42 protein-coding genes and 1 pseudogene are annotated in these 42,190 nt (G+C 34.6%); 30 read left to right on the forward strand and 13 right to left on the reverse strand.

Annotated features, from left to right (window positions below; all coding sequences use genetic code 11):
• Positions 1-174 precede the first annotated feature (174 nt).
• The gene (locus ACTNDN_RS17990) at positions 175-1,854 is read right to left on the reverse strand and encodes a hypothetical protein (protein ID WP_031538071.1); all 1,680 of its coding nucleotides are present in this window, start codon (positions 1,852-1,854) and stop codon (positions 175-177) included.
• A gap of 256 nt (positions 1,855-2,110) precedes the next feature.
• Between ACTNDN_RS17990 and ACTNDN_RS17995 the strand changes: the two genes are divergently transcribed.
• The 6 genes from ACTNDN_RS17995 to rlmD all read left to right on the forward strand — a co-directional run bounded on the left by ACTNDN_RS17995 (position 2,111) and on the right by rlmD (position 8,049).
• A complete protein-coding gene (locus tag ACTNDN_RS17995; RefSeq protein WP_342585617.1) occupies positions 2,111-2,599 on the forward strand; it encodes a sigma-70 family RNA polymerase sigma factor in 489 nt (162 codons plus the stop codon).
• Complete coding sequence (locus ACTNDN_RS18000) at positions 2,596-3,066, forward strand: hypothetical protein (protein ID WP_235252056.1); 471 nt, start codon at positions 2,596-2,598, stop codon at positions 3,064-3,066. The genes ACTNDN_RS17995 and ACTNDN_RS18000 overlap by 4 nt, the downstream gene beginning before the upstream one ends.
• Positions 3,063-4,148 carry a hypothetical protein gene (locus tag ACTNDN_RS18005; RefSeq protein WP_031538067.1) on the forward strand — a complete coding sequence of 362 codons (1,086 nt, stop codon included), beginning with the start codon at positions 3,063-3,065 and terminating at the stop codon, positions 4,146-4,148. The genes ACTNDN_RS18000 and ACTNDN_RS18005 overlap by 4 nt, the downstream gene beginning before the upstream one ends.
• 89 nt (positions 4,149-4,237) lie before the next feature.
• Entirely contained in the window at positions 4,238-5,155 is a 918-nt protein-coding gene (locus tag ACTNDN_RS18010) for a hypothetical protein (RefSeq protein ID WP_441131662.1), read from the forward strand.
• Between the two features lie 426 nt (positions 5,156-5,581).
• On the forward strand, positions 5,582-6,541 hold the full coding sequence (locus ACTNDN_RS18015) for a diacylglycerol kinase (RefSeq protein WP_048718937.1): 960 nt from the start codon (positions 5,582-5,584) through the stop codon (positions 6,539-6,541).
• Between the two features lie 140 nt (positions 6,542-6,681).
• Positions 6,682-8,049, forward strand: coding sequence for a 23S rRNA (uracil(1939)-C(5))-methyltransferase RlmD (rlmD, locus tag ACTNDN_RS18020; protein ID WP_284561366.1), 1,368 nt, complete (start codon positions 6,682-6,684; stop codon positions 8,047-8,049).
• A 377-nt stretch (positions 8,050-8,426) separates the two neighbouring features.
• Here the strand turns inward: rlmD and ACTNDN_RS18025 are convergent, their stop codons facing one another.
• On the reverse strand, positions 8,427-8,762 hold the full coding sequence (locus ACTNDN_RS18025) for a type II toxin-antitoxin system RelE/ParE family toxin (protein ID WP_048718977.1): 336 nt from the start codon (positions 8,760-8,762) through the stop codon (positions 8,427-8,429).
• 3 nt (positions 8,763-8,765) lie between these two features.
• The gene (locus ACTNDN_RS18030) at positions 8,766-9,065 is read right to left on the reverse strand and encodes a type II toxin-antitoxin system RelB/DinJ family antitoxin (protein WP_441131663.1); all 300 of its coding nucleotides are present in this window, start codon (positions 9,063-9,065) and stop codon (positions 8,766-8,768) included.
• Positions 9,066-9,629: 564 nt separating this feature from the next.
• Between ACTNDN_RS18030 and ACTNDN_RS18035 the strand changes: the two are divergent.
• Both ACTNDN_RS18035 and ACTNDN_RS18040 read left to right on the forward strand, forming a co-directional pair.
• Positions 9,630-9,803, forward strand: a pseudogene (locus ACTNDN_RS18035) (carboxymuconolactone decarboxylase family protein); the annotation flags it as partial.
• A 218-nt stretch (positions 9,804-10,021) separates the two neighbouring features.
• Positions 10,022-11,269, forward strand: a complete 1,248-nt coding sequence (locus tag ACTNDN_RS18040) for an MFS transporter (protein ID WP_048718982.1) — start codon at positions 10,022-10,024, stop codon at positions 11,267-11,269.
• Here ACTNDN_RS18040 and ACTNDN_RS18045 read toward each other — a convergent pair.
• Complete coding sequence (locus ACTNDN_RS18045) at positions 11,206-12,033, reverse strand: AraC family transcriptional regulator (protein WP_231512540.1); 828 nt, start codon at positions 12,031-12,033, stop codon at positions 11,206-11,208. The two genes, ACTNDN_RS18040 and ACTNDN_RS18045, sit on opposite strands and share 64 nt — an antisense overlap.
• Positions 12,034-12,087: 54 nt before the next feature.
• Between ACTNDN_RS18045 and ACTNDN_RS18050 the strand changes: the two genes are divergently transcribed.
• The 5 genes from ACTNDN_RS18050 to ACTNDN_RS18070 all read left to right on the forward strand — a co-directional run bounded on the left by ACTNDN_RS18050 (position 12,088) and on the right by ACTNDN_RS18070 (position 14,913).
• Positions 12,088-12,636, forward strand: coding sequence for a short-chain dehydrogenase (locus tag ACTNDN_RS18050; protein WP_251627760.1), 549 nt, complete (start codon positions 12,088-12,090; stop codon positions 12,634-12,636).
• Positions 12,637-12,761: 125 nt separating this feature from the next.
• The gene (locus ACTNDN_RS18055) at positions 12,762-12,959 is read left to right on the forward strand and encodes a helix-turn-helix transcriptional regulator (RefSeq protein WP_048717678.1); all 198 of its coding nucleotides are present in this window, start codon (positions 12,762-12,764) and stop codon (positions 12,957-12,959) included.
• Positions 12,959-13,102, forward strand: a complete 144-nt coding sequence (locus ACTNDN_RS18060) for a hypothetical protein (RefSeq protein ID WP_155986742.1) — start codon at positions 12,959-12,961, stop codon at positions 13,100-13,102. Before ACTNDN_RS18055 ends, ACTNDN_RS18060 begins: the two co-directional genes overlap by 1 nt.
• Positions 13,103-13,477: 375 nt before the next feature.
• Entirely contained in the window at positions 13,478-14,326 is an 849-nt protein-coding gene (locus ACTNDN_RS18065; RefSeq protein ID WP_031537200.1) for a sialate O-acetylesterase, read from the forward strand.
• Positions 14,327-14,388: 62 nt separating this feature from the next.
• Positions 14,389-14,913 carry a PadR family transcriptional regulator gene (locus tag ACTNDN_RS18070; protein ID WP_441131664.1) on the forward strand — a complete coding sequence of 175 codons (525 nt, stop codon included), beginning with the start codon at positions 14,389-14,391 and terminating at the stop codon, positions 14,911-14,913.
• Between the two features lie 493 nt (positions 14,914-15,406).
• Here the strand turns inward: ACTNDN_RS18070 and ACTNDN_RS18075 are convergent, their stop codons facing one another.
• Positions 15,407-16,186, reverse strand: coding sequence for a nitroreductase family protein (locus tag ACTNDN_RS18075; protein WP_441131665.1), 780 nt, complete (start codon positions 16,184-16,186; stop codon positions 15,407-15,409).
• A gap of 206 nt (positions 16,187-16,392) precedes the next feature.
• Here ACTNDN_RS18075 and ACTNDN_RS18080 point away from each other — a divergent pair, with 206 nt between their 5' ends.
• From ACTNDN_RS18080 to ACTNDN_RS18110, 7 genes are all read left to right on the forward strand, one after another.
• A complete protein-coding gene (locus ACTNDN_RS18080) occupies positions 16,393-16,893 on the forward strand; it encodes a GNAT family N-acetyltransferase (RefSeq protein ID WP_031537197.1) in 501 nt (166 codons plus the stop codon).
• Positions 16,894-16,932: 39 nt separating this feature from the next.
• Positions 16,933-17,679 (forward strand): phosphotransferase family protein, encoded by a 747-nt coding sequence (locus ACTNDN_RS18085; protein ID WP_048716423.1) that lies wholly within the window; start codon positions 16,933-16,935, stop codon positions 17,677-17,679.
• 127 nt (positions 17,680-17,806) lie between these two features.
• Positions 17,807-18,010, forward strand: a complete 204-nt coding sequence (locus ACTNDN_RS18090; RefSeq protein WP_031537193.1) for a zinc ribbon domain-containing protein — start codon at positions 17,807-17,809, stop codon at positions 18,008-18,010.
• A 172-nt stretch (positions 18,011-18,182) separates the two neighbouring features.
• On the forward strand, positions 18,183-18,593 hold the full coding sequence (locus tag ACTNDN_RS18095; protein WP_048716427.1) for a ribosomal maturation YjgA family protein: 411 nt from the start codon (positions 18,183-18,185) through the stop codon (positions 18,591-18,593).
• A 111-nt stretch (positions 18,594-18,704) separates the two neighbouring features.
• A complete protein-coding gene (locus tag ACTNDN_RS18100) occupies positions 18,705-20,666 on the forward strand; it encodes a GTP-binding protein (RefSeq protein WP_441131668.1) in 1,962 nt (653 codons plus the stop codon).
• Positions 20,663-21,115 (forward strand): GNAT family N-acetyltransferase, encoded by a 453-nt coding sequence (locus tag ACTNDN_RS18105; protein WP_048716433.1) that lies wholly within the window; start codon positions 20,663-20,665, stop codon positions 21,113-21,115. Before ACTNDN_RS18100 ends, ACTNDN_RS18105 begins: the two co-directional genes overlap by 4 nt.
• 218 nt (positions 21,116-21,333) lie before the next feature.
• Positions 21,334-22,485: a 3D domain-containing protein gene (locus tag ACTNDN_RS18110; RefSeq protein ID WP_031537187.1), complete on the forward strand. Its 1,152-nt coding sequence runs from the start codon at positions 21,334-21,336 to the stop codon at positions 22,483-22,485.
• 286 nt (positions 22,486-22,771) lie between these two features.
• Here ACTNDN_RS18110 and ACTNDN_RS18115 read toward each other — a convergent pair whose 3' ends face one another.
• The 3 genes from ACTNDN_RS18115 to ACTNDN_RS18125 form a co-directional block, all read right to left on the reverse strand.
• Positions 22,772-24,070, reverse strand: coding sequence for an ABC transporter substrate-binding protein (locus tag ACTNDN_RS18115; RefSeq protein ID WP_031537185.1), 1,299 nt, complete (start codon positions 24,068-24,070; stop codon positions 22,772-22,774).
• A gap of 94 nt (positions 24,071-24,164) precedes the next feature.
• The gene (locus ACTNDN_RS18120) at positions 24,165-24,992 is read right to left on the reverse strand and encodes a carbohydrate ABC transporter permease (RefSeq protein WP_031537182.1); all 828 of its coding nucleotides are present in this window, start codon (positions 24,990-24,992) and stop codon (positions 24,165-24,167) included.
• Entirely contained in the window at positions 24,992-25,900 is a 909-nt protein-coding gene (locus ACTNDN_RS18125; RefSeq protein ID WP_396953867.1) for a carbohydrate ABC transporter permease, read from the reverse strand. Before ACTNDN_RS18125 ends, ACTNDN_RS18120 begins: the two co-directional genes overlap by 1 nt.
• Positions 25,901-26,192: 292 nt before the next feature.
• Between ACTNDN_RS18125 and ACTNDN_RS18130 the strand changes: the two genes are divergently transcribed.
• From ACTNDN_RS18130 to ACTNDN_RS18145, 4 genes are all read left to right on the forward strand, one after another.
• Entirely contained in the window at positions 26,193-27,998 is a 1,806-nt protein-coding gene (locus ACTNDN_RS18130; RefSeq protein WP_441131671.1) for a sensor histidine kinase, read from the forward strand.
• A complete protein-coding gene (locus ACTNDN_RS18135; protein WP_441131673.1) occupies positions 27,979-29,553 on the forward strand; it encodes a response regulator transcription factor in 1,575 nt (524 codons plus the stop codon). Before ACTNDN_RS18130 ends, ACTNDN_RS18135 begins: the two co-directional genes overlap by 20 nt.
• A 72-nt stretch (positions 29,554-29,625) precedes the next feature.
• Positions 29,626-30,219, forward strand: coding sequence for a methyltransferase (locus ACTNDN_RS18140; protein WP_239687065.1), 594 nt, complete (start codon positions 29,626-29,628; stop codon positions 30,217-30,219).
• Between the two features lie 239 nt (positions 30,220-30,458).
• A complete protein-coding gene (locus ACTNDN_RS18145) occupies positions 30,459-32,504 on the forward strand; it encodes a bifunctional diguanylate cyclase/phosphodiesterase (RefSeq protein WP_251627742.1) in 2,046 nt (681 codons plus the stop codon).
• Between the two features lie 118 nt (positions 32,505-32,622).
• On the opposite strand, the gene ACTNDN_RS18150 is transcribed toward ACTNDN_RS18145, so the two are convergent.
• Positions 32,623-32,817: a hypothetical protein gene (locus tag ACTNDN_RS18150; RefSeq protein ID WP_031537172.1), complete on the reverse strand. Its 195-nt coding sequence runs from the start codon at positions 32,815-32,817 to the stop codon at positions 32,623-32,625.
• A gap of 134 nt (positions 32,818-32,951) precedes the next feature.
• Between ACTNDN_RS18150 and ACTNDN_RS18155 the strand changes: the two genes are divergently transcribed.
• Positions 32,952-33,182, forward strand: coding sequence for an excisionase family DNA-binding protein (locus ACTNDN_RS18155; protein WP_031537170.1), 231 nt, complete (start codon positions 32,952-32,954; stop codon positions 33,180-33,182).
• Between the two features lie 74 nt (positions 33,183-33,256).
• Here the strand turns inward: ACTNDN_RS18155 and ACTNDN_RS18160 are convergent, their stop codons facing one another.
• Entirely contained in the window at positions 33,257-33,568 is a 312-nt protein-coding gene (locus ACTNDN_RS18160) for a winged helix-turn-helix transcriptional regulator (RefSeq protein ID WP_031537169.1), read from the reverse strand.
• A 151-nt stretch (positions 33,569-33,719) separates the two neighbouring features.
• On the opposite strand from ACTNDN_RS18160, the gene ACTNDN_RS18165 reads away from it, so the two are divergent.
• Positions 33,720-34,574 carry a VOC family protein gene (locus tag ACTNDN_RS18165; RefSeq protein WP_048716454.1) on the forward strand — a complete coding sequence of 285 codons (855 nt, stop codon included), beginning with the start codon at positions 33,720-33,722 and terminating at the stop codon, positions 34,572-34,574.
• A gap of 108 nt (positions 34,575-34,682) precedes the next feature.
• Positions 34,683-35,522 carry an STAS domain-containing protein gene (locus ACTNDN_RS18170; protein WP_031537164.1) on the forward strand — a complete coding sequence of 280 codons (840 nt, stop codon included), beginning with the start codon at positions 34,683-34,685 and terminating at the stop codon, positions 35,520-35,522.
• 272 nt (positions 35,523-35,794) lie between these two features.
• Here the strand turns inward: ACTNDN_RS18170 and ACTNDN_RS18175 are convergent, their stop codons facing one another.
• The 3 genes from ACTNDN_RS18175 to ACTNDN_RS18185 all read right to left on the reverse strand — a co-directional run bounded on the left by ACTNDN_RS18175 (position 35,795) and on the right by ACTNDN_RS18185 (position 38,892).
• Positions 35,795-36,460: a DUF4352 domain-containing protein gene (locus ACTNDN_RS18175; RefSeq protein ID WP_441131678.1), complete on the reverse strand. Its 666-nt coding sequence runs from the start codon at positions 36,458-36,460 to the stop codon at positions 35,795-35,797.
• Positions 36,461-36,626: 166 nt separating this feature from the next.
• Positions 36,627-38,012, reverse strand: a complete 1,386-nt coding sequence (locus ACTNDN_RS18180; protein WP_031537162.1) for an alkaline phosphatase — start codon at positions 38,010-38,012, stop codon at positions 36,627-36,629.
• Positions 38,013-38,178: 166 nt separating this feature from the next.
• Positions 38,179-38,892: an aspartate/glutamate racemase family protein gene (locus tag ACTNDN_RS18185; RefSeq protein WP_048716463.1), complete on the reverse strand. Its 714-nt coding sequence runs from the start codon at positions 38,890-38,892 to the stop codon at positions 38,179-38,181.
• A gap of 116 nt (positions 38,893-39,008) precedes the next feature.
• Between ACTNDN_RS18185 and pdxR the strand changes: the two genes are divergently transcribed.
• The 3 genes from pdxR to ACTNDN_RS18200 all read left to right on the forward strand — a co-directional run bounded on the left by pdxR (position 39,009) and on the right by ACTNDN_RS18200 (position 41,953).
• Positions 39,009-40,415, forward strand: coding sequence for a MocR-like pyridoxine biosynthesis transcription factor PdxR (gene pdxR / locus ACTNDN_RS18190; protein ID WP_441131679.1), 1,407 nt, complete (start codon positions 39,009-39,011; stop codon positions 40,413-40,415).
• Between the two features lie 91 nt (positions 40,416-40,506).
• Positions 40,507-41,547 (forward strand): SepM family pheromone-processing serine protease, encoded by a 1,041-nt coding sequence (locus ACTNDN_RS18195; RefSeq protein WP_031540243.1) that lies wholly within the window; start codon positions 40,507-40,509, stop codon positions 41,545-41,547.
• A gap of 214 nt (positions 41,548-41,761) precedes the next feature.
• Positions 41,762-41,953, forward strand: a complete 192-nt coding sequence (locus ACTNDN_RS18200; RefSeq protein ID WP_031540242.1) for a hypothetical protein — start codon at positions 41,762-41,764, stop codon at positions 41,951-41,953.
• Positions 41,954-42,190: the final 237 nt, after the last annotated feature.

Genomic DNA, 42,190 nt, shown 5'->3' on the forward strand with positions numbered 1-42,190 from the left:
TCAACACTTCGAACAAATCTATTTGAATACGAAGGTGATCATCTACCTTGAGAAGTTGAAAAGTCATTTACACAAAAATATTGACAGTACCAAGATTGTTTCCTTCTCCCTATATTATAAATAAAAGATGCTGTTTTTTATTTAATTTTTAAAAGTCTATTTTATAAATAAATGTTATGGATTTAAATCTTGTTCTTTTACTACCAATTTTTCAACCGTAACAATCACTTCTTCTGTATCCACATAATCTATAGTTAACTGCATCCCTTTTTCTAGGAAAATACTATAAGGAAAATCATTTGATGAAACTTGGAAAATGGTTTTATTTCCATCTAACATGAATTTTACAATCGTGCTATTTTCTACTTCAGATTTATATACATAGCTGACCGTTCCCGTTACTGTCTTTTGTTCGGCAATATTATTAGGGACAGTTTTATCATTTTTTAAAAGGGTGACAAGAGCATATTTATAATCATTAAAAAGCTTTGTTTTTTCAGTATGATAACTATACACCTTTTCATCCTTTGCATTAATCAACATAATTTCTCTTAATACATGATTGCTGTCCATAAGCGGGACAACCCATGTGAATTGCCCATAAATTGTATAAAGCAGCGGAGTGCCAGCTTCGTATTTTTGGGCGCGGAAGGTTTTTTCCGCTACATTGATAGCAGATTTACCATTTAAAGAGCCGTTTGCTTCGGTGTAAAAAGTAAGAGCACCAGTGCGAGCATTAATCATAGAATAACCAACCATACTACCACTGTCTGATTTCGGACGAGTGAAGTCAGTAAACCAATGCAATTGTAAGTCTTCATTAAATACACCATTTACTTCGTCTACATTTTCCCAAGCAGTTGGCAATTTCATGTCTTCTTTTGCAAAAAGAGTGTTCCAGAAACCATGAATATATTTTCCATACCACTCATTCCAGTCCTCAGCAACACTTGTAGGAATGACATGGTCAATGAAATCAGGAATATTGTTCATAGCATAGTCCTCTATTTTTCCAGTAGCTGGATCAATGATATAAATCCCTTTAATATCAATAATTTCTCGGAATTTATTATATTGACCATACGGAATAACATAATAAGGTTTATCGTTATCATCGGGTTCAAAGCTTGCCTCAAGCAGAATCATATCTTTATGCTTATTTCTGACTAGCCTTTTTAAATCCTCGTTAAAGTATGCAGACGGAACATACTTCATGGATGATTGAACTAAGATGGCATCCTCATTTTCATCCTCTGCACTCATTTTAATAAAGCCAGGAACATCACTTCCTTTTACCCATTTGAAAAATCCTGTGTATTCAATCGGCGTTACCCAATAGAGATGATCATCGATTTTTTGTAGAGTGGAATTTCCTAAATCATAATAAGAAGGATGGGCAAGCTCCCCAAGTTTTTTCTCGCTTCGATAACGTGCATAGCTTTCCGGTACAACGACGATATGCTTCTCATTTGTAGATACAGCTTCTTTGTCGATAACAGTTGCTTTTTCTTGTACAAATCGATATTTATCGCCGGTAATAGTTAATGGATAGATAAATTGGACGTAAAGACTAAATAAGACAAAGTATAAAAATAGAATTCCGGTTATTTTATATCCCTTTACTTTTCCAAAAAGTAAATCTAAAAATAAGAAGAAAGCAATATAAATAGCACCATATTTAAATAGAGCCTGTAAGGAATGATCGATTAGCTGAAAATAATCAAGACAAAAAATAATTAAAAGCCCAGCAAGCAATCGTATAACTTGAAAAATGAGAAATCTTTGTTTTTTTAGATGGCTTTTCCATAGGAATGGATTTAGTGTTAAAGCCAGTAACGCAAATAAATAATGCATACACATTCTCCTTTAATAATTTGCTATAGAGTAAATACGAAAGAAGTGGTAAAAAGTTTCAAGTAATAATGGTACTATTACAAAGGAGAGCAATCCAAATAAAAGGAAGAAGCAAGCAAAAATAATAAAAAGAGTGTAGGGGGATGACAATCCGTTTACGTCTATTATTATAGAATGGCTAAGAAAGGGGGGAGAGGCCATTAGTGATCAAGTATTAATTGATAAAGTAAAGGCAGGAAATGATCACGCATTTCGACTGTTAGTAGAAAAGCATCGAGACTATTTGTTTCGTTCCATATACAGTGTTTTGAAGGATCAGAAAGAAGCGGAAGATGCGGCGCAGGAAGTGTTTATTAAAATCTATACCTCTCTCCCCAAATATGAGAATCAAGGTTTTAAAACATGGATTACAAGAATTGCTGTCAATCATGCCATTGATATGAGAAGAAAGAAGCAAAGAAGAAAAGAAGAGATGGCAGAAGAATTGGAATCTCACATAGGAGGCTCACTTGCTGATGATGTAGAATTAGAAGTGATAAAGCGGGAAAGACAAAAGCTTGTCCAACAAAGGCTTAAGGAAGTACCTGCTAATTATAGGGATGTCATTTACGGTTTTTATATTCAAGAAAAAAGCTATCAAGAAATGGCTTCTGAACAAAATGTGCAAGTGAAAACGATTGAAACGAAGCTATATCGCGCAAGGCTTTGGATCAAAACGCATTGGAAGGAGGAAGACTTTTTATGACAACACATTATTCTAAAGACTATTGGATGAAGTATGTAAGGGATGAATTAAAGGAGACAGAAAGAATTCTACTTGAAGATCATTTGTATACATGCGATCAATGCTTAGAATTATATATAGATGCAGTAGACATGAAAGAGGAGAAACTTCCTTCAATTTCAGATGAAGTAGCCTTTATGAATGATATTATGGAGCAAATAACCAATGAAAATATGGATAGGAAAAAAGACGCGAAAAAGAAACGTCCTTTTTATCAATCATCCATATTCCATTATGCCATTGCCGCGAGTCTCACATTGATACTGATGTCGGCAGGATTCTTTCAATCGATTATAAAACATACAGAAACAATCCAAAAAGCGGAAGTATCTTTGAAAGAAGAGCCAAAATCCGGCGGTTTAGTGGATAAGACATTTGCTTGGATGAATTCATTCGATGGTAGTAAAAAGGAGGATTTTAAGAAATGAAAAACCCGATTGTTGCAACAATCTTAGCATTTTTTCCAGGCGGAGGTCTTTTCTACATTGGGAAAAAGCTACGAGGCTTTTTATATGGGCTTGCTGTATTTGGACTAGCATTTATGTCCATCATCATTCAAAGTTCATGGTATTACGGCCAGTGGACATTTATTGTAATTGTTATTGGCTTTATTATCTATTGTATTAGTTTTCTCGATACATTAATAACGACCAGTAGCTATTTAAAAGAGCGGGTGAATTTTTCTAATCATACGGAAGCTGGAGAGGCAGCACCTGTATTAGTAAAAACAACCGAGTCCGAGCGTTTTTATACGATTGTTTTATCGTTTATTCCTGGTTTAGGGCATATTCAATTAGGATTAGTATACCGTGGAATAACTTTATTGACGGCGTTTCTAGGTCTAGGAATTATGATTTTATTTATCACATTTCTAACCTATACGAATGAATTTCTATTATTCTTGGCAATTTTACCGGTTATTTGGATTTACGGATTTTATGATGTTTCCCAGCAGTTTAATAAGAAACTGAAAGGGGAAAAGCTTGAGGACATTACTATTTTTCAAGATTTTGAAAAGAATCAGGAAGAAGGGAAGAAAAGTAAATTTATCGCCACCTTCTTATCTGTATTTCCAGGTGCGGGTCATTTATATTTAGGTCTGCAGCAAAGAGGGATTCAGCTAATGGCAGCTTTCTTGTTCTCTATCTTTATTCTCAATGAACTACGATTAGGTCTCTTCTTATTCGTTATCCCGATTATTTGGTTCTATAGTTTCTTTGATGGATTGCAAAAAGCGTCAAAGATAGGAGAAGAAGAGCTAGAGGATGTACCTGTCATTGCCTATCTAATTAACTACCAGAAATGGTTTGGAATTGGACTACTCGTTATTGGTCTCTATTATTTATTGATTAATATTATCTTACCAATATTTTCGCCTATCATTAGAGAAACAATAAATATTGATATACGTTTCTTTTTTTACCAATATTTTCAGACAGGAATTGTTTGTCTTGTTCTTATATTAGGTGGAATTCATTTATTAAAGGGTACAAAAAAGAAAAAAATGTAAAAATCTCGTGAAAATAAAAAGATAGATTATGCTATTGGCATTTGATTATTCCAATCAAATGGCCAATGGCTACATAAGGAGAGAATAGAATGAGACAATGGCGGGTCGGCACTTTTTCAATGGGCCTATCTTTAGTATTTCTAGGAGTTTTTCTATTACTTACACAGTTTTTTGATTGGCAGATTATCACTGTATTAAAAGTTTGGTGGCCAATTATTTTAGTTATTCTTGGAATGGAAATTTTATTATACTTGTTTTCCTCCAAGCAAGAAAAACCTTATTTAAGCTTTGATCTATTCAGTATTATTATCGTTGGTATCATTGGTACTGCAGGAATATCGATGGTCTTCCTGCAATCTACAGGTATTTTGGATATTGTAGAACAAGGGTTAAAAAGAGAAGAAGTAACAAAAGATTTGCCAGAATTTAATTATGCAATGAAGGATAACATCAAAAGAATTGTTATAGAATCAGAAAGTCAACAAAATCCGATTACAATAGAAGGAACAAATGAAAATGTTCTATCATTATTCGGAACTTTTCGTACCGTAGAATCGAAGGAAATGGAAGTTTCGAAGCCAGAGGATTATCTAAATGTGTCTCAAAAGGGAGATACTCTATTTGTACGTATAAAACAACTGCCTTATCGAATGTCTGAATTTTATACAGACTATTCTTCTATACATACCACGATACTTGTGCCAACGAATAAGAAGTTAGATATTATTGATTTGAATAATGATATTACCTTAAATCCCCGTGAATTAAAAAGCAATTGGACAGTCAATAATGTTCCGCAAATTGATTTAATATTAGATGAAACAGCGAATGTTAAAGTTTCTGTCAATGATACAATCATCAACAATCGAGATCGAGAGGAATGGGAATATACAAGTACAGAGGATGAAAAGGCGGAAAGTGAGACAACTGCGATTTTACAAAAGGGAAAAGGAAGTCCTGCTATCCATGTTTTTAACAGTGGATCATTAGATTTAACAAATCATTAACAAGGTAAAACATCTATCCATGTTTGCTTTTTACCATTAAAGAAGATAAAAGGGATAGATTTGCCTCAAAGAATAAAGCATTTCTGAGGAAAATCATCCTTTTATGGAACCTTAGTTAAACTTATCGAACCATGTCCCATTTTGTTGCAGATTTTCCCAATAGTCATAAAATATTGACTCATGCTGTCGGAAAAAAGTTAATCAAACGTTTGATTAATAGAAAAAATCAAGCAATAGTGGAAAGGAAAGTATGGTGAACGAATAGATTGGGTTATAATATGGGAAGAAATGCTAATCTTGGACACTTACTCTAAGTTGTCACATAACATGGTAGTAGCTAGAGTTAAAAATTGCCTAAGCAAGTGCTATCGTATATGATGTTAGTGGCTATGGAAAAAATGAATTTTGATTATAGGATGATGAAAAATGAAAAGGGCAAGGATAATATATAATCCTACTTCAGGTCGAGAAGCTTTTAAAAGACATTTGCCAGAGGTGCTAAAAAGATTAGAAGAGGCAGGATATGAAACTTCCTGTCATGCCACAACTGGTCCGGAAGATGCAACCTATGCAGCAAGAGTCGCGGTAGAAAGACGATATGATCTTGTTATTGCTGCTGGTGGGGATGGAACCATCAATGAAGTGGTAAATGGGATGGCTGAGCAGGAATATCGCCCCAAGCTTGGGATTATTCCAGTAGGAACGACAAATGATTTCGCAAGAGCGCTGCATATTCCAAGAGATATTATGGGAGCGGTGGAAGTCATCGCAAAGGGCGATACAATTCCAATTGATATTGGAAGAATGAATGATAAATATTTCATCAACATAAGTGGTGGTGGACATTTAACGGAAATCTCTTATGAGGTTCCGAGTAAACTGAAGACGATGTTAGGACAACTTGCATACTATTTAAAAGGTGTGGAAATGCTGCCTTTCATTAAAGCAACGCATGTCAAAATCGAATATGATGGGAAGCTATTTGAAGGGGAAGCTATGTTATTTCTAGTTGGCCTTACCAATTCAGTTGGTGGATTTGAAAAGTTAGCTCCTGGAGCTTCGATTAATGATGGTCTTTTCTCCTTGCTAATATTAAAAAAGGCAAACCTTGCAGATTTCATTCGAATCGCTACACTTGCTCTTCGTGGGGAACATATAAATGACCCGAACGTCATTTATACGAATGCGAATCATATTAAAGTTAGCTCTGACGATAAGGTTCAATTAAATCTTGATGGAGAATTTGGCGGCTTATTACCAGCCGAATTTATAAATTTATATCGCCATTTTGAGTTATTTGTGCCAATTGAAGAAATTCGAGAGGAAGACCGACCTGAACTGAAGGATTATAAAGAAGCATCACAAACAGACAATATCGAGGAGTGAGAGGAAGAAGAAATCCCCTCACTTTTTGTTTTTTAGTTCCTTTAATTTTTCCATAGTGAAGAAGCTTGCGCTTTCCTGATAATATGGTACAATTACCACGCTTATTTTTTTCGGAAATATCGATGTAAAGGAAGACGATAATGAGTAAAACATTACCCGTTCAAAAGAACGATATAATAGATATAGTTTTTGAAGATTTAACACACGATGGTTCAGGTGTAGCAAAAGTAGATGGTTATCCACTATTTATCCCCAATGGATTGCCAGGTGAAAAAGCAAAAGTAAAAGTAATTAAGACAAATAAGAATTATGGTTTCGGCCGTTTAATGGAGATAACAGAAAGAAGTCCCTATCGTGTAGAAGCTCCATGCCTTATTTACAAGGAATGTGGGGGCTGTCAACTACAGCATTTAAGCTATGAAGGGCAATTGAAAACGAAGCATAAGCATGTGAAAGATGTTCTTGAGCGGATTGGCAAAATTGATACGACTGTTCATCCAACCCTAGGCATGGAAAATCCTTGGCGTTACCGTAACAAGTCACAGGTTCCAATCGGTGAGCAGGAGGGTGGCCTTATTGGCGGATTCTATCAACAGCGCTCCCACCAAATCATTAATATGGAACAGTGCATGATTCAGCAAGAGGAAAATGATTATGTCGTCAATACAGTAAAAGCTATTTGCTCGAAATATGGAGTTCGCGCCTATGACGAAGCACGCCATAAAGGAGAGTTACGTCATATTATGGCGAGAAGAGGGCTCGTTACGAAGGAAGTAATGGTTGTATTAATCACTCGTACACAGGATATCCCCAATCGCAAAGCAATTGTTGATGAAATTGTGCAAAAAGTGCCAAATATCAAATCAATTATCCACAATGTGAATAACAAAAAAACGAATGTAATAATGGGAGATATAACGCGTACGATTTGGGGAGAAGAAACCATTACCGATTATATTGGCGATGTGAAATTCGCTATTTCTGCCCGCTCTTTTTACCAAGTAAATCCAGAACAAACAAAAGTGCTTTATGAGAAGGCATTGGAGTATGCAAATTTGAATGGGGAAGAGAAAGTAATAGACGCTTACTGTGGAATTGGAACCATTTCATTATTTTTAGCAAAAAAAGCTAGCCAAGTATTCGGTGTTGAAATTGTTCCACAAGCGATTGAAGATGCTAGAAACAATGCACGCCTAAATGATATCCACAATGTGGAATTCGCAGTAGGAGAGGCAGAAGTAGTTATCCCCAACTGGTATAAAGAAGGAAATGAAGCAGACGTTTTAGTAGTAGATCCACCACGAAAAGGCTGTGATGAAGCATTACTACAGACTATTCTTGATATGAAGCCGAAAAAAGTTGTCTATGTGTCCTGTAATCCAGCAACTTTAGCTCGCGATTTGCGGATATTAGAAGACGGGGGCTACAAGACAGAAGAAGTGCAGCCTGTGGATATGTTTCCGCAGACAATGCATGTGGAGGCAGTGGCACTGCTGGAGTCGATCTGATTTCTGATATTTGTATATCTATGAAAGCTGTGGATTTTCTCAAGATGTCAGAGAAAATAAGTAATCGTATCGAAGTAGCTATGAACAAAAAAGAACAAGAACTTTACATGGGTGTCGACCATAGTGTTCGCCATCTAGGTTACTAAGAATTGTTTTGGGATGAAACCAATTGGCAACCGTTATGTAAGTCGTGCCAAGATAGAAAGACAATGACTGAGGACAGATTCCAAGAGTTCAAATACTGAAAACACTTCCCCATCACGAAAAAAGATATTATGAAGAGTCAAACCTTGTTTCAAGGTAGATTATGAATGCTTTATGAGGAAATAAATAGAAACCCTTTCAAGTTAGCGTTGAAAGGGTTTTTTATATTCACTTTATTCCATATCCATTTGTGAAAGCTGACGAATCAGATCACGTTTTCCGTAAACAACAGCGGTTACCTGAACAATTAAATGATCCTCGTCTAGCCAGAAATAGACTAGAAAATTTTTAACAGGCATTTTACGAATTCCGTAGTTGTGCCATGGTTCTTCTTCAGTGAGGGCAATTCGCTGTGGAAATTCGGAGAGAGAGGAAATCGCATCCTCTAACGTATCCAATAGATGCAGTGCTGTATCTGGGGCTTTTAGTTCAGAAGCAATGTAGTGTGTAATTTGATGTAGCTGTTCTTGTGCCTGTGTTGTGATTTTTACAACGTAGGTTTCAGCCATCGATTATAATTCCCGTCTTAAGTCATTAAATACATCGGCTACAGGACGAGAACGGTTCGCTTTTGCATCTTCAAACCCAGCATGCATCATGGCATTGAATTCTTTTGCATCCATTTCATCGAGAGCAATAGGTGCAGTGGGAATGGAGAGAGGGAATGGGATGCTCTTTGTCATGATGATTTGTTTGTAAAGCATATTGATGACAACAGAAGCAGGCACTCCTAATTGTGACATGATTGCTTCAGCTTTTTCTTTTATTTCTGGTTCAACACGAGCGAGGACATTTGCAGTTTTAGCTGCCATAAATCATTCCACCTTTCTTTTTTCTTTATTGTATGCTTTTGTATAACGGTTAGCAATACAAAACCAAAACTTCCACAAGAAAGAGTAGGGGCGGTCTGAATCTCTACAAGCCAAAACCCCAAAGACCGGCGCCCCATTTCGTGCGGAAAATTGCAGAAATAAAAGGGGCATACCCAAAAAACAAAAATTAGAATGAAAAAAGTAACGAAAGTAGTATTGGATTGGGAAGTTTACCTTTCACTTCTAACAGTACTTTTGCCGAATGATTGCAGAAAAGACTGTAAAAACCTTGCTCAAATACAGGAGTTTGCAGTCTTTTTTCTTGGCTGTTTTCGTAAAGTTTGTTGCTATGACCCGCAGCCAGAATACACTTCGCTGTCTAATTAGACTAATCGTTTTTTGGTAGACTTTGCATTCACGGAATGTCTACAAAATCTAGTTTCAAACAACCATACTATTAAAGAATTAATCAAATGCTGAATCAAAAGAATGGAAGGCAATGATTAAATATAAATAGCAAGAAAGGATGAAAAAAATGATTAAATCGTTTTTAATGATAGGACAGTCGGATTTGCAGAAGTTTTTCTAAAACAAAAAGGGGATATACCAGATTCTGTTTTTAATGTATTAAAAGGTTGTTTTTCTGAGAAGGAAATAAGCGAGTTAGTTGCGTTTATTTGTTTTACGACCTCACAACAGTATTATGGTGCGATGATGAAGTTAGAAGTAGAGGGATAATAACATTTATTTTATTTTTTCTTCAGCTAACTGGTGCGTTAATTCTAGAAGGATTAACGCTATTTTTTATGTAGAAGTTATTGAACTAAATGGGCAGGTTAGTACAAGGTTAAAAATAAACATTGGTAAGTACATTATAATCTTGCAAGAAAATCTAGCAAGATTAGTAAAGAAATCACCTCAAATAAAAAGTACACTCAGGGAAGAGGTGATTTAATGTGTATTTAAAAATTATAAAAAATAATAGAAATGTATTATTTTACTTGTTAGGAGCTGGGACTTCTAGTTTGGGGGATGTTATATCTGGGTTAGCCTTCCTATTTTTAACTTATCAGATGACAGAATCAAGTATACATACAACTGGTGTTGCAATCTCACAAGTAGTCCCTTATCTTTTATTTGGATTAATCGGGGGAGTAATTGCTGATTGGGTAGATAAAAAAAGGATATTAATAAGAATCGATCTTATAAGAGTACCTCTAATATTATCATTAGTGCTATTTCAACAATTAGAGTTGCTGAACTATTGGCATTTAATAATAGTGAGTTTTCTTATTCAGTGTCTAGGCTGTTTTTTTAATCCTGCTCATAGGGCTATATTACCCATTATTACAAGGGAAGAGGAAAGATCTTCTGTTAACAGTTTGCTTGACACAGTTACAAGGGGCATTACTGTATTAGGACCTATTGTTAGTGTAGGCTTAATGAATACCATTAACATTATCCACTTTTTTACTTTCGATGCACTAACATATCTTATAAGTGCTATTCTTATTTATAAAATTCAATTTACAGAAAAAAATATAACAGGCGAAAGTCCAAATCAAAGAAAAATAAGTGATATATTTATCTCAATAAAGGATTTTTCAATTTGGGTGAAAAAACAAACGACAATTCGAACCATATTTATAGTTACAGTAATCATTGTGTTTTTCAATACCTGGGTATGGCAAGTCGGTTTATTACTGCAACTAATCGAAACAACCCCAAATGGAGAGGAATTATACAGCTTACTTTTAGGATGGTATGGTGCTGCTGTAATTGCAGTTAACCTGCTTATCCCATTAATTTGGAAAAAGTTAAGTGTGAAAATTTATCTTTTTGGCTCACTGATTTGGGGTATAGGCATTCTCCTTTTAGGATTTGCGTATAGCCTTCCAATGTTTTTTATAGGGATATTAGTTGCAGCAATAGGCTTACCTATATCTGGCTTATCACGAGTATATTTGTTACAGAAATATCTTCCCGTAGAAAAACTAGGTAGGGGCTTTAGTTTTAATGCATTTCTTCTATATTTATCAAATGCTGTTTCTCTTGGAGTATTCGGATTCATCTCTTCATTCTTGTCTACAAGAATCTTGTTTTTAATATGCGGAATTATGATGGTTATTTGTTCAGGTATTTACTTATTAACCATTTCTCGAAAAGCGCCAGGAGTAATACCATATAATCGCTTAAATAATTGATTGTAAACAGTAACAGATGAAAAACCACAGTCCATTGCAATTTCTAATACAGTGTTATATTTTTTTTTTAGCATTTCCTGACTTTTGACGACTCGGTAAGTTTGTAACCAAGAGTATGGGGAAATCCCTAAGATGTCTTTAAAGTAATGGGCAAATTGAAATTTACTTAAATTCGCTACTTTTGCCATCTCATTCAAGGTCCAAGAATGCTGATAATCTTCTTTTAAAGCTAATATTGTTTTATAAATTTGTGGATCTATTGTTTTATAGGTATTTAAATTTATATCTTGTGTATGGGTTCCAACAGCACTTTTCAGTAACATTAAAGCCAATTGAGTGAAACTGTGTTCCAAAAATATTTCCATAGATTTTGTGTCATCTTTTTCAAGTTGTACGAAATCTAATACAAATCTAACCCAATTTGAAATTTGAGAGTTCTTCTGGATATGTGTAGCAAACTGGATATCATTGTGAACAGGATAGAGAGCTTGAGAAACCTCATTAAGAAAAGAAGGGTTTAATTCAATTAAAAATTTCCTATCGTCTATTGCTAATTGTTTATGTTCATCTAGTGGGTTGAATAAAATAAAATGTTGATTATGAAGGGTAAGCTGACTTCTGTTCGTTTGGTAATCTATCGTTCCCATTAAAGAGTAAATAAATTTATAATAATTATCTGAACGCCAGTTGCTTTCTTGGCCGAAATCTTTTTTATATAAGAAAACTCCATTATTGTTTTCTAGTAATAGTTTTGTTGAACTCACATAATCACCTTCTTAGTTATTATAAAAATTGTATCATAATGGGGAGGAAAATTAATGAAGCATGCATTAGTAGTTGGTGGAACAGGTATGTTATCAGGGGTATCACTCTGGTTATTAGAACAAGGGTATCATGTTTCAATCATCGCTAGGAATTCTGATCGGATGAAGAATTTAATAGAACAAACAGACTTAGATAGTCATGTCACACCACTATTTGTTGATTATAGTAATCATGATGAATTACAAAAGAAAGTGCATGCAACAATAAATAAAAATGGTGCTATTGATATTGTAGTAGCATGGATTCACTCTACTGCTCCAAATGCACTTAATATAATAGCGAAAGAGGTTTTAATTAGTAAAAGTGAATGGGAGTTATTCCATGTTTTAGGCAGTAGTTCAGATCTAAATAAAATTAAGAGAGAAGTTACAATGCCTACGGGTTGTTCATATTATCAAGTTCAATTGGGATTTGTAACAGAGGGTTCCCGTTCAAGGTGGTTAACAAATAAGGAAATTTCAGATGGAATCATTGAAGCGATTAAGAAAAAGAAGAAGATACTAACCATTGGCCAAATTGAACCTTGGGATAAGCACCCGTAAGTCATCAAAACGGAGATTCATTAGGCTTTTGAAGAATTGTACTTAAAGTAAAGGGTGGTTAATCCAATAAGAAGAGTTAACCACCTTATTTTAGAAATTATTGTATTAACATGGCAGGTGAGTTTATGAAAAATAATGTGAAAATAATAAGGATGAAATTGTCAATTACTCAAGAACAGTTAGCTAAAGGAGTAGGAGTCGCTCGACAGACAATCGGATTGATCGAAAATGGAAAACATAGTCCCAGTCTTCAACTTTGTATAGCAATAGCAAATGAACTTAATAAAACACTGGATGATCTCTTTTGGGAGGTGGAGTTGTAATGAAATCTTGGATATCGTTTTTATTGCCAGATGATGAGTATCGGGAGGAAAAGATTTTATATTATTTATCAGAAGGATCATTATCCCATTTTCAAATCTCCTTAGAATTCCCATTATTCTTGACTATCTGGCTTTTAGTTTAGTACCCTCTCTACTTGTTAATTTTTTTGGAGCAGTGCTTGCAGATCGTTTTAATAAAAAGAATATTATTCTATGATGGAACCTATTTTAGGGAGAAAGAGGGGGGAGGGAACTTATCAAATAAATTATGCATTATTCGCTACACCGTCGTGGTTAGTCCTCTCAAACATTTGACAAACAGTCTAATTAGACTATAATATTCTAAGAGTGATTAGTCTAATTAGACTAAATGTGAAATGGATAGACCTTGCTTTCGAGGATAATCTACTAAGATATTGTTTCAAACAACCCAACTATTAAAAAATTGATCAGTAGCTATATTCAAAAAGTATCGAAGGCAATAATTAAAATATGTTCTAAAAGAAAGGATGAAAAAAATGATTAAATCGTTTTTAATGATAGGACAGTCGAATATGGCGGGACGAGGATTTATCCATGAAGTTCCTCCGATTTATAATGAGAGAATACAAATGTTGCGTAATGGAAGATGGCAAATGATGACGGAGCCTGTCAATTATGACCGTCCTGTTTCAGGAATTAGTCTAGTTGGTTCCTTTGCAGAAGCATGGAGTCGCGAAAATCAAGATGATAAGATTGGCCTTATTCCCTGTGCAGAAGGTGGAAGCACGCTAGATGAATGGGCAGTTGATCAACCGCTTTTTCGACATGCAATTACCGAAGCTAAATTTGCTATGGAGAATAGTGAGTTAACAGGAATTCTATGGCATCAAGGAGAAAGCGATAGTATGAATGGGAATTACAAAGTCTATTATAATAAATTATTTTCCATTGTTGAGGCTCTTAGAGTGGAGTTAAATGCTCCAGATATTCCTTTTATTATTGGTGGTTTGGGAGATTTTCTAGGAAAAGAGGGATTTGGGAAATATTCTGCTGAATATAATTTTATTAATCAAGAGCTGCAAAAATTTGCTTTTGAACAAGACAATTGCTATTTTGTCACTGCAGAAGGCTTAACTTCTAATCCAGATGGTATTCATATTGATGCAATTTCTCAAAGAAAATTTGGTTTGCGGTATTTTGAAGCCTTTTCTAAAAAACAACATGTATTGGAACCGTTAAATAATGAAAATGAGTTGATAAACCTTATTCATACTAGAGTAAATACCAAATCAGAAAAGATATATAGGAAGACGCTAGAATTAGCGGTAGGGAAAATTTCATATGACGAATTTGAATCTCAGCTCATACAAATAAACAAGAAGTAAACGATAAAAAAATGCAATAACTATTCCAATACTTTTAAGGAAGAATAAAAGAAGGTGTTTTTTTGATACCATTACTCATTTTAGGCTTATTAAAACAAAATCCAGGTTCATACGGATACGAATTATTAGCGCTAATGGAAGAGAGACAGTATAAATATATAGTGAATTTTACTAAAGGGTCCTTCTATTACAATCTTCAACAATTAGAAGAAAAACAATATATTCAAAAAGTGGACCAATTAGATAATACGAGAGAGAAGCGTAATTATATTATAACAGAACTAGGTGATAAAGAATTTGAAAAATTGATGGTTAAGTATGGTTCTAAGACAGATTATATAAACTTATCTTTTTATGCAGCAATGTTATTTGCAGATGAATATAAGAAAGAGGAACTAACTAAACTAATAAAAATCCAAATCGAACAAACGCAAAAGAAAATTTTTTTATTGGAACAAACACTGCAGCATAATGAAACAATTCCTACTTATTTCAAAAAGATGTTGGAGAATTCCCGTTCCCATCATCTAGTAAATGTTCAATGGTTTGAAGGATTGCTAAAAGATATAAGTAATGAAAAAAGATAAGAGGCATTGAAATAAAAGTTTGGTTGTGCGAAAGATGGAGATCATTTCATAGTATACAAGCAAATTCTGTTAAATGGTTTGCGACAAAGATAATGAGGCTGGGACATAAGCATTTCAACTAACAATAAAAACTAACGATTATGTAATTGATTCACGTGAATATTCGTATTTGTTATTTGGATAAAGGTTTAAAAACAAAGTGGAATGGAGTGGAGGACGTTCGACTCCTGCGGGAAGTAGAGGAAAGGCTGAGACCCCGCAGCGCAGCGAGGAGGCTCCTCCCCGGCGCATCGTGCGTCTGTAACGCAATGGAACGACTTAGTTTTTACACTTGACTATATTTAAAAACATAGATAACCATCATGAGAAAGCAGCTTTATTTAAGAGCTAAATTAGAGATAGTTCGTCTTTAAAGTTTGGTTATTTAGTTTTGTCCATGCCTCATTATTATTTTATAATAAAAACACAAAAACTTTCTCCAGGAAGTAAACTATTACCCGTTATTCATAAAATTTTGTTTTTCCAAGTAATTTAATACAGTTTGTGAAAATTCGTGATGAGATTCTTTCGTATATTTTGCAATGGTGTAGATTTGAGCTAGATTTTTTAATCCTAATTGTTCTGTCATTTCTTTCAGTCGAGGGACATCCATATAGCGATTCCAGCCCTTTTCATCCCGTTCTGTATATATTTCAAGAATATCTTGGTCTGAATAATCCTGATAGGTATCATAGTGAACAAGCCCATGCTTTGGCAGTCGATCACGTGGAGCTGGATTTTCTGCAGGATACCCTAAAGAGTATCCTACAATAGGTACAACATTCTCTGGTAAATTTAGAAGTTTGCCGATTTGATCACAATTTGCAAGAGTAGAGCCCATATAGCAAATGCCAAGGCCAGCATTTTCTGCTGCTAAAGCAGAGTTTTGTGATACTAATGTTGCATCAATTGCACCTATCATAAAGCTCATATAATTATCAAAATGTACTGGCGCATCATTAAGCTTCAGCCACTTTCTCATTCGATTGAAATCTGCACAAAATGTAAGGAGAATAGGTGCATCCACAACCATGGATTGGTCCATATGTGCACTGTATAATTGATTTTTAAGCTCCTTATCCTTCGTAACAATGATAGAATAAGACTGCATATTACCACTTGATGAGGCGCGGATTCCTGCTTCTAAGATTTGATCCAATAGCTCTTGACTAACTTCCTTATCTTCATATTGTCTTATCGATCTATGGGCATGTATAACATCATTTAATTCCAAACAATCACTCCTAACTTAATATTTGCCTTTTCGCTAAACAATCACTTTCCATTTATTCTATGAGACATCCTCTTAAAATACAGTTTATTTTAAATACTTATAAAATTCCAGTAATTTTTATAGGTGCTTTACGAATTAAATGGTATTCTTTATGCATATGAATAGCTGAAAAAAGGAACTTGAATTTTGAAGAAGGGGAATAAAGCATGACAAAAATATCTATTGAAAAACCAAAAAAGGAACATGCGGAAATGATTCGAAAAATTTGTTCAACTGGTTGGCGGCAAACGGTAGAAGGCAAGCTGAGTGAAGAATGTCAGAATCAAACGGTTGATTTTTGGTACAAGCTTAATCGAATAGAAAAAGATATAGAGAATGGGAGCTATTCCTATGTTGCTCTTTTTGATTCTGAAGTAGTTGGCGTAATTGGAGGAGGAATAACGGGAGATAATGTCTCGGAGGTTTTTGTTCTTTATATAGATGAAAAATACCGCTATCAAGGGATTGGAAGACTTTTGCTTGAAGCATTGACGAAAGACCAGGTAGCCCTTGGCGCAACAAGGCAATGGGTTTCTGTACAAGAGGGAAATCACAGGGGAATCCCGTTTTATGAAGCAAGAGGATATATTTTTCAAGAGAAAAAGATAACCGTTACAGAAACAGGAGAAGAGCAGGTATCATTACGATATGCTAGAGCTATTTCTTAATTAATCATTTGGTTTGTTAAAAAGTAGGGAGGGAGTAGAGTGAATTTAGGAGAACCAATAGCTACTGGAAATACAGCAAAGATTTACTTAAATGATCATAAAATTTTCAAAATATATAAAGACTATCTTCCACCAACGGAATCGGCAATGGAAGCAGCGAAACAAAGGTTTGCTCATTCTTGTGGTTTACCTGTTCCAAAAGTGATAGAAATAACGAAAGTGAACAACAATCAAGTTTTAATAATGGAATACATAAAAGGAAAAACGTTAGGAGATCTCTTGTTTGAGAATCTTGAGATGGCTGAATATTATATGAGCAAGTCTATCGATATCCAACAACAAATTCATCATCATGAAGGAAACGATCTACAACCAATCACGGCAAAGTGGCGTAGACAAATTGAAGGCTCGCATATTTTAGAGGTTGAAACAAAATCACTGATTTTAGCTAAGTTAAAGTTAATGCCGAATGAGACCAGACTCTGCCATGGGGACTATCACCTTTTTAATCTCGTGCAAGCAGATGACAAAGTATGGATAATCGATTGGGTAGATGCTGGAGCAGGAGATGTTCGGGCAGATATATGTAGAACCTATCTCCTCTATTTGGAAAATCATCAGGAACTAGCTGATTTATATTTGAATATCTATTGTAGCAAGACCGGGGATACAAAAGAGGCGATATTAGAATGGATGCCCATCATTGCAGCCGCAAGATTAAGCGAAAATGATTCTCCAGAAAATAAAGACAAGCTTTTGAAGATTATTAATCGTTATATAGGATAACGAAAGTGAAACTTAAACCATTTTCATACGTAAAGATATAGGAAGATAACAAATTAAAGAAGTATTATGGGATTTGCCGAGGTTTTCAACGTAAGGTTATATATTTAAGAATAAGGAGTGGTTGAATATGGAAAGTAAAGGCTGTGTGAAATGCGGTGGAACGGAAGTAGGTACAAAAGATGTAGCAATGACAGGAACAGGCTTATCGAAGCTAATGGATATTCAGCATAATACATTTACTGTTGTTTTTTGCAAAAAATGTGGGTATTCAGAGTTCTATAATAAACAAACATCAAAAGGTTCTAATATTCTAGATTTGTTCTTGGGGTAAGTCCCCAAGCTAATAGACGGAAAAATCCTAACGTAATGAAGATGAAAAGAGACCAGTTGTGTAATGGTCTCTTTCATTTTGTCTACATATTTGAAAACGAAAATATGGAAAGCCTTATAGGGAATAATTATAATAAAGATATTCATAAAAATCTAAACATAGTGAGTGAAAAATGAAACAATCAAATGAGAAATTGAAAAGCATGGAGAGAACAAATTACCTAGTTGCTGCCTTTTTTATGGTGGCATTAGGACTTTTCTCCAGACGATTTAGTAATCTACTTCCGGACTTTATTAGTCAACATGCAGGAGACATGTTGTGGTCAATGATGATTTATTTTGGCTTTCGTTTTCTTCTTGGGGGGAAAAAAATCCTGCTTGCTATGGTAGGTAGTATCCTATTTTGTTTTGGAATAGAATTCAGTCAATTATATCAAGCAGATTGGATAAATGAGCTCAGAAATTCGACAATGGGTGCGTTGATATTAGGAAGGGGATTCCTTGTCGTTGATCTAGTCCGCTATTTATCTGGGATAGCAATAGCATGTCTGGTGGATAAATTATTAATTTGCAGAAAAAGATGATAGGTAAGCTAGAGTCCATTTTTTTAAAATGATACGCTTGTAAAGTCATTATAAGATATAACTTACTTCATTTAATGGAGCCATAGATTTAGAATAGGAGTCGCTTGCAAAATGAATAAAACGATTGGAATATTAGCACATGTCGATGCAGGAAAAACTACTTTTTCCGAACAGCTTCTTTATCACACAAATAGTATAAAAAAACGAGGGCGTGTGGATCATCAAAGTGCATTTTTAGATAGTCATCTAATTGATAAACAACGAGGTATCACCGTTTTTGCTGACCAAGGCATGATTGAACATGGAAATTCAACGTATTATTTAATCGATACCCCAGGACATGTTGATTTCTCTCCAGAAATGGAAAGAGCGATTCAAGTAATGGATTTTGCGATTGTCATTATTAGTGCAGTAGAGGGCATCGAGGGCCATACGGAAACAGTTTGGAGTCTTTTAAAAATACATCAGATTCCGACGTTTTTCTTTATCAATAAAGTGGACCGAACTGGAGCGGATGTAGAGCGTGTTCTCACAGAAATACGTTCACAATTTACGACCGAGGTATGTGATATATCCTCATTTGATGGCAGTAATATGTCCGAAGAGCTTATTGAATTTATGGCTGAACGAGACGAAGAGCTTCTTGATTACTATATGGATAAAGGCTATCAACCAACACTTTGGATCGACAAAATGCAGGAAATGATTCGTTCTTCTCGTCTTTATCCTTGTGGCTATGGATCTGCCTTACAAGATATCGGGGTAAAGGAATTTTTCCATTGTTTTGATCATTTGACGACAACATTGTACAAAAAGGATGAGCCGTTTTCAGGAAGGGTTTATAAAATTCGCTATGATGATTCTGGAACGAGGATTACCTTTATGAAAGCGAAAAGTGGAACGTTGTGTGTGAGAGAGGAGCTTATGTATGGAAATGGTGACATGGAGAAAGTCACACAAATACGTAAATATAATGGGACTCAATTTCAGCAAGTAAATGAAGTCAATGCTGGAGAGCTTTTTGCTGTAACAGGCCTTACAAATGCAGCTGTAGGCGATGGAGTCGGAGAACTTCTGGAGAAAGCAGAGTATGAATTAGTGCCAACTCTTCGTTCTAGGGTAGTTTTAGAACCAAGGATGAATAAAAAGGATGCCCTTACATTTTTTAAACTATTAGAAGCAGAGGATCCTTCCCTTCATGTGACATGGGAAGAAAAGCTGCAAGATATCCATTTACATGTTATGGGAAAAATACAGCTAGAGGTTCTTCGGGAAATCATATTTGAAAGATTTGCTATCCAGGTTCAGTTTGAACGGCCAGAAATTTTGTATAAAGAAACGATTGAGACAGACGCTATAGGTTATGGACACTTTGAGCCATTGCGTCATTATGCGGAGGTACATCTTCAATTAGAACCTGGTAAAAGGAATCGCGGGATTGTATTTGAGAGCAATTGTCATACAGATGATTTGTCTATTGCTATCCAAAATCTCATTTGCCAGCATCTCTTTGAGAGGGAGCATCATGGGATATTAACAGGATCACCGTTAACAGATATAAAAGTCACCCTATTAACGGGAAGAGCGCATAATAAACATACACATGGCGGAGATTTCAGAGAAGCTACCTTTCGAGCATTACGCCAAGGTTTAGAAAAAGTACGTAACCGCTTATTAGAACCGTATTATTCCTTTAAAATAAAAGTAGATATAGAACAAATGGGCAGGGTTTTGTCTGATATACAAATGGCATATGGGGAATTTAATACGCCTGAAACTATAGACGAGAAAGCAGTTCTCACAGGTAAGGTTCCTGTTGCTACCTTTATGGAATATAGTACGACACTTGCATCATTCACACAAGGAAAAGGGCAGCTTTCCTTAACATTTGCAGGTTATTATCCTTGTCATAACGAAGAGGATGTGATCGACAGGCTAGGCTATGATAAAAATGCTGATCCGGAATATACATCCTCCTCCATTTTTTGTGCAAAAGGAGCTGGATATACCGTTACTTGGGAAGAGGCAGAAGCGATGATGCATTGTCCAAAGAAGGCGGGAATGAATTCATGATTATTCGAAAGTTAGAACAAGAGGAAAGTCCTCCCATTGAATTATTATTAACAGCAGATCCATCTGAACGTCTAGTAAAGGAATATCTTAAAACGGGTATATGTTATATTGCGGAAGAAAAGAATCAATGGATTGGTGTCTATGTGTTGTTACCTATAAAGGAAGAATCAATCGAGTTAATAAATCTAGCGGTTGTTGAAATCTATCAAGGAAAAGGATTAGGGAAAAAATTAGTGATGCATGCGGTGAAGGAAGCGAAAAAGCTAGGATATAAAGTGATAGAAGTAGGTACTGGCAATAGTAGTATTGGTCAACTTGCACTCTATCAAAAATGTGGGTTTCGATTCAATCGAATAGATAAAGATTTTTTTCTCATAAACTATGAGGAAGAAATCTATGAAAATGGAATCCAGTGTGTGGATATGATAAGGCTCATACAGGATATATAATCCATTTTAGAAAAAGATAAATATTAGTAATTGACAGAAATATTACAAAGGTAACAAACTGTAATATTCCCTTCTAGCGCTACGGAATGCTAGAGAATATTCGAAAATTACTAGCTTGCTTGTAAACTAATTTTAAAAAGAATGACTTACTATTTTAATAGAATTGTAATTTAGAAACCTCTTTCATGTGTTATAACAATAGAGAAAGGGGTTTTTAGATGCGTTCCTTAAAAAAACTAATGGCCATTTCGCTAAGCAGTGTCATCTTTTTGGCATCAGCGATTATGGTACAAGCAGAAACGAGTCAAGAAACACTTAACAAAGCGAAAAATCAATTGAACCAAAATGAGCAATTGATTAACGAAAAAGAAGCAGAAAAGCAAAAAACTTTAAAAGAGTTGGAAACTGTTCAAGAAGACTTAAAAGCCGTTGAAACAGTAATGCAGCAAAATAAAGAAAAAATAGCGAATCTGCAAGCAAAAATTGAAGAAACGAAACAACAGATAGAGAAAAAGAAAGAAGAGATTGTTGTTTTAGAAGATAAAGTACTAGCACGTAAAGACGTTATGAAAGAGCGTCTAGTATCCTTGCAGAATACAGACCAAACGAACGTTGTTTTAGAAGTACTATTGAATGCAAAGGACTTCGCTGACTTTATTAGTAGAGCAACAGCTATTTCGCTTATTTTTGATGGTGATAAAGATATATTAGAGCAGCAGCAAGCAGATCTTGAAAAAATTGAAGAAGAGAAACTAGCAATTGATCAAAAAGAAGAAGAACTAACAGGCCAATATGATCAACTAGCTGCTTCTCAAAATGATCTGCAACAAAATCTAGCTAAGAGACAAGAAGCACTTTCAGCTGTGCAGAAAAAGTTTGCGGCAGTTTCAAAAGAAGTGGAACTAGCTGAAAGCGAAAAAAATGCCGTGCTTGCACAAATTAATGAAGCAGAGTCTGCATTAAAGCAAGAACAAAAAGAAGCAAAGAAGAATAATGCAGGGAAGGCAGCTTCAACAAGTAAAGTGGCAAGTGTATCAAGTAAAGCATCTTCTAGTAAATCGACTAGCAAGTCTTCTAGTAATAAAGATGTTATTTATGTAACGGCTACTGCTTATAGTCATGAAGATACAAAATCTGATTATACAGCACTTGGATATAATATAAAAAAGAATAAGAATATGAAGTTAATTGCAGTCGATCCATCTGTCATCCCATTAGGTTCGAAAGTTTGGGTAGAAGGATATGGAGAAGCCATTGCAGGAGATACTGGTGGGGCTATTAAGGGACATAAAATAGATGTTTTAATGCCTTCAACCAAAAAAGCAAAGGCTTGGGGACGCAAAACTGTGAAAATAAAAATATTGAACTAATTTACTATTACTTTTTATCTTAATATGCAAGACTCTTTATTATGAAGAGTCTTTTTTTATTTTGGCGGAGAATTTATATGCAAAAAAGGAGGAGTGCTATTAGGCACTCCTTAAATCTATCAATTTCAAGGGGGGACTTGAAAAAGCTATTAATGACTATATAATTATCATACCCATATATTATGAATAATATATGACGAAACTATCAATAAATTATAAATAAATTGTTAAGATTAACTGGAATGGAATAACTTACGATAGTGTTTAGTATTTCTCTCTTATTAGTCTATTTTTTAAGTTTTTCCCACGTATCATCTAATGCTTTCATTGTTTCCTCACGTGATTTTTGATTTCCTACATATGCTTGAAGACTAGCTCCAAACTCTTGACCAGCACCATCAGGATATTTCATAAACTGCCATGTATAGGTTTTTCCTTCTTGTGAATACTTTTGGATTTCAGCCCCTAATGGACCAATGTCATCTGCGGTTGCTTGGATTGATTCAAATGCTGGAACATATTTGAAATCTTTTACAATCGATTCTTTTGCAAAATCGGAAGTTACCATCCAGTTTAAGAAATCTAATGCTGCTTCTTTGTCTTTTTCAGGGGCATCTTTATGAACGACCCAGTTTGTAGGTACATCAACCATTAGCTTATCTGATTTTGCTTCATCATCACTTAATGGCATTGGAATAAAACCTACTTCTAAGTTAGGAGTAATTTTATCTATCATTGGTTGAATCCAGTTACCTTGTTGAATCATTGCTGTTTCACCAGTTGCAAACAAAGTTACTTGTGTATTATAGTCTGTTGTTAACGGGTTTTTATTACCGTAGTCTATAGTTAAATCTAGTAAATCAAAAAAATTATTAAAGTGCTCATTGCCTGCGATTTTTGTAGAGCCATCATTTAATCCTTTGATAAATGCATCTGCATCATCTTGATAAGCAAAGGGTACATTCAGTCCATGATTAGCTAATACCCACCATTCTCCATACCCAATTGAAAAAGGAGTAATGCCAGCAGCTTTTAATTTTTCTGCAGCAGTTTCTAACTCAGAAAAAGTAGTTGGTAATTCGGTAATTCCTGCTTTTTTAAATAACTCTTTATTGTAGGCAAAACCGTATCCCTCTAGATTCACAGGCTGGCCATAGATTTTTCCATCAACCGTCATTGGCACTAACGCACTTTCATAAGCGTCATCTACCCATGGCTGATCCGACAAATCTTCTAATTTATCTAGCCAAGTCACCGCCTCTTGATATCCACCATTTCCAAAAATATCAGGAGCAGTATTAGACGCGAATTTCGCCTTTAAGGCTGCTGTCCCATCTGCACCTCCACCGACTGTTTCAATATTAAATGTTACATTTGGATGTTCTTTTGTATATTGGTCTGTTAGTGCTTTTAATTGATCAGCTATTTCTACTTTCCCATTAAATAAGTCAACGACAACTTTATCATCTTTACTAGATTCATTATTACTTGAAGCCCCTTCATTGGAACAAGCACTTGCAAAAAGAAGGGAAGCAGTTAAGATACCAGTTAGTAGGGAATACCTTTTCATTTTTTTGAACTTCATGTGATTTCCTCCTGTTTATAGAAAATATCGTATTTATTTGGAAGAGGCAGCTTTATAATAAAAGAATTAATTATGAAAACAACCTCTTTGTTCCTTATTTAATAGACCCGCTAGTAATGCCTTGGATAATGTGTTTTTGCATAGAAAAGAAGAAAATTAATAATGGGATGATTCCTATCATAAGTGCGGCTAATGCAAGATCCCATTGTTTTGTATATTGACCAAAGAAAAAGAATGTAGCAAGTGGAATCGTCCGCAATTCTGGATTTTGTAATACGAGTGACGGTAATAAATAGTCATTCCATATCCATAAGCTATTTAAGATAATGATTGTTACTGTAATCGGTTTTAATAATGGAAAAACAATTCTCCAAAATACTCCAAACCGGGAGCAACCATCTATAATAGCTGCTTCTTCTAATTCCACTGGAATTCCTTTAATAAAACCATGGTATAAAAAGATTGTCATCCCAGACCCAAATCCTAGATACATGAACACTAGACCCCAAATACTGTTAAGTAAGTGTAAGCTAGATGCTGTTTTAATAAGTGGAATCATAATCGATTGGAAAGGAATAATCATTGCGGCAACAAAGGCCATAAAGATGATATTACTTATTTTCTTTTTTGTTCTGACAAGCATGTAAGCGGCCATCGAACAGAACACTACTAATACAAGATTGCTTGCAATAGTTACAAGAAGAGAGTTGCTAAATACTTTAAGAAAATTTAACTTTTCAAAAGCATTTAGATAATTTTCAAAATGAAGTGAACTTGGTAATGCAGATGTATTGGTTAATATTTCGGCAAAAGATTTTAGTGAATTCGAAATAACATAATAAAATGGAATTAAAAATAGCAAGCCTAATATTATACCGAAGATTTCCACCAATAAAGTTTTGCTAGTGTATTTATTCTCCATCAAGATTCCACCTCTTTTTTCTTTGTAATCATAACCTGTATAATGGAGATGGTTGCTACGACAATAAAGAAGATAAGTGCTTTTGCTTCCCCGATTCCGTAGCGATTATTTACAAATGCCTCTGTATAAATATTAAGCGCTAACATTTCTGTTGATTTAAACGGCCCTCCATTTGTTAAGGAAAGATTCGCATCAAATATTTTAAATGAAGATGCAGTTGTTAAGAATAAACAGATGGTGACTGCCGGTGCTACGAGCGGGATTTTAATATTTCGTAAGACTTGAAAATGGTTCGCTCCATCGATTTTTGCTGCTTCGATTAGTTCTTTCGGAATATTTTGTAAGGCTGCAATATAAATGAGCATAATATATCCTGCACCCTGCCATACGCTGACAATTACAATTCCCCAAAAGGCAGTATTTTTATCTCCTAACCAAGCGAGCTCAAATAGTGGAATTCCAGTTAGTTCCCCAATAGAGGCAAACCCTCTAATGAATATAAATTGCCAGATAAATCCGAGTAAGAGGCCGCCAAGTAGATTAGGCATAAAAAACACCGTACGTAATAAATTACTAGATTTTAGTTTTTGAGTTACAAGCAAGGCTAGACCAAAGCCAATTGTGTTTGTCAAAATAATTGCCACAATGGTATACAGAGCAGTGAGTTTGAAAGATTGGAGAAACTGAGTATCTTCTGTGAATATGTACTGAAAGTTTTCCAATCCTACCCATTTGATTTCTCCTGTAATTCCATTCCAATCAGTAAATGAGTAATAAATACCAGAAAAGAATGGAACGAGAACAACTATTGTAAACGCAATAAAGACTGGACCTACAAAAAGGGAAAACAACCCTACTTCCTTCCATTTTTTCTTTCTCTTTGTAGAGAGTGAATGTTTTCTGCTCACATTTGACTGTTGAACAAGGGGGGGGATTATTTTTTCTACATTATTTTGATTATTCACTTTCTGCACCTCCTGTATTTATAATATAATGAGATTAATAAAACAAGTAACCGTTTACATTGACGAGTAAGGTGTAATATATTGACCAATCCTTATGTATTATTTTTATATGGATACAATTTTGAGAGGGGGAAGAGAATTTATAGAATGACTTCTTTTAGTGCTGTGTATTGGAACGATGAAGTTGTTTGAAATTTCTCGATCATAAATGAAATGGGGTATACGGAAAAAACTGATGATTTTCTTACTTCTTGCTACTATTCTTCCTTTTGGTACCGGCATACTCCTTACTTATTATCAGACGATAAAGAATATTAACAAAGAGTCCCTTTCTTATAACACAGAGTTAATGGTAAAAGGAAGGGAAGAACTAACTACTTACTTAGAGGATATTGCATTAATATCCACTGTATTATATCGTTATACTCCTTTCATGAATGTGTTGACTCAAGGGGTCGGAGAGAATAACAAAGATAATATGGAGGAGGTACGTCGTGTATTAGCATATGTATATAATTCTCGTTCTGAGATTGAACAGATGCATTTATATATTAATAAAGGAAGAGACTCTTTTACAAATTATCACTCTCGAATAAGTGGAAGAGGGAAAAATCAAACAATCTATTTGCATCCTTATTATCGTAAATTAGAGCAGGGAAAAACAAACTATTCATTAATAGAACCACCACATACGATATATAGTTATAATGGATTGTCCATTATCCCTAACTCAGAGAAATCAACTGTCCTATCTTTTCATAACAAAATTAGAAATGTGCCATCTAACGATATTCTAGGGTTTATGTCTATTGATATAAATCTTTCAAAAATAAATGGAATTGTGAATAGGCTATATAAGGATAATGAAAATCTTTCCATTATAAATGAGAACGGAACGATTATTTACTCTTCTAATAAGGCTTTAATAGGGGAGAAAAGTCAGGATGAATGGGTTTATGCAGTACAGAATAATCCTCATCAAAATAGCATGAATTGGGATAGAAAGGATTTTTCAGGAGTAATCTTTTATGAAAATATTGCTGTTCAAGATAATAGTTGGTATATGATAAAAAGCATTCCTTACTCCAGTCTTTACAAAAGCGCAAAGGAAACGGCATATATGAATACGATTATTGCCTTAGTAGCTTTAATCATTGTTTTAATCATAACGATAATCATCTCCTTTAAAATCACAGCTCCCATTAAGGTTTTAATCGATAATATGAAAAAGGTGGAGCAAGGCATTTTTGAGACTGATTTTGAAATCAGAGGAAATGATGAAATTGGCATGCTTGGTAGACGGTTTAAATCGATGGTTTTACAAATCAATAGGTTAATAGACCAAGAATATAAATTACAATTGGAAAATAAATCAGCTCAACTGAAAGTATTACAATCACAGATAAATCCGCATTTTTTATACAATAGCTTTCAGTCTATTGGCACACTTGCACTAAAGATGAAGGCAATTCCTGTTTATTCACTATTGACTTCTCTATCGGATATGATGCGATACAGTATGAATATGAGAGAAGAAATGGTCCTATTCTCTCAAGAAATAAAGCACACTAAATCATACCTTGGTCTGCAGAAACAAAGATTTGAAGAAGAGCTGAACATAACGATGAACATTTCACCGGATACGAAAGAAATATTCGTTCCAAAAATGATTCTCCAACCAATCGTTGAAAACTGCTTTAAACATGGATTTAGCGATACGATGGAGGATGCAACAATATCCATCTGTTCTTATATAAAGGAGGGGCAATTAATATTTAGTGTTCAGGATAATGGAAGAGGTGTAAAAAAAGAAAAATTGGAGGTCATTCGTAAAGGATTGTATCGAAAAGAAACGATGAAGGAGGGAAAAGAACAAGACTCAATTGGTCTAAAAAATATTTACGATCGCTTGCAGCTTTACTATGGGGAACAAGCGACCTTAGTAATGGAAAGTGTGGAGAATAAAGAGTTTACAGTAATGGTTCGTATTCCAGTATCTTTACAAGAGGGAGTGGGAGGATATGAGGGCACTAATCGTTGATGATGAAAAGCATGTACGAGAAGGAATTAAGCTTCTTGCTGACTGGGAAGGAAATGAGATTACGGAAATTTACGAAGCAAGTAATGGAGAAGATGCCATTCAAATCATTCGATCATTAAATCCTGAAATAATATTCTCTGACATGAAAATGCCGAAATTGGATGGAACTCAGCTTTTAAAATGGATGGATGAGCATTACTGTGAAGGGAAAACCATTGTTGTTACCGGTTATGATGATTATCATTATATGCGAAAAGCGATGCATTATGGTAGCTCAGACTATTTGTTGAAACCAATCGATCCTGAAATGCTGAATGATACATTGATAAGGGTAGTGAATGAGTGGAAAGCGGAGGAAATGGAAAGGATAAATAAACTTAGTAAAAACCAACTTATTAATAAAATGAAGCCGGCATATCGAGACCAAAAGTTAACGCAGATTATTAACAATGTTCCAGTGGACAAATTTGTGTGGGAAGAATTTCGTTTAACAAAGGCAGCGGCATATACAATTGGGCTTCTACAAGTAAGTAATATAGCCGTTGAGCAATTTGGTGGAGATAAAGATATTACCTTTTTTACGCTATTAAATATAATAAATGAGCAACTCAGCAAAAAAAGTGGTGGAATTGCATTCAGATATATAACAAGTAAAGGGGAAATTGTCCTTCTTTTAAAAAAAAATAAAAAAGAATCACTTATCATAGCTAAGGAAATACAAATTAATATTCAGCAATTATTAGGTTTGACTTGTACGATTGCAATAGGGATCGAAGTAAACTCTGCAGTACAGTTGAGTCTTTCTTATCAACATGCTAAGTCTATGATAATGAATAGAAATGTTTTAAGAAATAACCAAGAAAAAATTGTGATAAATAATGATGAAATAGAGATTAAAAGTTTAATGGATTATGGTAGTTCTATTAAAATTGCCATACAAACAGGTGAAATGGATGCTTTTCATTCACTTATTGGACAAATTCAAACAGATTTCATTCAAAAAAAGCAATTATGCCTCAGGCAGCTTTTCCATTTGGAAAATGAATATCAGATGCTAAGTGCTAGATGGTACAAAGAATTTAATATTCCCTTTAGCCTACCTACAGATTTAGAGGAGAGAATTCAGTCATTTATTGATAAAGAAGATGTATTTCAGTTAGAAGCATATAAAGACAGGAAGAAAAGAGAAATTGCATTGTTTCTTAGACGAGTAAAAAGACAAAATACAAGAACATCAAAAAATATTATCCAAGAAATTGAAAAGTACATAAAAGCGAATTTTCATCGAGAGATTAAACTTCAGGAAATTTCAGAGCGTTTCTACATAAGCAGAGAATATATATCGAGAAAATTTAAACAGGAGTATCATATAAATATTTCTGAGTATTTAGTATCCATACGCATACAAAAAGCACAAGAATTATTGGAAAATAGTAATCTAAAGGTGTATGATATTGCAAATTTGATCGGCTATCAAGACGATAAATATTTTCGCAAAGTATTTAAAAAAATAGTTGGCATCTCCCCAAACGAATATCGTGAGAAGAAAAAATAGATAAGCTAAAGTAAAAATTTATACTTTGATCTACTCGGAGGTATTCAGAAATAAAAAAGAAAGGTGTTTCAAGTGAACTACGATAAATTACTACATATCGAAACCGAAAAAATACAATTAGGATTCAATAAATCATACCATTATCATCGGTATGAACCTACTCCATACGAGCATTTAGAACAGCTGTTTCAAGAATTTCCCCTTCATGAGACTGATCATATAGTCGATTTTGGATGTGGGAAAGGTCGATTGAACTTTTTTATTCATTATTTATTTCAATCTACTGTAACTGGAATAGAAATGAATGAAGAATATTATCAAGATGCTTTAGTAAATATAGAACACTATTCAAAAAACAGGAAGAGTAGGAAAGAGAAGATATGCTTTCTGTTAGGGAAAGCAGAGGATTATTCAATACAGCCACAAGATAATTATTTTTATTTTTTTAATCCTTTTTCTCTGCCTCTCTTTCAAAAGATTGTCAGTAATATAATGTATTCGCTAGAAGAAAACAGTCGCCTGGTGAAAGTCATTCTCTATTACCCCTCAAATGAATATCAAATTTTTATGGAGAGCCATCCATTCTTTGAAAAAGAGGGGGAGGTAAAAGTAGGGAATAAAAAGGATAAGGACAAGTTTATAATATATAAGTCTATGTATTGGTAGAAAAAATTTATAGCATGGGTTAACATTTTTTATATTTGTTTATGTTTTCCATGTAATATAATACCAAAATGAAACCATTGTCTAAAATAGATTTATCCTTTATATTCAAGTATATAAGTAAAAAGACTTAGGATAAAAGTCGTTTTAAATTTGTAAAATACGTAAATGGGAACAGCTGCTAATTCAAGAATGATATCCCTCATAGACGTATTTATAGAGGAGAAATTACTATTTTTACATTGCCAAGTGTCGATCAAGTAACATATATACAGGTTGAATATTCAGTTCCTATCATTGCTTTATCTGTATTAATTGCATGTTTAGCTTCTTATACGTCCCTTTCTATGAATGAACGGATCGTTTATCATAGTTTTTTTCATCGCTATATATGGTTAGGTTTAGCGGCGATTACGATGGGCTTCGGAATTTGGTCTATGCATTTTATTGGGATGAGCGCGGTTAAGCTTCCGATTGATATGACTTTCAATATACCATTAACGGTTCTTTCCGTAGTGCCAGCTATATTAGCTACATTTTTGGCTTTCAGTATATCTAGTAAGGCAAAGAATTCTAGTAAATGGATTGCATTTGCTGGAATCTTTATGGGGATGGGCATAAGTAGCATGCATTATATTGGAATGAAAGCAATGAAGTCAGAGGCTGATTATGCCTACCATTTAGGCTATTTTATTTTATCCATTTTCATCGCTATAATAGCTTCTTTTTTTTCGCTGTTTATCTTTATGAAGCTACAAAGATATATGAATAATTTTATCGTGAAAATTGTTACCTCCCTTTTGATGGGGGGAGCGATATCAAGTATGCATTATGCAGGGATGTATGCCATTCGATATTATGTAGATACAGAAATGGAACTTACCCATACGCACTCACACCATGTTAGTATAAAAGCAATTATTATTGGTGTAACAATCGGTATCTTTGTTATTTTATTATTCTCTATTTTGTCTAGCCTATTGGATCGCTATGTTGATTATCGCTTAAATTACTTTGATGCATTAACAAAGCTTCCAAACCGAAGACAGTTCGAAAAGTTGATCGAATCCTCCACTTATTTTAGTGGTCTGGCAATCCTTCATATACATGACTTAAATAAATGGAATGGTAAGTATGGTTATTACTTTGGAGATAAAATTATAGGTTATATCGAAGAATTATGTACGAAACTAATACAAACGAATGTAGAATTGTTCCGAATAGAGGGAAATCGTTTTGCGATTGTCAGTACAACTAATGAAGCCTTAGATAAATTAATGTTGGAATTAAATCAATTAACTGCTATTTTATCTAATCCGGTAACTATTGATGATCGAATCATCAAAGTAGAGACAGCAATTGCATTATCAGTCAATGAGAAAAAAGCAACTTCCAAGCAGCTATATGAAAATGCTGTCGCTATTTTAACACATTATTCCATTCGCTTTGAAAATGAAATCATCATGTATGATCCAGAAAAACATAAACAGACTTTTGCTAAACATCTTGTGAATGAGATAGAGGATGCCCTATTAGAAAAGCATTTATATTTAGTTTATCAGCCTAAAGTATTTCTAAAGTCAAGGGAAGTCGCTGGATTAGAAGCTTTATTAAGATGGAAGCATCCTTTGTATGGAGAGTTGTCGCCAGATGTGTTTATCCCGATTTTAGAAGCATCTGATAAAATGTATGATGTCACAGATTGGATTATTGAAGAGGTATCTAAACAAATAGATGTATGGCAACAGCAAGATAGATATATACCAGTAGCTATTAATATACCTGGCTCCTATGTAACCTCACCAAGGCTAATGACAAGCTTAACCACTAATGTAGAGAAATACAAGTTAATGCCCCATTTGATTGAGTTAGAAATAACAGAAACAAGTGCAGTTGGTAATATTGAAGGGGCAATTCAATCTGTTCAGGCTTTTAGAAATGTTGGCTTTACAGTAACACTGGATGATTTCGGAACAGGGGTTTCCTCTTTATCTTATTTGAAAAGAATTCCTGTAAACACCTTGAAAATTGATAAATCCTTTATTGATGGGGTTCCGGAGTCCCAAAAAGACGGAGAAATTATTAAAGCAATCATAGCTCTCGGAAGTTCCTTGCATTTGAGCATTGTAATAGAAGGGGTAGAAAGAGAAGAACAGATTAACTATTTAGCTTCTATAAATGAATGGCCAATTATCCAAGGATATTATTATGCGAGGCCAATGACTGTCTTTGCTTTGGAAGAGTGGCTATTCCATTTTCAAAAGGGTGAAACAGATATTCATCAATAAGAGGAATCAAGATCATCCGTATCGATGTAAAAGAAAGGATGATCTTTCTTTTTGCAAAAGTATCTGTATTTTGTAACTGGGATTTTGTAGAATGAATTCATTCTCTTATGTGGGAGAGCTATTCTGCGTAAAGTTTAATATCTTTAGAGAATACCCTTGTCTTTTCGCTATCACAGGAATGCTTTTCTAATGGAAGAGATGTTGAACGTGGAGCAGTTACTTTTCTAGTTTTTGCGAAGAAAGACTGATAAAATATGAAAGAGAAACAACAAAAGATCATTACTAAAAATAGGCTGTTTAGTACGAAACTCATTTATGCATCCTCCTTTGATTGTACCGATAACTTAACTATACAGTTGATTAATGAAGACAATATAAAGAAAGAGTTAATTTTAAATGGAATCCGTGTAAAGAAAAAAAGGCTATTGAATAAAAAGAGGTGAATCAATGTATTTATCAGTGAAGGAAACTGCAGAATTGCTTGCTGTATCAGAAATAAAGGTAAAAAATCTGATTTTACAAAATCAAATTAGAGCAATTTTTGATGGAAACGATTATCTTATCAACAGAGAGCAATTTAATACACATTTTAAGCAAGTAGAGAAATATAAAAAGTTTGTGGAAGAAGTATGGAGTGAGCCGATTCCAGAAGATTTAGACATTAAAGATGAGGATTAAAAAGCTATTATTAGATAAATAGGATATCTTCGCATGAAACCATAAGGTTTTGCAGAGATATCCTTATATTAGATTTACACTTCTAGCCAAGAATGGGACCAATTTTCAATTTCTTTCATAATTGGCTCTAATGAACGCCCTTTTTCTGTTAAAGAATATTCAATTCTAACAGGAGTTTCAGGATATACCACTCTTGCTACAATTCCAGCTTGCTCTAAATCCTTTAATCTCTCCGATAAAAGTCTTCCGCTTATTCCAATGGAGGATTCCATAGTACAGAAACGTTGAGGACCATTCAATAGCTGATAAATAATTAAACCAGTCCAGCGTTGGCTTAAAATACTCATTGCTTTTTCAAACCTTGGACAAATTGTCATTTGGTTCATTTTAATATCCCCCCTTCCAATAATTATACAATAAATATTATTTTAAGTAAAAATATTATGAATTGTAATTAGATTACTTTACAATCGTTTATTATTAAAATAAAATTACTTACATAAAGTAAGTACGAAAGATGGTTAGGAGGAGAAAGAAATGACATTTCACAGAACCCCAAATATCTATGCAAAAAGTGTCAAGTTAAAGGTAGCTGATTTAGAAGAGTCACTATTATTTTACCAAAATGTGATTGGTCTTTCGATTGCAAGCAAAGAGAAGAAACAAGCAGCATTACGTGCAGGAACAGGGGAAGCATTTTTATTTATCGAGGAATTAGATCAAGTCGAGCCCAAGAAAATGCGGACAACAGGACTTTATCATTTAGCAATATTAGTCCCTTCCAGAGAGCAGCTTGGAAATGTATTTAAGCATTTGCTAGAAACAGGATATCCATTACAAGGTGCCTCTGATCATTATGTCAGTGAAGCAATCTATTTAGCTGATCCGGATGGAAACGGAATTGAAATATATTGCGATAAAAATCCAGCAGATTGGCAATGGGATGGCAACTTTGTAAGAATGGATACGGCCTATATGGACACAAAAGGAGTGCTTGCAGCTTCTAGTAATAGCAAATGGAATGGTCTTCCTGATGGAACTATTCTTGGTCATATTCACTTACATGTTGCAGAATTAGAAGAAACAGTTGATTTTTATGTAAAAGGATTGGGCTTTGATGTCGTTCAAAAATATGGATCTCAGGCATTTTTTCTTTCCACTGGCCGCTATCACCATCACATCGGTTTAAATGTCTGGAACGGTATTGGTGCACCTGTTCCAAAGAAAAATCATGTTGGTTTAGCTTATTATGATTTACAGATACCTAGTGAGGAAAAGCTTGAAGAATTGACACAAAGATTGACAGAGCTTGGAGCAACTCTCACAAAGGATAAGGATAATTTATACACATATGATCCTTCGGGAAATATGATTCGTTTGGTTACTGCTTAAAAAATAAAAAAATTGCATATTTCCCCTAATCTTATTAAACTTTTAATTAAAGAATATGAAAATTCTAGGCGTGTTTAAAACTAACAAATTTTAGAGGTGGGGAAGTAGTTGCACTATAATGAAGGAGTTTACCAATATTTTATCGATAATACGGATAGATTAACAGAAGAGTGGTATAACAATCTAACAAAAAATGATCCGAAAGGTGTCTATGCAACATCTGACCCACATGTAATTGAAATCATGAAAAAACAAAATAATGATTTTCATTACAGACTCGCTGGCATTTTTATTAAGGAAAAGCAACTATTTCTTGAAGATATAGAGGAATGGATTTTTGAAATTGCAACAGATCAAGCACATTTAGATACGCCAATCCATTTTATTATTCGGGAATTTATTCGTACGAGAGAACAATATTTTCAGCTAATTGAAGAATATGCTACAGAACATGATGTTAGTCATAAGCGAGTAATTGGATGGAATCATTCTGTTATGAAAGTTCTAGATAAGATAATTTTAAAATATACAGAGGAGCATCATCATTATTCGAACCGACAGCTTGAAGCACAGCAAGAAATGATTAATGAGCTAAGTTCTCCAGTTATTTCCTTGAGTAAAACAAGAGCACTCTTGCCCCTTGTTGGAGATATCGATACTGCCCGTGCTGCTGCAATATTGGAAAACACAATCAAACAATGTGCAGAAAAAAAGGTATCTCAGTTATTTATTGACCTATCTGGTGTAATTATTATTGATACCATGGTTGCTCATCAAATCTTTCAACTTATTAATGGGCTAAGCTTAATTGGGGTCAAAACGACGCTATCGGGTATTCGACCAGAAATTGCTACAACTGCAATCCAATTAGGATTATCATTTGAAGATATTTCGATTGCTTCCACGCTTTCTAAAGCAATTGAACAAGATGTTCATTTCCAAAAATAATAGATTAAAGGCTATTTTCGTAAACATGAATTAGTGAAAGGGACGAGTAGGTTATCGCTAAATTCCTATTGTATGAAATATAACGACTATCACGCAGGATAATGGAGTGGACTTTCAAAGAGGTTCTATCATTATGATATTGTATGCTAGTAGGAAATTTACGCCAAGATTACCTTGCTGGCTCACACAAGCGCAAGCTCGCTGTAAAAAGGTTACCTGACGTACTTGTTCTCTTTCATCGATTTAGAAGTATTTAATCTATGTTATTATTATTATTTATAATGGAAGTCTAGTGTTTTAGCTTTATCTATCAGTTTTTCTTGCTCATTATAAACATCACTTGTACTTAACTGAATTTCATTGATAGAGGAATTTTCTATTATGAAACCTATATTACCTTTCTTTCGTTCGCCTGGATTTAACACCCCATTGAGCTCTTCTAAATAAATATCCTTCTCCCAAGTGATCATTTCATCTGTATTCGTCTGAATAAAAGCAATTGGAGAGAATTTCTTTTGTTTGTTCGATTGATTTACGATTTCCACGAAAAACTTAACGAAAATGAATTGCTCATCATGTGTATAGGTATGATAGAAGTCAATTAAGCTATATGCAGGTCGATAATCGATTATTTTGGCATCTTTGACTGTCAGTTTTATCGAATCAATCTGAATGCTCTTCGGTTCTTCATCAAGGGCTTTTAATGTTGCTTCGCCTTTCCTATCCCGGTAGAAATCTCCTACAGCTATTAGAGAAGTATCATCAATAACTTGTGGATTTTGAATATATGCATCTGTTGAAACAGGAATAACATGAACATTTTGCATGCTTGTTTCTATTTTCTCTACTTCCTGAATGGTATTTACTTCAGTCTCTTTATTGCTGTTGCACCCAGCTAATAAGAGAAAGGCAAATGAATACATAAAAAAGCGTTTCAAGGTTGAATCCTCCCAATTGAAAAGCTTCCCTTCAAATAGAAGCCGAAGAGAAGCCTATTTTTTTCAGAATCTCTGAATTTTAAGAGATGGAAATCTCCACCGCCTATCAGCAAGATGATATTCCGGCTGCGGGCGATAGCAACAAACATTACGAAAATAGCCTTTTTTAATTGTCCGTGATTTTTACTTTTGCCTGCAGTAGGTCAAAAATAACTTTAGCATGATCTGTATTGTCCTTTTGTCCAGCAAAAAGATTGCTAGAAGGTCCATATGCATAAACAGGAACGTCTTCTCCAGTATGACCACCTGTAGTCCATCCCGTGTTGGTCCGTTTATTGAAGATATCTTCAATCGCATTGTCAATACTAGTTAAATCTTTTGTTTCAGCTGCTTTCTGAACGGATTGAACTTCTTCTGACTTTAGGGATAGATTGATATACTTTTTCAAAGTAGATTCAACAGATGCGCCATTGGTAATCAATTCTGCCATAAAGTCAGGTGTCTTTGTTGCTGCTTTGATTGGCTCTCCGTACCAGTTGTAATCGCCGTTTGCTGCAATCGAGAATCCTCCTGTAGAATGGTCAGCAGTAGCTACCACTAATGTGTTTTTATCCTTTTTGGCAAAGTCGATTGCTGCCTTATACGCTTTTTCGAAATCTTCCATCTCACTCATTGCAGCGACAATATCATTATCATGTCCAGCCCAGTCAATTTGGCTGCCTTCTACCATCAGGAAAAAGCCCTTTTTATTTTTATTTAAGCTTTCAATTGCAGTTTTCGTCATTTCCTCTAAGGAAGGAGTTTCTTTGTCTCGATCTATCATTTTTGGCATGCCTGCTTCAGCAAATAGTCCAAGTAGCTGGGTATCTTTATTTTTCAGTAAATCATCGCGATTGGTGACATAATTGTAGCCAGCTTTTTTGAATTCCGTCGTTAAATCTCTGTCCTGACGAACAAATAGATCTGTTCCGCCGCCTAATAGAACATCGACTTTATGCTTTCCATTTATCATTTCATCGAAATAGTCATCGGCTATTGCATTCATATTTTTGCGGCTTATATCATGGGATCCAAAAGCAGCTGGCGTCGCATGTGTAATTTCAGATGTTGCAACAAGACCAGTAGATTTTCCCTTTTCCTTTGCAGCTTCCAAGACAGTTTTCACTTCCGTTTCGTCATTGTCAACTGCAATGGCATTATTATATGTTTTGATACCAGCTGACATAGCAGTTGCTGCAGATGCAGAATCCGTCACATTTTGTGCAGGATCTTCTGGATATGTCATTTGCTGACCAACCAAGTAGGGATCGAAATATGTATTTTCTGCTATTTTTGTCTCTGGATTATCTTTTAAATAGCGATACGCAGAAGTGTAAGAAACACCCATTCCATCTCCTATAAGGAAGATAATGTTTTTAGGCTTGCCATTACTGCTTCCGTTATTTTTTGCTTCTGTCTCTGTTCCAAAGAGTGCTGTTGCTATCCCAGCAACGGATAAAGAGGAGATTACGGCGATTGGTAATAACTTTTTTTTCCATGATTTAGTGTTCAAATTGTTTCCCTCCAAATGATTGATTCGCTTTATTATCATGGAAGGACGTTAAGTTTGTTTTACAGCCGTTTAGAGAAAATGTAAAAAAAACTAGGATAAAGGTACCCTAGTTAATAAGACATGGTATTTTTTTGGTTCGTTTCGAGTGAGGAAAGAAAGGACTTTACTAAGCTTTATTTAAAGCGAATTCCTTACTGAGCGCATAGGAAACAGCGGCTTTAGCATGTAAAAAGGTAGTATCAAATAATGGAATAGAGCAATCTTCTTGTTTAATAAGTAACGGTATTTCTGTGCATCCTAATATAATACCTTCTGCACCTTGAGCGAGCAGTTTGTCGATAATGCGCAAATATATTTCCTTTGATTCAGGAAGAATTATTCCTTTGCATAATTCATCAAATATGATCCGATGAACAACTTCTCTATCTTCTTTCTCGGGCACAATCGTTTCTATTTCTTGCTCTAATAGTGCCTCTTTATAAAAAGAATGCTCCATTGTAAACATGGTTCCTAATAAGCCAACTTTTTTCAAATCAGCTTCTTTTACAGTGCTTCCTGTAGCGTCTGCAATATGAAGCAAAGGAATAGATATGGCTGCTTGTACTTCTTTTGCCATCTTGTGCATCGTATTTGTACAGATTAAAACAACATCAGCGCCCCCTGCTTCCAATGTTTTTGCAGCGTGTACCATTAATTCCGTTGCTTTTTCCCAGAGATCAGCTTTTTGCAGTGCAACAATTTCTTCAAAATCAAAAGAATAAAGAAGGCATTTGGATGAGTGTAATCCTCCCATTTCTTCCTTTACCAATGTATTCATATATCGATAATAATCTGCCGTTGATTCCCAGCTCAAACCACCAATAAGTCCAATCGTTTTCATAGTAAAACTCCTTTCGACCATTTTTTTCATGATATCATGGTATACTGGTATAGAATAGAGCCAGAAATTATATACTTCTATAGTACCAGTTTAGTCTATATTGGAGGAAATTTCCTATGATTTTTATTACGATTGACCGATCTCAATTTATCTCTCTAACCCAGCAAATTTATGATCAAGTTCGTAATGGCATATTAGAAAAACAATTAAAAGAAGGAGAGAAATTACCTTCTTCGAGAGAATTGGCAGGCTCTATTGGAGTTTCCCGAAATATTGTTCTAGAAGCGTATGAACGTTTAATTGCAGAAGGATATTTGGAGGTTAGACCAAAGGCAGGAACCTTTGTAGCACTGGGGACGTCTCTTTCGTTTGTTGAGAGACCGAAGAGGAAAGACACTCCCACAAAAGCGGAGGATAAAAAAAAGACATATATTGATTTTAAAGCTGGTAATCCAGCAATAGATTATTTTCCTAGGAAGAAATGGGCTCAAATAACGAAGGAGATTTGTCTACATTCATCGGAATCCGTCTTTGGATATGGAGAAGCTGCAGGGATGAAGGAGTTGAAGGAAGCACTTGTTGACTATTTAAAAAGAGTAAGAGGGGTACAATGCAGGGCAGAGCAAATTTTCATTACATCTGGTGCTACTCAAGGGTTGAAGCTTATTACGGAAATGCTTGGAAAAGATAATAAAAGAATTGCAGTTGAGGACCCGGTAACAGATGAAATGAGGAATATTTTTACATTTGGTAATGCGAAGATTTTTCCTGTTCCCGTAGACGAAAATGGAATTAACCCAAATAGTTTGCCAGAACAATCACCAAGCTTTGTTTTTGTAATTCCTTCCCATCAATTTCCGTTAGGTGGAATCCTATCTATTCAAAGAAGACTTCAGCTAATAGAATATGCGAAAAGGATGAATTGCTATATTGTGGAAGATGATTATGACAGTGAATTCACTTATGAAGGGGCGCCTGTACCGTCCATTCAAGGTATAGCACCTAACCATGTGATTTATGTGGGTACTTTTAGCAAAATACTTTCCCCAGGACTGCGGATTGGATATGTTATTTTACCAGAGGAATTGGTCGATTCCTTTGAGCAAATTAAATGGTTTTCAGATAGACATACATCCTCACTAGAACAATTAGTATTAGCCCAGTTTATCAGGGAAGGATATTTAGATCGACATGTACGCAAAATGAAAAAAATCTATAAAGAAAAAAGAGAACGATTGGTTTCAGCCATTCAACAAAATTTTCAAGGCGCAACCATTATAGGTAAATCAGCAGGCATGCATTTAGTTGTAGAGATACCAGGAGTAGATTTTTGTCCAACATTCATACATAAAATGGAACAATCAGGAGTGAAGGTATACCCCATTGAACAATATAGCTTAGTAAAAGGGAAACACAGGGAAAGAATTGTGATGGGATATGGTGGACTAACTTTAGAGGAAATCGAAAAGGGTGTCCTTTTATTAAGAAAAACAATTGAATCAAATAGAAAATCCATTTTTTAATGGAATAAATAGCTGAAATTCATTCTTTTTTCATTTAATGTATGTAAATATATTTATAGAAGCAAATTATTATCCTAAGGAGTATGTAAATATGAATAAATCAAGAAAAAGCATCTTTTCAAGAAAGTGGTTAACCATACTTTTTGGGGTACTCATCATTCTCTTATTCATCCCAACCCCCTATTATTTAAACCAGCCAGGCTCCATTGAAGCACTTGCGCCAAAAGTGACGGTAGAAGATGGAACTAAGTCAGAAAAAGGAAGCCTCAATTTAACAACTGTTTATTCGATAAAGGCAAATAATCCATATATTTATTTATACGGATTAGTCGCTCCTCATACGGAAATACGAAAAGAGGAAGAGGTAAAAGGGAATCTTAGTGACGAAGAGTATAATAAGCTATTGCTTCATATGATGGATACTTCTAAGCAAAATGCGATTATTGCTAGCCTCCATGAAGCAGGAAAAAAAGTTCAATTTGACTATAATGGCATTTTCGTTGCACAAGTATTAGAAAATTCCAAAGCAAAGTCAATTATAGAAGTTGGAGATATTATTCAAAAGGTAGATGGCCAAGAATTTACGAAAAGTGATGAATTAATTGCGTATTTAAAAGACAAGCAAGCAGGCGACACTGTCCAGCTTGAATTTATACATGGGAAAGAAAAGAAAGAAGCATCCGTTGAAGTCATTGTATTAGATAAAAAAACAGGACAAGTCGGAATTGGCATTGCACCTGAAGATAATATGACAATAAATCCTTCGATCAATGTTGCGATTAATAGTGAAAATATTGGCGGCCCTTCAGCTGGATTAATGTTTTCTTTAGAAGTTTATAATCAAATTGTGGAAGAGGATTTAACAAAGGGTTACAAAATTGCTGGTACTGGCACAATGGATGCAGAAGGAAATGTAGGACAAATCGGTGGAATTCAGCACAAAATAGTGGCTGCCCATAAAGCAGATGTAGATATATTCTTTTATCCAAAAGATATAACAGAAGATGATACCAATGAAAAGGAAATTAAAGAGCAAGTGAAGGAAGAAGGCTACACAGATATAAAAATCGTACCAGTAAGCACATTGAAAGAGGCAATCGATTACTTGGAAAAGCTTCCTGAAAAGAAATAAACTTTACATATTGCTCATTTCAGATTTACAGAATTTCTCCAGATAAAACATAATGTTTACCTAGTATCTCCTTAATTTATTTAAGGGGATTTTTTCATGAGAAGGCTGTTGAACTAAAAATTCTGTTTAGAAAAGAGTGAAATGGGAAAGGTATATATAGAAAGTGGAAAGTACGTTGGGAAGTTGGGAAACGGCATTTACAAGGAGGTTCACCATGTCAGAATTTTTTAGTGGTCTTTTTAATATTCTTTATGGAGCTTTTGGAGTTCCTCTCCTTTTAATCGTTCTTATTATTCTTGTCATAGTTGTATCACAAAGAAGACGAAAAAAACGGATGAAACAAGAAGATTGGATGGGACATTCTCCTGTAGAGAAAATTGAAAAAGAGGATGAGAAGAAAAAATAATGAAGAGTCAAAAAAGGAGACAAACGCAAGAGCGTTTGTCTCCTTTTTTTGTGAGGGGCGGTTTAGACCACGTTAATTTTTTTTATCTATATTAGAATTGATTTCTTTCTTTGCTTACATCAAGTAAGCCCCCACCATTTTGGATTGAGGCCACTGAAAAAGTGAATTACCTGGTGAATCGGTAGTTACCAAACCATTCTAACTTAGTGTAGGCTTTTGTTTTCCGAGGCTTACCGC

Source organism: Niallia sp. HCP3S3_B10 (assembly GCF_052064465.1).
GTDB lineage: Bacteria > Bacillota > Bacilli > Bacillales > Cytobacillaceae > Niallia > Niallia hominis.

Coding starts and splice junctions, on each gene's coding strand:
- ACTNDN_RS18095 (WP_048716427.1), top strand. CDS start 18,183: ATGAAACAATCAAATGAGAAATTGAAAAGCATGGAGAGAACAAATTAC.
- ACTNDN_RS18015 (WP_048718937.1), top strand. CDS start 5,582: ATGAAAAGGGCAAGGATAATATATAATCCTACTTCAGGTCGAGAAGCT.
- ACTNDN_RS18000 (WP_235252056.1), top strand. CDS start 2,596: ATGACAACACATTATTCTAAAGACTATTGGATGAAGTATGTAAGGGAT.
- pdxR (WP_441131679.1), top strand. CDS start 39,009: ATGATTTTTATTACGATTGACCGATCTCAATTTATCTCTCTAACCCAG.
- ACTNDN_RS18195 (WP_031540243.1), top strand. CDS start 40,507: ATGAATAAATCAAGAAAAAGCATCTTTTCAAGAAAGTGGTTAACCATA.
- ACTNDN_RS18135 (WP_441131673.1), top strand. CDS start 27,979: ATGAGGGCACTAATCGTTGATGATGAAAAGCATGTACGAGAAGGAATT.
- ACTNDN_RS18030 (WP_441131663.1), bottom strand. CDS start 9,065: ATGGCAGCTAAAACTGCAAATGTCCTCGCTCGTGTTGAACCAGAAATA.
- ACTNDN_RS18165 (WP_048716454.1), top strand. CDS start 33,720: ATGACATTTCACAGAACCCCAAATATCTATGCAAAAAGTGTCAAGTTA.
- ACTNDN_RS18060 (WP_155986742.1), top strand. CDS start 12,959: ATGAAATCTTGGATATCGTTTTTATTGCCAGATGATGAGTATCGGGAG.
- ACTNDN_RS18120 (WP_031537182.1), bottom strand. CDS start 24,992: ATGGAGAATAAATACACTAGCAAAACTTTATTGGTGGAAATCTTCGGT.
- ACTNDN_RS18065 (WP_031537200.1), top strand. CDS start 13,478: ATGATTAAATCGTTTTTAATGATAGGACAGTCGAATATGGCGGGACGA.
- ACTNDN_RS18200 (WP_031540242.1), top strand. CDS start 41,762: ATGTCAGAATTTTTTAGTGGTCTTTTTAATATTCTTTATGGAGCTTTT.
- ACTNDN_RS18025 (WP_048718977.1), bottom strand. CDS start 8,762: ATGGCTGAAACCTACGTTGTAAAAATCACAACACAGGCACAAGAACAG.
- ACTNDN_RS18080 (WP_031537197.1), top strand. CDS start 16,393: ATGACAAAAATATCTATTGAAAAACCAAAAAAGGAACATGCGGAAATG.
- ACTNDN_RS18110 (WP_031537187.1), top strand. CDS start 21,334: ATGCGTTCCTTAAAAAAACTAATGGCCATTTCGCTAAGCAGTGTCATC.
- ACTNDN_RS18105 (WP_048716433.1), top strand. CDS start 20,663: ATGATTATTCGAAAGTTAGAACAAGAGGAAAGTCCTCCCATTGAATTA.
- ACTNDN_RS18010 (WP_441131662.1), top strand. CDS start 4,238: ATGAGACAATGGCGGGTCGGCACTTTTTCAATGGGCCTATCTTTAGTA.
- ACTNDN_RS18055 (WP_048717678.1), top strand. CDS start 12,762: ATGAAAAATAATGTGAAAATAATAAGGATGAAATTGTCAATTACTCAA.
- ACTNDN_RS18160 (WP_031537169.1), bottom strand. CDS start 33,568: ATGAACCAAATGACAATTTGTCCAAGGTTTGAAAAAGCAATGAGTATT.
- ACTNDN_RS18130 (WP_441131671.1), top strand. CDS start 26,193: ATGATTTTCTTACTTCTTGCTACTATTCTTCCTTTTGGTACCGGCATA.
- ACTNDN_RS18100 (WP_441131668.1), top strand. CDS start 18,705: ATGAATAAAACGATTGGAATATTAGCACATGTCGATGCAGGAAAAACT.
- ACTNDN_RS18005 (WP_031538067.1), top strand. CDS start 3,063: ATGAAAAACCCGATTGTTGCAACAATCTTAGCATTTTTTCCAGGCGGA.
- ACTNDN_RS18185 (WP_048716463.1), bottom strand. CDS start 38,892: ATGAAAACGATTGGACTTATTGGTGGTTTGAGCTGGGAATCAACGGCA.
- ACTNDN_RS18115 (WP_031537185.1), bottom strand. CDS start 24,070: ATGAAGTTCAAAAAAATGAAAAGGTATTCCCTACTAACTGGTATCTTA.
- rlmD (WP_284561366.1), top strand. CDS start 6,682: ATGAGTAAAACATTACCCGTTCAAAAGAACGATATAATAGATATAGTT.
- ACTNDN_RS17990 (WP_031538071.1), bottom strand. CDS start 1,854: ATGCATTATTTATTTGCGTTACTGGCTTTAACACTAAATCCATTCCTA.
- ACTNDN_RS18090 (WP_031537193.1), top strand. CDS start 17,807: ATGGAAAGTAAAGGCTGTGTGAAATGCGGTGGAACGGAAGTAGGTACA.
- ACTNDN_RS18150 (WP_031537172.1), bottom strand. CDS start 32,817: ATGAGTTTCGTACTAAACAGCCTATTTTTAGTAATGATCTTTTGTTGT.
- ACTNDN_RS18155 (WP_031537170.1), top strand. CDS start 32,952: ATGTATTTATCAGTGAAGGAAACTGCAGAATTGCTTGCTGTATCAGAA.
- ACTNDN_RS18050 (WP_251627760.1), top strand. CDS start 12,088: ATGAAGCATGCATTAGTAGTTGGTGGAACAGGTATGTTATCAGGGGTA.